Here is a 57,671-nt window from a genome sequence, read left to right as displayed (position 1 = left end):
GATAGTAACATTTGGGGAACTACGCGCTTTTCTGCCGGATTGTGGGTTGGGGGAAGTGTTACGCCCAACAGTCTAAAAGGATCGTCATATCTCAGGGCGGGTGCTATTGATGCCCTCAAAGGGCAAAAAGCAGAGGGAGAACCTGCTCAGATTCTTAACTGTCCTTGTTGCGGCTCAATTCTAGCTATTCCCAAAGATGGTTTGGGTGCAAAACAAGACGGACATACTATTTATTTGGTCATCAAAGGTGAAGTTAAACCCAGCTTACTTGCTCGCCACGTTATACCTTTAGAGGAAATGGCAAAAGCTCCTATTTTTTCTGTATCTAACAACAGCAATGCTGAAGGTTATATTACACTATCAATTAATTTTAATTTAAAAGAAGGTGTCAGACTTTTATCGGGACAATTAGATGATTGGTGGAGAACTCAAGTAAAACCTCACTCAATCGATACAGAATTAGTTGCTTTCAGAATTAGCAGGTCGGGATATTTTAAGAAAGCTTATCAAGGCAGCCGCGGTGCCGAAAATATCGAAAATTTTGAAATTTACTGTCCCAGTCCCAACTGCTACCTAAACACGGCTAAGCAATGGAATGAAAAAGTACCCATTCAATTTAACCAAACATCTAAGCCTCTCTTCAACATTTCTAATAAATTGGTTTGGGAAAATCCAATAGCAGCTTTCAAACAAAGCTCGCACTCTTCCAGAATCCCAATTTCAGCATTTACAGTAGACGACCAAATTTATTCGCGCATTCCTTCTTTACTGGTTGCTACAGTAGATAAATTTGCCCGTTTAGCATTTGAGCCAAAAGCAGGCTCTCTTTTTGGCAACGTCAATCGCTATTGCAGCAGAGAAGGTTACTACCGTGCGAATGCAGGAGTTGAGTCAACATCTCCTCAAAAGCATAAAAAAGATGTGCATCCGCTGTTACCGCCCGACTTGATTTTACAAGACGAGCTGCATTTAATTGAAGGCCCATTAGGCAGTATGGTAGGGCTTTATGAAACGGCTGTTGATACTTTGTGCGAACAAATGTATCGCGGTCAAATTGTCAAACCTAAATATATTGCCTCTACTGCAACGGTACGACAGTCTCAATCCCAAATACAATGCCTGTTTGACCGCAATGTATTTCAATTTCCACCGATGAGTCTGTCAGCAGCAGATAGCTTTTTTGCCAGAACGCCAGCGAATGTTCACCCCATAGATACTGATGAAAACGATCGACATCCTAGCGGTCGCCTGTATGTTGCTGTGTGTGCTCCTGGTAAGGGCGCTCAAACTCCGATTGTTCGGCTGTACTCGTCAATGCTCCAAAGTATTTGGGAACTGAGACAAGGAGAATATAATGACACAGATTGCGATCCGTACTGGACGCTAGTTGGTTATTTTAATGCGATTAGAGAGTTAGCTGGAGCCTTGACTCTTTACCGCCAAGATATTGCGGAACGGCTGAAGTATGTTGCAGATATTAAAGGAGTTGCTCAACGAGAGTTAGGCGAAGAAATAGAGCTTTCCAGCCGCAAGGATTCGACGGAACTGCCAGGTTTATTGAGCAGCCTCGCCCAATCATTGCCTGAAGCCAAAGATATTGTTTTGAGTACGTCAATGTTTGGTACAGGTGTTGATATCGATCGCCTAGGTTTAATGATTGTCAACGGTCAGCCGAAAACTACTTCATCCTACATTCAAGCTACAGGTCGAGTCGGTCGTTCTCAAGGAGGTTTAGTCATTACTTTCTTCAGAGCTAGCCGTCCGAGAGACTTAGACCATTACGAGTTTTTTACTGGGTATCACAGAGCTATTTATCGCTATGTTGAACCGATTACAGTCACACCATTCGCTGCTAGGGCTAGAGAGCGAGGTATGGGGCCCGTAGCCGTCGCATTGCTGCGCCAAGCCAGAGAAATTCAGAATGTACCTGTTTTGGCGGAATGGGCGGCAAGGAGCAATGCTTCTGTGATGCAAAATAATCGCAAAGCGGAGGAATTAGAGGCGATCGATCAAGTAATTAACAGGCGATCGCAAATTCAACTGCCAATTCGCCGCCCGCCAGAAGATCAGGTCGATCGCGAAGTGCGAGCAGGCTTCGATCGCTGGAAAACAGTCGCAGAAAATGAAAACAATCTGGTTTATGAAGAATATGCGATCGATAAAGATCCAACCAAGCCCGTTGTCTTAGGAGATGAGCAACATCAAGAACGAAACTTTTCCGTCGTCTATCGGAATGCTCCCCAGTCATTGCGCGACGTAGAAGGAATGACACGCTTTGGTAGCATTCCCTCAAATTATCGACAAAACTCAGAAAATCAACGAGGTTAATTATGGCATCAAAAGGTCAATCTCTGCGGCCTTCACAGTACATTACAACTTTTGGGCCCGGCAGCATTCTGGAAACGCCAGACGGCCCAGTTGCGATCGCCTCTCCCAGCCATTCCCGGCTATTTGATAATAGTCATCCTGAGATTTATGAAATTCGAGACTTGCGGCTTTCACAAACTTTGTTGAATAACAAAAAAATCTTTCGGCTACCATCTAACGCTGAATTAGGATACAAAGAAAATTTAGTGGTATATAACGCTTATAATTTTCCGAGGTGGTCTCTGTGTCCAAATCACGGCATTCTTTACAGATACGAAAATCAGTCTTTAATAGATTGTCCTGACTGTCCCAAGAAACGCACATGGGTAGACGCATGGGCGAAGTCTCGCGAAGAAGCCGTTCGCTTTGTTTTAGCTTGCTCCCACGGACACGTTGATGAAGTTCCTTGGGGCTCGCTCATGAAACACACGGCTAAATGTTCTGGTTCAAGTTTCTACAAGTGGCAAGGCGGTGGAGGTGCCATCAAAAATATTCAGATTACCTGTCCAAGTTGTGACGCTAAACAAAACTTTGGAACTGCTTACTCTAGAAAGTTTCCATGTAGGGGTAAATTTATAGAACGAGCCTTAGAAGAAGGTACACACTGTGCAAAGTCTGCTAAAATAATTCAACGCGGTGCTGCTAACTTGCGAGTTTCTGAAATCAGGTCTGCACTGACAATTCCTCCATTAGATACGGCTTTGCACCGCCTCCTTCAAAGCCGTGCTGTCTTAGATGTTCTTGTTGCCGTACCTGTAAATTCTAAAAATCAGCTAGTACAGATTTTGAACAACTTAGTTAAAGGAAAGCGCCTCGATCCCACAATTACTGAAACTATTAATCAGTATGATGAGGCGGAAATTATGGGAGCGATCGCTGACATTTTAGGCGAAATAAACAATTCCGAAGAAATAACAGAAGCAACACTGAGAAAAGATGAATTTATCAGCTTGCAAAATGCAGCTTGTGACGGTGCTCCTCCTCAGCGTTCCGATAAACCAGGAGGGCCGAATCAATTTGAAGTCTACATCGAAAATGTGAGGCAATTCAACTTAGATTCAGGTCGAATTTTGAGGATAACACCGCTAAGCCGATTGCGAGTAGTAATGGTACAAATTGGCTACACGCGACCAATTGATGCAGACAATGAAAAAAATCAGCCGAAAATTGTCCCGGTTGAATACGTGCCTCCAAACGAGCGTATTGCTTGGCATCCTGGAGTTGAATTGTTTGGTGAAGGAATTTTTATCGATTTTGTATCAGACCGCGAACCTCAAGGAATTTCCGAGCATTTCCCTTTACAAGGAGAAGCCCCCAATCGCTGGCGACGCGCCTATAATGCACCCGAAGGCTACCGAAAAATCAAGGCTATGCCAGGAACTAAAGAAGAGTATTTGCATCCTGTTTTTGTGTGGTGGCATACACTCTCTCACCGTTTAATCACAGCACTTTCAGTTGATTATGGCTACTATTAATTGTCAAGAAAAATTTCTTCTCTATGACGGCGAAGAAAGTTAGGATTAGGTTGAAATTTTTCAGGTAAACGCATTTGCTTTCCATGATAGGCAACAAAGTTATTCTCTAATATCTCTTCTGGCAAGAAACTTTCAAGATATGAACTAAGAACCAGTCGATAATCTTCATCAAATGTAATCATTCCCCCATCGAAAGCTGCATCATGAGTACGAGCAAGGCACAAACCATTATGAGGATCGAGTCGATGTTCTGGGTAATCGCTCCAAGGTAGTATATGGCTCGCAATCAAAAGTTGTGGAATTGGATTACCAGTAATACAGCAACGGCTTTTGTAGTTGGCCAGAATAGTTTGGCGAAAAAAAGTTTGTCCGACTCGTGCTTTTATACTAGCTTCTACTTCTGTATCGCCAGTTGGCTGAATTTTAGGTATTTTGATTGCGCTGACATTTTGAGATTTTCGTTGTCTGGGTAGCTGATACTCTTCAGGTATTGCATTATCAAATAATTCTTGAAATAGTTCTTCGCTTTTAACTCCTAGTTCTTCCCAATTTGTATCAAACTCTTGCCAAATGCCGCGATCGGCATTACTTACACCGCGAAGACCTTGAATACCACGGGCTTGCTGTACAGGATCGAGTGAAGCTAAATTACAAAGCTTCATTGATAGGCTGCTTGGTGTTCTTCCTAGCTTTTGAGCTACTTCAATAATAATTGGCGTGTTACGATCGAGCTGTCCAAATGGTAGCTTGCAGTATAAATTCATTGCGATAATGAGTTCGTCTCGTGTCCAACGCTTCCCTAAAGCCATTTATTAATACCTCATTTACTTGACGGCGATCGCCTCTTCTAAAAGCGACGGCACAGAATTGCCAACTAGCTCAAACATCCTAGTCATATCAGGAAACTCAAAATTTAGATTTAAATCCTTGCGCCGCCCGACGATGAACAGGCGTTTTCGGATTTGAGGCACGCCGTAATCAGAAGCTACTAAGATTTTTGAGCTAAGATCATAGCCTGGATAGTCACCATCTTTTTTGTGCAGTCCATTTTCCAAATCTTGGATCAAAGTAGGGAATATCCAGTGGCTGTTGAGATAATTAACATTTTCAATTACAAAAAAGTACGGTTTATAATATTCAAGGAATCGAATAAAATCTTCGTATAAAAAGTTTCTAATATCCCTTTCAATATTTTTGCCTAAAGACCTCATTTTGCCTTTACCAACTACTGAAAATACTTGGCACGGCGGCCCGCCAATTAAAATATCAACTTCTCCGGGCTGCAAACCAAGTTTACTTAAATCTGTAATGGATTCGATCGGTTTGGCATCCAGCTTGAGCTGGCAGTCAGGGAAGTTTTTATGATGAGTTCTGATGGCATGGGGATTTTTATCAATACCTCCGATAATCTCGCAGCCGGCATTTTGAAAACCTAAACTCATCCCGCCTGCACCGCAGAAGAGATCGAGTACAGTAGGAGCTTTGATTGTGGACTTGGTTTGCTTAGGCATCAATCAGGACAGTCTTTCAGGTAAACTAATTACTACGTGGTATAGTTTAGTCGAAAATACTGGCAAAAAAACTTCTGCTGCTGGCGATCGAATTTTTCCCGAGCTAGTTTATCAGGTGTTGGAGCATCGAAGGTCTGGCTATTTGATAGAGTAACACTAGGACGATCGGCACTAGAATCGGAATAGCAACCAACAATCCCCATTTGCCAAACCTCAACTTTTGACCGTCCGATTTGAACAGGACAATCACAGCGATAATTCCCATGACTACCCAGAGGCCGCCGAAGCCCATGAAGACTGTATATCCTGCATCTTGCATTGTTTTTACCTGCTTTCGATCAATCAATCTTTAATGTTAGTTGCAGTTGGTTCCTGCTGAAATCTGCAAATCCGTCGATCGCACTTACTCAATATGACTCATTTCGAGTTTGGTTGGCAGCGGCCTTGAACTTCGCACTCGATCCGCGCAGTTCGATCGCTCATAATACTTGCTAAATCCTGCCTTCGGGTCAACCTCAGCCGCCAATCTGCCCAAATTCCGTACAGCCAATTAGCGATCGCCCCAATCACCGGCAACTTAGTAACAGCATAAATCCATCCCATTCCCAAAATCTCATAAATACGGCGAAAAACCTCCACATTTTTAACCGTCGTACCGTCGGGTAACACCGCGTGAATCCGCCCCATCGCCGTTTCGTAGTCAACTCCGCCGTGGGCTTCCGGGTTATAGCCATCCTCCGCGATATCCACAAACGACACCAAACCTCGCCCTGCATCCCGTTTCTTCAAAAAATTCACCTCTCGCACGCACAGCGGGCATTCAGCGTCGTACAGCAACTCGATTTGCCAAGAGGGCTTAACCTCAACAGATTCGGAAAACTCGGTTTTAGCAGCAGACATAGGGAAATATGTTTTAAGAGCGATCGCACACAAACATTCTACAAGAATTATTTGGTAGTCCTACGACAGTTATTTGTGCTTTGAAAATAGTCCCAAAGGTGAATTCAGTCTTGGCCGCCCGCAATGCTAATATCATCAAGATGCCCTTTGCCCAGTTGCCCAACAATCAAATATCAAACAATTCCAGGCCAAGCACCTGCCAAGCACAACTGTTAATTCGGCAACAAAATATAATAAAATTTTAAAGTCTGAAACATCCGCGATTCCCCCAACCAGCAAATCAACCCCAATCTAAAAGCAAAAATATACATGAATGTCAGAGTCCGTCTAGCCCCCAGTCCCACCGGAAACCTCCACATCGGTACCGCCAGAACCGCCGTATTTAACTGGCTGTTTGCCCGCAACCAAGGTGGCCAATTCATCCTGCGGGTAGAAGACACAGATGTCGAACGCTCTAAAAGCGAATACACCGATAACATCCTCGAAGGACTCACATGGCTGGGGATGAACTGGGACGAAGGCCCGAGTTTTCAGTCCGAGCGTCTGGAAATATACCGCCAAGCAGTCCAAACCCTTCTAGACAATGGACTCGCCTACCGCTGCTACACCACGTCGGAAGAACTCGACGAAATGCGGGAAGCACAAAAAGCCAACAAACAAGCCCCCCGCTACGACAACCGCCACCGCAACTTGACAAGCAAAGAGCGCGCAGCTTTTGAAGGCGAAGGGCGACAAGCTGTGATTCGGTTTATCATCGACGACGATCGCACAATTTCTTGGAACGACATGGTGCGCGACACCGTAACCTGGAAAGGTAGCGACCTCGGCGGCGACATGGTAATTGCCAGAGCATCCAGCGGCGGCGTCATCGGCCAACCACTCTACAACCTCGCCGTAGTTGTCGATGACATCGACATGGCCATCACCCACGTCATCCGCGGCGAAGATCACATCGGCAATACTCCCAAACAAATATTGCTCTACGAAGCTTTGGGCGCGACAATCCCAGAATTTGGCCACACGCCGCTGATTTTAAACTCCCAAGGGCAAAAGCTTTCTAAACGCGACGGCGTAACCTCGATTTCTGACTTCAAAGATATGGGCTACCTCCCCGAAGCTTTAGTCAATTACATGACTTTGCTCGGTTGGACTCCGCCGGATTCAACGCAGGAAATATTTACACTGTCGGAAGCAGCAGAATTATTTACATTTTATCGAGTCAACAAAGCTGGTGCAAAATTTGACTGGGACAAACTCAACTGGCTCAACAGTCAATATCTCCACAAAATGCCAGTACCGCAATTGACAGATTTGCTGATACCTTATTGGCAGAAAGCCGGTTATGAGTTTGACACCGAGGCAGACCGCCCCTGGCTCGAACAAATAGCTGCTTTAATCGGCCCGAGTCTCGTTCGCTTAACCGATGCTGTCGATATGTGCAAGTTGTTCTTCTCTCCCACTGTGGAATACGAAGAAGAAGCACTCGCACAGTTGCAGCAGCCAGGGGCTGCAGAGGCTTTACAAGCAGTTCTAGAAGTTCTGGAAAGTCATGCCACCCTGCAGTCAGCCGAAGCTCAGAAAATCACTAAAAAGCTCAGTAAAGAGAAAAATCTGAACAAAGGGCTAATTATGCGATCGCTCAGAGCAGCCCTGACAGGTGCAATGCACGGCCCCGACCTGATAGAATCTTGGGTAATCCTTCACCAGCGGGGGACGGCTAAAACCCGCTTGCAAGAGGCTATTAGCAACTTGAATTTGCCGCTTGTTGGTGTCGCGGCCGAAACTCCTGCCCCAGAACAACCAAACGCAGAAACAGTCGCCGAAACTTCTGTCGCACAACACCCAGCAGCGGAAGTTTCACCAGCCGAAATACCGACTTCAGCACCAGAGGTTTCAGCAGTCGAAATATCGGCTCCTGAAGCAGAGGCGGCGGAAGTTACAGCAGTCGAAATACCGACTTCAGAAACAGGCGAAGTGTCGGCTCTAGAACCAACCGACGGGGAGGTTGCAGCAGTCGAAATACCGGCTCTTGAAACAGTCGCAGCAGCAGTTGAAATACCTGCCGCCAACCAGCAAAAAACTATTGCGAGTGGAGAAATGACTTCATCAAACGAACCAGAAAAAACAATTATCATCACCGAAATTCCTGCTGAAAATGAAGCAGACAGTTCGAGCGGTACCACACAAGTCATAATTACCGAAGAACCCCCAAGTCAGGCCCAGCAGATCAAAGAACAAATTATCTCAATTTTGTCGGAGTTTCCCGCTTACATCGGTAGCTTTTACGAGCAGTACAAAAGCCCCCTGACAGTTGTCGGTGTAATTTTAGCCTCGATTGTTTCTTTGAAAGTGCTTTTAGGCATAGTAGACGAACTCAATGACATCCCCCTGCTAGCACCCACATTTGAGCTAATCGGTATCGGATACACCGCATGGTTTGTCTACCGCTATTTGTTGCGCTCTTCCAACCGCCAACAATTAGGTCAAGAAATTCAAGCTTTGAAAGAACAAATTCTCGGCAAAAAGTCCTAAATTTTTGCTGGTAATTTGTTGAATTTGTGCCCGACATTAGACAACTTTTTATGAGTTGTTAGTGTCGGGTTTTTAAATGACTAATGACTGTTGACTGTTGACTGTTGACTAATAACTAATGCTTTCAGACCAACTAACAACTAACAACTAACAACTAACAACTAACAACTAACAACTAACAACTAACAACTGCTTTCCTAACAACTGACTAAACTCCAGCAGCCGTAAAAGCAGCCCAGTGATAGGGATTAGCAAAAGGACAGGGTTTGCGGTTGCGAATTTGCTGCAAAGATGCCTCTGCAATCAGGCGAGAACTTTGAGAAAGCCGATCGAACGTTTGCGAAATTTGAGGTTGAAAATCCGCCAGCAACACCTCCAATTCCTCGCTAGTCAAATCTCGCAGCCACCTTTGAGCGTCAATCAGCGCCATCGCCACATCCCCCACCTGCAACCGAGGAAACCGCCCCAGATTTTCATAAAACTTGCTTGTCAGCAGCAGCATCGAAATATCGTTCACTCTCCACAGACTGCTGACCGCACTAGACGTACCAGCATACAACAAACCCGCCGACAAACTGACAAAATCTTCACCGGCGCTAGGGAAACCGCCGGCAATTTCGCAAGCCGATAAAGTCACTAAAAAGTATTGCCGAAAATCCAAATTAAAAATTTCTTCCAAACTCAGAGAATCATTCCTCAACAACACAGCAGATTTCATCGATTCCGCCAAATTTAGCACACTCAAACAAGCAAAGTGAGCACATTTTTTCTGCTGCAACTGCCCTGTTTTTTGGGAAAAAGCCTGTTGAATAGCAGGCTTTTGACGCAAAATTTCTGCACTGGAAAAATGTTCGGAAATAGTGCCGATTTCCAGGTTGCTGTAGAGTGAACTTTTGGTGAAAGTAGGAACTGCTAAAAGGTGCTGCAAACGCGGTCTGTACCGGCCAATAGCTGCGCCGCGCGCGCTTTGTCTCAACCGCAATAACTCGCAGCTAGGAGCATAGCGAATTCCTCCAGCAAATCGATCGATCAAATAACCAGCAGCCTCTGAAACATCCCCAAAAGTCGAACTTCGAGCAAAAACATCAGAACTGCTGTGCGCCTCCCCCTCAAAACTGCTGCTCGAATTCCACCCAGATTTGAAAATTCCCCCGCCCTCCTCAAGCCCCTCTGTCACCCCCAGAGGCAAAGCGTGGAGCGGTAAAGCGTGCAAAAATCGGTGCGGCACAAAAATTAGCCGATCGCAATTTTGGGGAATCAGCGCCACCAGTCGATCGATTTCCAGCAGCGCGGCCAAGCGTTTGAGCCGAGCCGGGAGATGATTGATCCAGCGACCTTTTTGCTCAGAATAAGCGCTGAGGTACTCCCTGGCCCAACTTTCGACAGCCAAAGCATTTTCCGGCGAACACAGGTGAACGGCGGGATATTGCACGTCAGCAACCACCACAAAAGCCACCAGCAAATCCTCAAAACTCGCCCACACCACAGCAGCGGAATTAGCATCAGGCAACAATTGGCGAATTTGCTCGAAAGCGATGGGTTCAACCTTGTGAGCTAAGCTGAAGAAAGGGTCGTTTGCCTGCACCGATCGAGCAATCAACCCATCAAACTGCCGCCACAATTGATTTAAGTTGATAAAATCCGAACTCGGCAGCAGAGAACCGCTGTTCAAACTAGAGCTGTCGCCCTCAGAAATTAAGGTAGCGCTCGACTCTGCCTCTGACTGTTCTTCGTGTCGCTGTGCCCTGGCTATTTCCAGTTGCAGCGATTTCAACGAGCCAAGCACCTCGGCAGAAAAGTCTCCTTTGGGAGTCAGATCGCATTTCAGCAGCAGTTCTACCAAATTCCGATTTTTGTGGCGTTCGGCATATTCCAGAGCCTTAGCGCGATATGCGGGTTGGGTGGTGCCGAGTTCCAGACAAACTTGTACCAGCCCTTTATAGAGTCCCGTCGAGATGCTGGCTAATTTGACTTTTGCCGTACCGATCCGATCGCCCAAATCGACCGCATCAACCCCAGCTTCAGGGCGCAATAATTCCACAGTATCGACAGCAGCAGCAAACACGCTGCAGGCGCGAAGCAACTCGCCGCGAACTCGGTAAGCTTGACCCAAATAAAAGACAATTTGCAGCCAGTGGTGGGGATAGGTTTCGCGAGTGTAGACTTGGCAAGCAGCGAGATAGCAGCCGATCGCGCGATCGAGGTGAGACAAGTTTTCCCCCTCCGTCAGTTTGGCAAAAGCCCGCCCAAGATCGATTTGCAGCATCGCCCAGCGTTCGGGGGCTGCCTGTTTGGTGTATACTCTCGCCGCATTTTGATAGCAGGCGATCGCGCTTTTGAGGTTGCGGTTTTTTTCCCCTTTCAGGTGTTGGCTGAAAGCGCGGCCGAGATTGGTGCACAGCATGGCCCAGCGTTCGGGAGTTTTGGGACGGTTGCAAAAGAGCAAAGCATTTTGATAGCAGGCGATCGCAATTTCGATATTTTCAGCTTTGTCCCCTTTCACCCGCATGGTGTAGATTCTGCCGAGGTAAGTTTGGATCGAAGCCCAGAGTTCGGGAAATTTGATGCGGGTGTAGACTTGTAGAGCATTTTGAAAACACGAGATCGCCATTTCCAGATTTTCCACCGGATCGCCTTTAGCGCGATCGATAAACACCCGGCCTAAATTCTTTTGAGTCGTCGCCCACTGCTGCGGAAAAGCTTCCCTAGTCCGCACTTGCAAAGCTCTCTGATAGCACGTTACCGCGTATTCGAGATTTTCGGCTCGGTTGCCCCGCACGAAATCGCAGTAAGCATTTGCCAAATTATTTTGAGTCGTGGCCCAGCGCCGGGGAAACACCTTGCGGTTGTAAACTTGCAAAGCATTGTGGTAGCAAGCGACTGCCAGTTCGAGATTTTGGGCTTTGTCGCCCTGCAGCCTGCGGGTGTAAGCGCGGCCGAGATTGTTTTGAGTGCTCGCCCAATCTACCCCGAAAGCTTCGCGGGTGCGAACTTGTAGGGCGTTTTGATAGCAGGCGATCGCCTGTTCTAAATTTTCTGCCGGATCTCCCCGGAGGCGATCGCTGTAAGCGCTTCCCAGATTGTTTTGCAGCGTCGCCCACTGGGATGGGTACTCTTCGGGAGTCTGCACTTCTAGGGCATTGACAAAGCAAGCGATCGCCAGTTCGATATTTTGAGCCTTATCGCCTTTCGGGCGATCGCTGTAAGCGTTGCCCAGATTATTTTGCATTGCCGCCCACTCTTGGGGAAAATCTTTGCGGGTAAAAACCTTAGCAACAGTTTCGTAACCTGCTATTTCGATTTCCAGGTTATTAGCCTTGGTGCCGAGAGGAAACCGCCCAATTTTGTTACTCAGATTGCCGATCAGGGCTGCCATGCGCCTAGTCTCGGATTGATTGGCAGCGGGTAGTACCAAAAGTGCCCAGCAGCGCAACAATTCTGCGAAATTATGGTCTAGTTTGTCTAAATGATTTCTCAGCAGCGAGTACAGGTGGTGCGAGTCACTGCTGCCCGCCACTGCTTGCAAGGCTTCTGCTAAAAAAATTAGATATGCTACCCCGGTTTGAGGATTGCCATTTGCAGATTCTAAGGGTGCGATCGCCCTTTGGAAAAATTTGGCAGCTTTGAGCAAACTGTCTGGCGTCAGTGCCGGCACTTCCAAGTAAAGCGTTTGCACGAACCCAAAGTCGATCGACTTTGAGTTGGTCTTCAAAATCAAATCTATTCCTGAGTCAACAGGATTTTCCAGCAGCGCTTGGAGCATATTCACATCAGTTTTGCGACGCTGTTCGTCCATCGTGCATTCCGCCGAACTATTAACCATACGATCGCTGCTTCTGTGCAGCAATTAAATCAGTTCCCGGTTTAAATTTCAATTCCCAATCGGAGGTAGGAGTCGCCGAGGGGAATTAAAGAAACCTGGTTTTTCCACCATACACATCGCTACAACCTATTCGCCCAAAAAAAACAGGTTTTCGGCCAAGTTTAAAACTTGATAAACCCGCCCCCACAGACTTGCAGCGGGGCGGGTTTATTTTTACCATGATAAATTTTAGACTTAAAAACCTGATTGCTTGGAAGCTATAACAATCCTCAAAGATTTGTGGGACTACTCGTTACCAGTTCGAGCGAAAGCAGGGCCGATCCGGAAGCGAGCATCTGAGTTTTGCATTTATTGCTTTACTCCCTTTACTCGTTTACTCGTTACCTGGCTCTGCTTGGTAACGCAGATAGGCGAGGCTCTACCTCCTTTTTTCGCAACCGAGGCACTTCCTATGGACATCGGTTCCCAGACAGAGCCAGGGAACCAGTTAAACTGAGTCGATTTAGTGTACCGCTTGAGAGTGCAGCGCCGTCTCCACCGCCTGCAAAGCCCGATCGACTTCTGCAGCAGAGACAATCAGAGGCGGCACAAACCTCAGCACTTTCGGGCCAGCGGGAACCAACAACACACCAGCAGCGATCGCCGATTTAACAATATCAGCCGATGTAAGTTCGATGTCAGCCTGCAATTCCAGCCCCACAATCAAACCCCAGCCGCGCACTTCGGCAATTAAATGCGGATATTCGGCCGCCAACTTGTTGAGGCCTGCTTTCAACTGTTCCCCGCGCTGCTGCACGTTTTCCAGAATGTTTTCCCGTTCTAAAGTTTCGCACACGCACAAAGCGACAGCGCAAACAAAAGGATTTCCGCCAAAAGTGCTGGCGTGACTTCCCGGTTCAAATACATCGCAGAAAGATTTGCACAGCATCGCGCCGATCGGGATACCGCCGCCCAACCCCTTCGCCGACGTAAAGATATCCGGTTCAATCCCTAGGTTTTCGTAGCCCCAATATTTGCCGCTGCGCCCCATCCCGACTTGCACTTCATCAAGAATCAGCAAAATGCCTTTTTCGTCGCAAATTTCGCGAATCCGCTGGAAGTAGGCGATATCTCCGGGGCGAACTCCCCCTTCACCTTGCAGCGCTTCCAGCATAATTGCTGCTACTTGACGTTCGTCTTTGTCTAGTTCTGCGATCGCCAGTTCGATCGCACTAATATCGTTATAAGGCACATAGTGAAATCCCGGAACCAACGGACTAAAACCCTTCTGATATTTAGGCTGTCCCGTCGCCGTAATTGTCGCCAAAGTCCGCCCGTGGAAACTAGCAACGGCGGTAATTATTGTCGGATTCGAGATATTTAATTTTTCGTGGCCGTACTTGCGCGCCAGTTTAATAGCCGCTTCATTAGCTTCCGCGCCGGAGTTGCAAAAGAAAGCTCTGTCCGCGCAAGAATGGTCTACAAGCCACTTCGCCAGCTCGCCCTGTACGGGGATGTAATAAAGGTTAGAAACGTGGTGTAAGGTCTGTATTTGCTTCGTTACCGCTGCAATCATCGCCGGATGGGCGTGTCCCAGAGTGCAGGTAGCAATACCCGCCACAAAATCGAGATATTCGCGGCCCTCGGTATCCCAAACGCGACAGCCCTGGCCCCGTTCTAGGGCGATCGCAAAACGCCCGTAAGTAGTCATTACATAGCTGTCGAAGCTTTCAGAACTGAACAAACTCGCTTCGGCTTGGACGCTTGGTTCTTTTAGTAAGGTTTCAGGACTCACGAACGGCTCCTTAACAGATAATATCTAGACCTCGATTGTACGGCAAAAATCCAGCTTCGCGGTGCAGCCTGTTACTTTTGTCATAAAATCATAACAGTAAGTAACCGCGCCCAATTAATTACACAAAGACTCTTGACGCTGTAAGGCTTTCAGGATGTATGCAATTGTGATTAATTTTGCCGGATTATTTAACAGCAATCAATCCCTCACAAATCTACTGATGAGTTATTATATTTCTCCTAGCTTTCTCGATCGAGTTGCAGTACACATCACTAAAAACTTTTTAAATTTGCCGGGGATAAGAGTTCCCTTAATTTTGGGAATTCACGGCCGCAAAGGAGAAGGCAAAACTTTTCAAACCGAACTGGTTTTTCGGCGGATGGGCTTTGAACCCGTGATGATATCTGGTGGAGAATTAGAAAGTCCAGATGCGGGAGATCCGGCGCGTTTAATTCGCTTGCGTTACCGGGAAGCTGCGGAGCAAATTCGGGTGCGGGGCCAGATGTGCGCCATTTTTATTAACGATTTGGATGCCGGTGCTGGCAGGTTCGATACTACTACTCAATATACCGTCAATACTCAGATGGTCAATGCCACTCTGATGAATATTGCCGACAATCCAACTAACGTGCAGTTACCGGGAAGTTATGACAGCACGCCACTGCACCGAGTACCGATTATTGTCACCGGAAATGACTTTTCAACGCTCTACGCGCCGCTGATTCGCGACGGACGGATGGAAAAGTTTTATTGGGAACCCAGCCACGATGATAAAATTGGGATTGTCGGCGGAATTTTTGATTCGGACAAATTGTCAAAAACCGAAATTGTCGCTTTGGTAGATAATTTTCCCGATCAGTCGATCGACTTTTTTAGCGCTTTGCGATCGCGCATTTACGACGAACAAGTCCGCAAATTCATTCACCAAATAGGAATCGAGCGAGTTTCCAAACGTTTGGTAAATACTACAGAAGCACCGCCCGATTTCCACAACCCTGATTTCAGCCTCGCTCGTTTATTAGAAATGGGCGGTTTGATGGTGGGTCAACAAAAGCGGATTCAGGAAATGCGCTTAGTGGATGAATACAACCAATCGCGACTGTTCAACGTTCAAGGAACCGCCAATGTTCCTGCAGCCGCGCCAACGCAAAATCAATTAAGCGACCCTAATTCCAAATATTATAAAGCTTACGTAGAGCAAACTTCTGCCGTGAGTAACGGTCAAGGGCGGCTGAGTTCCGAGGTGTTGGAACAAGTGCGACAATTGTTAGCACAGGGCAGCAAAATCGGCATGGAATATGCAGACACTCGCCGATTTAAGACTGGTTCTTGGCATAGTTGCACGATAATTCAAAACGGAAAAGAAAAAGATGTAATTGCATCTTTAGAAACTTGTTTGGCGGAACACGGTGGCGAATACGTGCGGCTGATTGGTATCGATCCAAAAGTCAAGCGGCGGGTAGTTGAAACAATTATTCAACGGCCATAATAGGGCGCACAATACCCATTGCGAAAATTCTAATAACGATCGCCTTTGGGTCGTGCCGCACCAGTAATATCAAATCCTGTCTTCATCGGAATAGTAAATTCACTGTTGACTGTTGACTGTTGACTGTTAACTGTTGACTGTTGACTGTTGACTGTTAAGAGGGCGGGCCCGCACCATCCACTGCCCCTACTGACTGTTGACTGTTGACTGTTGACTGTTAACAATTATCCCTCGTTACCAGGCTCTGCCTGGTAATGTAGATTCGGAGGCTCTACCTCCTTCTATCTCGCAACTTACAGGAGACAGGACTTTAGGAAGTGCTTAAGTTATTAAGTTTTCGAGCCTAAACAGACAACACAGATAATATTACAAATTGCCTTGAAGCCCGATCGCAGTTACAATCGTCCACGCATCCACCAACAACAGCAACAGCGTGCATCCCAGCAAAATCAGATACATCCAAGGCTGCGACAAAGGGCGAACATCCCTAGTATCAATACCGGTTTTTGCTTCCACCAAACCGACTAATTTATTAAATCCAGCCACCCGCATCGGTAGCAGATAACCTTCACCCGCATGACTCAGAAAATAGTAAACCAAGCCTCCTTGACCGGTCGATCGAGGTTTGAGAGCCTTCACCTCAGTCCAAGGTAGCGACCAACCCCTGCGAAACACGCGCGGAAACCACTTCGGATAGGTAACTTCAATCCCCTCCTCACTGAGAATTACCCGTTCGCTGAGCACGCCGTAGAGGCCTGCGGCGCCGACAATAATTGCCGCCCAGAGTGCGATCGGAGGAATTGGTGCTTTCGTGACTTCCGACAAAAACGGTAAGGGAATTGTGAGGGCTGCGTACAAGCTCAACAGGGTGATTCTAATCAGGGGAGAAAGTCGGAATACTGCTGGCTCAAATGCTGGGGCGGAAGATGGAGAAAGTGCGGATTCTGCTGACATAACTGAAATGAAAGAAGCTATTTAATGCTATTGTTACACAGTTGTTAATTCCGCGAACCAAACTCAAGAAAATCTCAAATATCAGACAATATTTGCTGTTTTGAGTTGCGATTTAAAATTCATTTCAAAAATTGTTATTTTTAAGTGTTGAGTTTTTATTTACCGCTTTGCAGAAGTTGGAATCTTGAGTGCGGAGTTATCAATTAACTGACAATTTATAACTCAAAACTCACAACTTCCATTAATCGACGGCGGTTAGGGCGGGTACTGTCAAAGATTCTGAAATTTCTCTGGCTTTCGGGCGGCCGGGGGTTGCTGCGCGATCGCCCTGAACTTCCCCTCGCGATCTGCTAGGATTGACGTTTGAATAGGGGCCTTCGTTAATCTGCAAGCGATCGCAAGGAATGGTGTCCGATAAAATTGCACTCGCCATCATCCCGGTGTGAATTTCCAATGCTGCGGCGGACATCGCTTCAAACACTAAACGCTGTCCAGGAAAAACCACTCGTTCAAAATACCAGTTAGGAATGTTGGAGATGCGAGCAATCTGAATCAGACTGGTGGCGTTGACGTAGCAGCACAGAATCTTGCTGTCGGTGTCTGAGGGTAGTGGGTCAAGAATTTGAGCCATAACTGCTGAGGGAGCCTTACCTAAAAGTTTTAGTTATCTTCTCAGGCTAACACTAGGCGATCCCGCCTACTGTAAAGCCGACTACCAACTCCAAGGATTTTAGATTTTAGATTGGGGAATGACTTACTGAATCTGGATTGGGAGCTTGCCTGCAGTTGCATTTTTTGTCTTAAAGCGTGTCAATAACATACCAGAGACCGATCGCCCTAAAATTTCTATTTACCCAGAAAAATACCTAATTGTTGACTCTCATCGGCAATTTTCCGTCAAAATCCGCTGTATTTGCTTACATATTCGCTTTTTTCGGCTGCTGTCACCGACCGAAACTCGCAAACTCAGCCTTAAACCGCTCGGCCAAATTTTCAAATATTTAATATTAAATTGCCAAAATTAGAGAGATTGTAAAGTTATATTAAAAGAATATAAACATAGCTCGAAAAGTCGCAGTTTAGGATATAGCAATCATGGAAAACCGAGTTCTGTACGTTCGCCTCCCTTGTAATCCGATTTTCCCGATCGGAGTAGTGTACCTTTCCGATAGCGTACACAAGATGTTTCCCGATGTTCAACAGCGCATTTTTGACCTAGGCGCAGTACCGCCCCTCGACTACGCTAAAGGTTTGGATGCGATCGTCGATGAGTTTCAACCAACGCTGTTAGTTTTCTCTTGGCGGGACATTCAAATTTACGCGCCCGTGGGCGGTAGGGGCGGGAATCCCTTACAAAATGCCTTCGAGTTTTACTACGCCAAAAATCCGCTGACAAAATTCCGGGGAGCACTCGGAGGATTGCGTTTGGCCGCGTCTTACTACACCGAACTGTGGCGCAATCTGGGACTAATTAAGCGCGGATTGAAGCGGGCCCGGAAATACCGCCCGGAAGCCCGCGCAGTGGTCGGTGGCGGTGCTGTGAGCGTGTTTTACGAGCAGTTGGGGCGCAGTTTGCCGGCGGGGACTGTGGTTTCGGTGGGCGAAGGCGAAGCTTTGCTGGAGAAGTTGATTAAAGGCGAAGATTTGGCGCAGGAAAGATGTTATGTAGTAGGAGAAACTGTGCCGCGCGATCGGCTAATTCACGAAAAGCCAGCCAACATCGAGAAAACCGCCTGCGATTACAACTACATCGAAACCATTTGGCCGGAATTTTCCTATTATTTACAGGATATGGACTTCTACCTCGGAGTCCAAACTAAGCGCGGCTGTCCCCACAATTGCTGTTACTGCATTTATACGGTGATTGAAGGAAAACAAGTGCGGATCAATCCGGCCGATGAGGTGGTGGCGGAGATGCAGCAATTGTACGATCGAGGTATCCGCAATTTCTGGTTTACCGACGCTCAATTTATCCCGGCGCGCAAATTCATCGACGATGCGATCGAATTATTGCAAAAAATCATCCTCTCCGGTATGACAGACATCCACTGGGCTGCTTACATCCGTGCGGACAATCTCACACCAGAATTGTGCGATTTGATGGTAAAAACGGGGATGAACTACTTTGAAATCGGCATCACCAGCGGTTCCCAGGAACTGGTTAGGAAAATGCGAATGGGCTACAACTTGCGAGTAGTTTTGGAAAATTGCCGCGATTTAAAAGCAGCCGGTTACAACGATGTAGTTTCCGTCAATTACTCATTTAACGTCATTGACGAAACCTTTGAAACCATCCGACAAACAATTGCCTATCACCGAGAATTAGAGCGCATTTTCGGAGTCGATAAAGTAGAACCAGCGATTTTCTTTATCGGATTGCAGCCGCACACAATTTTAGAAGAATACGCCTTTAAAAAGGATATTCTCAAACCGGATTATGACCCGATGAGTTTGATGCCTTGGAATGCCCGCAAGTTGCTGTGGAATCCCGAACCTTTGGGCTCATTTTTCGGGCAAGTTTGTTTAGAAGCTTGGCAGCGAAATTCCAATGATTTCGGCCGTGAAGTGATGGCAATTCTGGAGGAAAAACTCGGCTGTGCGGATTTGGAAGCAGCTTTGACTGCGCCAGTGGAAGTCAAAGACAAACAGTTAGCAGCAGTGAACTAACTACCAGATTCGCAGTCAGGAAAACTGTCCTTAAAAAAATGGGAAATGGGAGGAAAGATGTATCTTCTGTTTCCCTTTTTATTATGCAATAAATAGGTAATACCGTTTCCGCTTTCCTTGGAATGATTCAACCACAGAGAACACAGAGTACACAGAGGGAGAGAATATATATCTGAATAATTAGTTTGGTCAAAGTCCCCCTTATTAAGGGGATTTAGGGAGATCGAAATATAGGCAACGACCCATTAAATTAGTGTAACAGAGTCAGTTCGCGAGCCCATGGAGGCGAGAAACCCGGTTTCTACGAAAATAAAAGGTTTAGTAACGAGAAATATATGAAGAAACCGGGTTTCTGAGATTTGCGCGCACAAGTCATAAGATCGTAAAACTGTCATAAATGCCAGCGCTTGTTTCCCTTCGATCGCATTGACATACTTTATGTATTTTCACTGATCTAGGGTTCGCAGCGTACACCTTACTTAAACCTAGGGTATACCGTGTTTTCTGCAAACTCCACCTCTAACATTAAATATTATTAATATCAAACAAGTATCGCTTAAGATGTAATTATATAGTTAAAACTAGGAGTGACAAGATGTTTTATCAAGATAGAGTTAAGGGCATTAAAGAAGTAGGTCTAGTTATAGCTGGCCTTAGCGCGATTCCCTTCGGGATAGCTTCGCTTCACGGCATTTTGACTCTTCCAGCAGAAGCAACAGCACTAAATCAACCCGCATCTTCCAGTTTACCGCATTCTCGATCGTTCCCAATTGCTCAAGTTGAGGGATGTCCCAAGGCCGAAATGGTGGAATCTTTCGCAACAGCCAACTTTTCGGTATACATTTGCAAAACCCAGGAAGGCGCTATTTTTTACCGAGGCCTCAGCAAAAGAAATGGCAGCCAAATCAATGTGATGCAAGTAACTACAAGTGACGACGGAACTTATGAAGCGACTAACGGCAATATTATCTATTCGATTAACCCCGATCGCCTGCAAGTGCGGCAGAATGGTAAGCTAATCTTGACCGAAGCTGTCATCAAGTAACACGGACTGTTATTCAACGATCGGATAAATTTAGGGTGTATTTGATTCACTTAAAAAAATTAAGACAAGCAAAAACCTATTGATTCCTTAATAATCAAAGAGAATCAGTGGTAACAGTTATACAATTGACTAATTTTTGTTCAAATATCTCTCAATCAGGACGATCGCCACTATATCATCTACAGGCCGCGGCGGAGTCCGCATTCCCTGCGGAATCAAGCGAGAAAGTCCCGTAGGAGGGTACATTTCCCAGTAACGATCCTTCGCTTCTAAGCTGCTGAATCTCTCGTCAACCCGAACAATTTCGATCTCCGGCGACAAACTCTGCGTCAGTTTTTGTTTCCAACTTTTAGAAGTCGTTTGATCTCCGAGTACCAATAACTCAACGGGAAACTGTTCGCACAAAGATTGAATAGTAGATATGGCTGATTCTGACGGTACTACTTGATGGTAGCAGACCTTTCTGTCTCTACCCATGACGGCGATGCCGCACTTGTCTTTACCCGGATCGAAACCTAAAATCATATTTATTAGTTCTGTATTAATAAGTTGGTAGTTGCGCTGTTGTAGTCGAGGAAACCCAATCGCCAACCTATATCTAATCTGACACTTGCATTTTTGAATGTCTCAAAATCTTTGCGGGCGATCGCACTTATTTTGCTTGACTTTTTTGCAGGATTGACATATTATATCATCATGGGAATCCGTGCGGCCATATAATGTCTAAAATCCAAAACTGGGTTTTTGCCACAATATTTGCTTCCCCGTTTTGAATTATCGAAAAAACCCGGTTTCTTTCACCTCCGCGCAAAAATCAGAAACCGGGTTTTTGCCACAATCTTTGCTTCCCCGTTTTAATTTATCGAAAAAACCCGGTTTCTTTGACTCCCCGCGCAAAAACTCGGTTTCTCTCTTGTGCGGGCGGTGCGTCGCTGTGATATTGTCGATGTGATTTGCAAATTGTAGATGGCGACGCACCCTACTATCTAAAGAGTAGAGAAGAGTCCTCACAGGGAAGACGGGGAGGAAGGGACAGCCAAAGCTACCGCAACACGAAAACCCCCGTCCAAGCACGAGTTGCCCGCAGAGCGGAAGTGGCGGCTTGCAGCACGGCAATGAACCGCACGGTACCAACACGAACCCCCACGCAGCACCCGGTAATCACTTGTTCCAGTTTCCCAAGAACTTCCATCAGTCGGTGCGCCGTCATAGTTATCGTGCCACTTATCGCTGCACCATTCCCAAACCTCACCGTGCATATCATAAAGTCCAAAGGGATTCGGAGGAAAACTCCCCACATCCATTGTGTGTGCGCGATTAAGTCCCTTCGGTTCACCACCAAAGGGATAATTCCCATCATAATTAGCTAAATCTGTGGTAATTGTCTCGCCAAAATAGAAAGGTGTTGTAGTTCCGGCGCGACAAGCATATTCCCATTCAGATTCCGAAAGTAAGCGATAAATCTTGCCTGTTTTTTCAGAAAGTTTCCGGCAGAATTCTACAGCATCATGCCAGTTTACACTTTCTACAGGACTTTTTTCACCCCTAAAGAACGATGGAATATTTCCCATCACTGCTTGCCACTGTGCTTGGGTGATGGGGTATTTTCCTGCATAAAAAGCCGGTACAGTTACTTGATGCTGCGGACTTTCGTAACCTTCTCTACCTCGCTCTGTTGCTGGCGAGCCCATCATAAATGTGCCGCCAGGAATGTAAACCATGTCGAGTACAACTTCATTACCTAAGTCTTCATGGAAGTAATGAGCAAAGGACTTGATGCGACTGTTTTCTTTTCCTTTAGCATCGACTGTGATGACATCAAATTCAAATATAGGAAAATAGTTTTGTAACTGTCGTCTAATCTTTTTCTCGTTTCTATCTTTCAGCAGTGAATAGACAGCAAATTTTACCTGCATTGATTCATCGTGCAATGCTTGAATTATCAAATCTAAACCTGCTTCTCCATGTTTGAGCGCTTCGGAGAGTGCGGCGATTTTCACTTCGATAATGGGTGAAGCTAATCGGCTTTTAACACCGGGTATGCCTCCGAGTACCGCAGCATTGAGAGGAATTGAACTTTGACCGCCACGGACGGCATCGTATTCTCTGGGTTCATTTTGATTCTCTGACATTACACCGCACGCTCCTGCATTTTAACAGTTGACAGTTGGCAGTTGGCAGTTGGCAGTTGATGATTGCATAGTACCGGAATCGAACCATTTATGCTTGACCGGTATTGGCTCTATTTCTGAGGTTATTTATGTCCGCGCCTGATGTGGCGATTGCTATATATATGGCGGCACGGATTCCCATGATTTAATGATATGTCAAGGGCGCGAAAATGTCAAGCAAAATTGTAATTTTATTGCCCAAAATCTTGGCTGTAATTCGATAGACCGATCGCACTTATTACTTAACTTTCACCTCGGGGCCGGCCGGTGGTTGTTGTCCGGTGCGGAAAACAACCGCTCCGTTTTCCAGAGCAACTAAATCTATTTTCAGCGGGCCGGCGATGTAGGTGACATCTGTGGCGATCGCCCGAACCTCCAGCGATTTCTCGTACTGCTGCAATCGATCGATAAAACCACCTAAAGTTTCAATTCGATTGTCCGCAACTTGCACTCTGCCGCCGACAACTCCGATCAAGCGAGCGCGAAATTGACAAGCTTCGATCAATTGCAGCAACTGCACCCGCACCTGTTCGTTTGTCAAAGTCACCGGATCGACAGCAACCGCTGCAATCACATCTCCGGCGCGGAATACAACTCGATTGATTTCGGCTTCGGCAAATACCTTAATTACCTTTTCTTGTCGCAGGTAATTAGCGCCGGCGACGATTCGCACCACGTAGTCTTTACCGTCTTTAATCTGACTGATTAATTGATCGATTTCTGCTGTAGTAATTTGAATAACCTGTTTGGGAACCTTGGCATTTTCCGGCTGCATCAGTTCGACGGTGGTTTTATTTGCTTCTTGCAACAGTCGATCGATCGCCCGACTCGCCTTATCCGGTTCCAGGATGCGAACAACGCCTGCAGCTAAAATTTGACCGCGCCTGATCGCAACTGTACCCTCGCGGATGGCCTGAAAATCCCGTTCCAAAACTTGCACTTGCTGCTGCAATAAAGTTTGTTGCTGTTCGAGTTGAGTTTGTTGCTGTGCGAGGGTTTCTAAGAGAGCTTCCCTCTCGGCAATTACTTTGTCCCTCTCGACAATTATGCGATCGCGATCGGCAAGATTTTGCACCCGCTGGGCAATTTCCTTGTCCCGCTGGGAAATTAGTTCGTTGCGATTGACAATTTCTGCATCTCGCTTGGCAACTTCTTCCTGCCGCTGGGCAATTTCTGCGTCTCGCTTGGCAATTTCTCGATCGCGCTGGGCAATTTGAACTTTCACCTGCTCTCGCTGCTCGATTAACTGTTGGCGTTCCCCTTGCAGTTGGGCGATTTCCGAGCTCAAAGCTGTTTTTTGATCGGAAACTGTTTTCAATTGGTTCTCAGTGCGATCGAGCTGAGCTCTTGTAGTCGATCGGGCAGTTTCAACCAGTTTCAACTGTGCTTCGGTGCGAGACTTAGCAGCTTCCACCCTAGCAAGCTGTTCTTCCGTGTCCGATTTAGCTGCTTCTACCTGACTTAACTGCTCTTGGGTTTTAGACTTGGCTGCTTGCACGCTGTTGAGCTGGGCCCGCAGCGAGTTTAATTTTTTTTCTGTCCGAGCTTGCTCGGCATTAGCAGTTTGGAGCGATTGATTAATTTGCTCTAAATTGGCTTTAGCTTGCGCTTGAGCGGTTCTGGCTCCATTTAATTCAGTTTCAACTCGATTTTTTTCTTGAGTGGTTTCTTTGAGCTCTCTGCGGGCTTGGTTGAGCCTTTTTTGAATCTCGTCTATTTGAAAAACCCCGGTTCGCAGAGGCTTGCTGGTAGCAAACAAAATGGCCAAAGTAATTGCTGACAGGATGCTGCCGGCCATCACTGTCACCACAACAGCAGTGTCGCGGGGGCGAAGTTTGAACAAACTCAACCTTGCCTTGCCGACTTTCGTCCCAAGACGATCGCTGACAGTCGCGATCGTACCCCCCAACACTAAAATTACAAATACCAAGATGTATCCAGCAGTCATTCCGATTTTAAATTTAGGATGGTGGATTTTGGATTGAATCTAAAATCCAAAATCCAAAATCCTATACTTTCTCGGCATCAAGTGAATTGCTGGCTTAAGGCCACCGGGTTGTGGACAGTGATCTTTTTCTTGTGGATCGAGATCATAGTTTCTTGTCTGAGATCCCCCAGCAAACGAGTCACAGTTACCCGCGTCGAGCCGATCGCTTCGGCGATCGCCTGGTGGGACAGCTTCAAATCAATCGTAATCCCATCCGTACCGGGCACGCCAAAATCCCGGCACAGAATCAGCAAAAAGCTGACGAGTCTCGAACCCATATCTCGGTGTGCGAGGGTTTCGATCATCATCTCCGTTTGCAAAATCCGAGAAGAAAGTCCCCGTAGCAAAACCATAGGCAATTCTGCGTCTTCCTTGAGAGCTTTCTCGACTTGTTCGATCGGCAGCGAGATCAATTCTACCGGCGTAAACGCTACCGCGTGGTAAAATCTGTCCGAGCGGTGTCCCGTAATCAGAGACAACACGCCGAACACGCTGTTTTCCCGCAGGAGCGCCACAGTAATTTCTTCGCCTGCTTCATACACCCTAGAGAGCTTCACAGCGCCTCTAAGCAGAACGTAGACGCGCTCAGCCGGGTCTCCAGGGAAAAAAATTGTCTTGCCCCGTTCAAAGTTTTCCACAATGGGTGGAAACGCCCCGCCGCTGATTTGGCGGAACACGGCTGCTAGCGGTCTATCATGTGTCACGACTAGATCCTTTGTACTAATCAATAGTTTGTAAATTGTCGATTAAGCTTATTGAGTAAATATACTGACCAACCTCCAATGTCCAGGGATTCTGTTACAGCCATCTAATGTTAAGTTAAACACACGCTGTATGATATTAAATCTAGCCATTCTCTTAACTTTTTCAATTCCGCCCATTTAGCTCCACAACCAAATTAATCTCAATTGTGTCTCAATTGTCTGTCAATCAGTTAAATCTGAATCAGTTGTGTCTAAACTGGCGGAGTTGTCGGATATAGCCCACGAGAACGGTGCAAGTTGCTTCGAGAAGAAATACAGATGATAGATTTGACCGGAAAAAATGCTCTTGTTACGGGCATTGCCAACAATCGCTCGATCGCCTGGGGCATAGCTCAGCAGCTCCACAAAGCAGGGGCCAACCTCGGCATCACTTTTTTGAAGGATGAAAAAGGCAAGCACGAGCGCAAAGTCGCCGAACTTGTCGAACCGCTCAATCCCAGCCTGTATTTGCCCTGCAATGTCCAAAACGAGAGCGAAATCGAGTCTACTTTTCAAACCATCGCCGACAAATGGGGCAAGTTAGATATCCTGGTTCACTGCTTAGCCTTTGCCGGCAAGGACGAACTTTCAGGAGATTTCACCAACACCTCCCGCCAAGGCTTCTCCAATGCTTTGGATATTAGCGCTTACTCGCTGGTGCGGCTTTGTGCTGCGGCTAAACCGCTGATGGCGGAGGGCGGCAGCATTATCACGCTGAGTTATTTGGGCGGCGTGCGGGTAGTTCCTAATTATAATGTGATGGGCATTGCTAAGGCAGCTCTGGAGATGAATGTTCGCTATCTGGCGGCGGAACTCGGCCCGTTAAATATTCGGGTAAATGCGATTTCTTCGGGCCCGATTCGGACTCTGGCTTCGTCAGCAGTCGGCGGCATTCTGGATATGATCCACCACGTTGAGGAAGTGGCCCCGCTGCGGCGGACTGTGACTCAGCAGGAAGTGGGAAATGCTGCGGCTTTTCTGTGCAGCAATCTCTCTAGCGGGATTACGGGTCAAGTTTTATATGTCGATGCTGGTTACGAAATCATGGGAATGTAACAGTTGACAGTTGTCAGTTGTCAGTTGTCAGTTGACAGTTGTCAGTTGACAGTTGTCAGTTGTCAGTTGTCAGTTGACAGTTGTCAGTTGTCAGTTGTCAGCGAAGTTTTTAGACAGTTAACAGCAAGATTTGCCAACAGTCAACTGTCAATAACAGTCTTTTGTTCGCTACAAAAGTGTTAATCCCAAATTACTAATTATCAACAATAACTATGAATGACAAATTGGGAATTATGGAAATAATCGATCGCCCTCCAGTACCTCCTGCAAATTCGGTTCAACCAGCCAGGGCCGCGTTGGTGAAACGCACGACACTGGAAACGGATGTCACCGCCAGCCTCAATCTCGACGGTGTGGGAACTTGCAAAGCGTCCACGGGGATTCCGTTTTTAGACCATATGTTGCAGCAGATTGCTTCTCACGGATTGATCGATTTGGACGTACAGGCGATCGGGGATTTGGCGATTGACGACCACCACACCAACGAAGATGTGGGAATTACCTTGGGCCAAGCCCTAGCAAAAGCTGTCGGAGATCGATCGGGCATTTCTCGCTTCGGCCACTTCATCGCCCCTCTAGATGAAGCATTAATTGAAGTAGTCTTAGACTTTTCGGGACGGCCTCACCTAAGTTACAGCTTAGAAATTCCCAACCAGCGGATCGGCACCTACGATACTGAATTAGTGAAAGAGTTTTTTTCGGCGGTGGTGAACCACACTCAGATGACACTGCACATTCGACAGTTGCAGGGCGGAAATTCACATCACATTGTCGAAGCGGCGTTTAAGGCCTTTGCGCGAGCTCTGCGGATGGCGGTAGAAATCGATCCCCGGCGCGCCAGTCGGATTCCGAGTTCTAAAGGAGTTTTGTAGTTTGGGGTTTGCAGTAGCGCTTCTGGGCTACTGCAAACTTGTAAATCAAAATATATCTGCTATATAGTTAAAAACACCTTGACTTCCCTCGCCGTACTTGCCGATAAATTGATCGATTAGTCGATCGCTACACCTTTCTATAGCATCAGCTATAGAACTTTGTGCTAAAACTTGACTGGCAGATTGACGCAAAACTTCAAACAAATTTACAGTAAAATCAGTATCTTCACTGACAAAATCCCACAGTTCTCGACCGATCAAAGTGCTCATTTCAGAATTCGGCAGAAGTTGCTTCAGCAGACCAAAAGTTACAGTCTTATTAGTTCTCTTGCCGTAAGCTATACCAATATAAGCGCGATCGCCTGCATTAATTTTTTCCTGAATTTTGTCAGCCCAATATACTATCTGGTCTTTATCCATATCATTCGGGCCGCTTTTGACCTGTATCCAACAGCGATCGCCATCACTGGTAGTTTTGATTGCATCCCATCCTGACTTACCGGGCGGACTTTCTGCACTTTCAGAGCAAGATATCAATAGTTTTTCAATAAAAAACCCCATAGAAGTAACAATAGACCTAGTAGCCGCCATATAAACATTAAGTCTGACAACTTCTGCAGGAGTATCAAGATTTAACGCCCTAATTAAAAATGGGTTGGGATGAATTTTTTCTAAAGTTAGATTGTCAACCATAGCTAACTGTCGCCTTGTGAAGTCCCGACAGATACTAGCTAGAAAATTTTCGGCTATAGTAAGTTGCAGCGAAAGCTTACCTGAAGATGTAAATGCTAAAATGCGTTCAATCTCATCGGGAGTAAATTTAAGAGCTCTTTTGCCAGATATGCTGCTGATGCCGTTTCTGAGTGTTTCTGCTTGTAAATTAAAAAATTCTTCTAACTCCGCAAAATGACTGGCGAAAGATCGAGACTTGCTGGCAGGCAGTCCTACTTCTTTTTCTAAAACAAATGCTAATAATTCATGAAGTTGCTCTGACACTTTTATTTCTCCTCAACTCTATTTTAAATATTAGCTAACTGAAAAGAGACAACTGTTGACTTATTTCTCTTCCTCTAACTCGATCGCCCTTAATTACCTGACAAAGGTATTGACCGATCGCCTCTCCCAATAATACCGGAACTGCATTCCCAATTTGCCGATATTTAGAAGCAGTTGAGCCATAAAAAACCCAGTCGTCTGGAAAAGTTTGAATTCGCGCGCACTCTCTGACACTCAAAGGACGCAATTCATCAGGATGACACATATCTGTAGCCTTTTGATGGGGACTGGTTGTGACAGTAGGCGACGGTTTATCCCATGCCAAACGTCGGTAAAAACCAACTTTACCGCCTTCAGATTTATAAGCTCCTCCCATTGCTTCTTGCTGTAATTCGCTGGGTAAATGCCTCCAGTTTTGACCTGCTGTTAACAGACGCAGATACTTGAGGCGATTTTCTGAATAAGGGACAAATTCTGGCCGAGAATCTACTAAATCTTTTAATCCTTCTCTAATCGTCAACCATTTTGGTTTTTTAGCAGTACCTTTCTGACTGTAAGTTGGCAGTGGCAAAGTAACTGAATCATTACCTTTATAACCAATAAAAATTACTCTTTCTCTAGCTTGAGGAACGCCGTAGTCAGCAGTATTTAGTAAATCATACATAACTTCATAACCAATGCGTTTCATCTCTGCCAAAATCACTTGTAAAGCTGCACCTGGCATTTCATCATGTTCTAATTGCGCGCAACCTAAACCTCTGCGATCGTGAGGTCGATGTCGAATCGGAGCTGACAGCAATCCCTTGACATTTTCCATGATAAAAAAGCGCGGTTTAATTTCATCAACAATGCGTATGAAATCCATAAATAAGCTGCCGCGCGGATCTCCAACAGACCCCCGTTTTCCGGCTGTGCTGAAGGGTTGGCACGGGGGGCCGCCGGTCACTAAATCTACTTCATCAGCGCGCAGAGGTCTATCTAAACCTAAGATTTGTCCGCCTTCTTCTAAGAGAGTTTGGGCGCTGACTTCGCAAATATCTCTCGGTACAGCACATGGGGATAAGTGAGGACGATTTAGAGAGATAGTTTTGGTAGCATCAGGTTCAATTTCTACTAAACTTACTGTCTGAAATCCTGCTTTTTCTAGACCTAAATCTAAACCGTAAGCTCCAGCAAAGAGGCTAATAGTTATCGGTTTGTTGTTAATCACAAGTTTAAGCCTCATAATATGTATGGTATTTAGGAAATCTCAAGAGTTTGCGATATTCCAGCCTACCATTCATAACCGTGTTCTTTTCCCCATTGTATCCAAGCTTGAGCCATTTGTTTCATTCGACCGCGCTGCTCTGGCTTTACCGGATTATCACCAGTAATTGCCCTCAACGCCCAAAACCAATGATCTGGTTTTTGTTCGAGATCGCGAAAAATCAACGGTACAACAGGCTGTCCCATGCCAATAATTCTTTGATAAGCTGGGTGCATTGACTTTTGTGTAACTAATGACAGCATCCTTGTCTGGGCACGCCATTCTTCTGCAAAGCTATAAAACTCCGCTTCGAGTTCTACCTGACTTTTAATCGGGTATTTATAGGTTGTGATGCGATCCGGTAGTTTCATGTCAAGCCGTGGCTACTTCATAAATCTATATTACCTTACCTTCCCAAAGTATTCAGCCAATTAGCTAAAGAATAAACAATGCGATTTGAGTAAGGTACGTCAGATTGGAAAACCTCGACAATCGTTATACAATTTTATCTGACGCACCCTAGGATTCGATTTGAGTGTGACACGCTTGGTTTATTTCAATCTATCCAAACTTCGTCAAGAACCGGAAAGCATCCAGTACGTGACTCGCGCAAACGTAGGGCGAAGTATTGTAAAAACCTTGCCACGCCGCCGCCTTATCTTCATCGTACCTGTCCGCTCTTTCCGAGTGTCTTCCCAGCCAATTAAGCCGCACCGCGTGACCGACTAATACATCTAAAACAATGTATTCTTCTACTTTCAATTCTGGGTTGCGCTGCGCGAGCGCCGCCAACTCCATCAGCGCCTCAATATTGACTTGTCGGTATTCCGGCGCTACAATTTTGTTTAGCAAATGCTCGATTTGGAGCGCGAAATTTTTTTCGCCTGGGGTCATTTCCGCTAAAATAAGATCGCTATCTAAGCGATTTCGACGCTCTAATTTATCGCCAATAATCAAGCCTTTGCAGTGCCGCAGCAATCCCCAAACACTCGGATAAAAATCCTTCGGTACGCGGTTGACTGCACCTTCCATTTGCCGCTTGCGCCGCCATCCACCCGCAGGCATTTTGGGTTCCTCAAACACGGGCGCGACTACCCATTCAATATCTTTTTCCGGCTGTTTGACACGCAGTGATTCTTGCTGTTTGAGGATTTGATTCATTTCCTCATATTCTGCCAATACTTGGCGCAGGCGATTTTTAATTTCAAAGGGACTTAGCTGCATTAAATATTCGTAAGCTTCATTTTGCGTAACTCGCAATTCGCGGGCTAATTCGCTAGTTAACAGCAAAATAAAGTAACTCACTCTCAGAGTTAGCAACCCTTTAAACAACTGCGGTTCGGCTTTAATTAGCAAGCCTAAGTAAATCAGAATTTCTTGAGTGAGAACTCTATCGCGAACGTCCTCTCCACAGAATTCGCGAATTTTGTCCATGATTTCCGTGTAAGAACCAGGTCGCGAAATCAGCGAATCTTCGCTGTAGGCTTTCCCGACAGCAATCTGTTTTTGCTTCACCAAAATGTCTGTCACTGCATCCGACAAGCTGATATCAACTTTGTCCAGCAATCCAGCAGCGTGACGGACAACGGCCCATTGAATTTTTGATTGCGAACTTTCTCCAGCTTTTGTATAAACTTCGTTGAGTAAATCCACAACTTCAACAGTTGCTTCCGCGCCGCCAAATCCTGTATCAAAGTTTAATCCTTTGAGGCGAATCAGCGTATGCAGCAACTCAATTTGTTCGTACAAATTCTCTGATTTTTGCAGGCTGGTGAGCAATAATTGAGGATTAGTTTCGCACTCTAATTTAAATTCTTGGGTATGACCCAATGGCCAAGTTTTTTCGGGATTGTAACTCAGATAGGTGGGGGTTTCTACTGCACCTGTCACTGGAGATTCAGTGAATTCAAAATATTGCATGAAATCTATTCTCTCTGTGCCAGCAGTCAGCATTAACTGGTTAAGATTTCCGAGTTTGACAGGCGTATTTCCTGAGTTTCCGTCGCGGAGTTGCTTCATCAATTCCAGCAGTGCTTCGCGGCCGGTTTCGAGCATCGCGTGAGTCAGCATCAGCGTTACCGTGGGTCGTCCCAACTGATACCAATGGCGGTGAATGTGAGCTATTTCGCTTTGAATTTTAGATACTAGAAAATGGTAGTCTAGAGTTAGGTAAAATTCTTCTCTGTCCAAGAATGAGGGAAGAAATACGATCGCCTCTCCGCGAATTTTGAACACCCGGGAAGTCGTCAAACTCCGCAAACGGCGCACGGGGCGGCCTGTTAAGCCTAGTGAATCGTTGCGTCCAATCTCCGCGTAAATAGCGGATAATTCTTTGGCTTGGCGGACTTGAATTGGTTCTACCTGTTTTGGAGTTTGCGCTGCAATACCGTTGGTGGCTAATTCTGCTTGCAAATCTTTGTCTTCAGCTAACAGGGCAATTTGCACTAAAGGTTCTCTGTGCCCGCCCACTGACAGGTGTCTTCCCAAGGGGTCAATATCGCCAACTGCGATTAATCCTTCGTTGAGTAATTGACCGAGAAAATACAAACTTTGCGCCCAAACTAGGGGAACATTTTCATTGGGTAGGCGCTGCTGACTGCGGGGATTGAGCTTTTCTGCTTCTATATTTTCGGCGGGGACGTAGTACAATTCTGGTAGTAGTGGCAAACCAGAGCGATCGACTGCTAGAGATTCCAAACGCTGCTGGTACTCCTGCACTTGGGCTTGATTTCCCTGAAATAGGCCGTCCAAGAATAAATAAGTGAAAAATAGCGGCCACTCGCATTCTATATGCTCGAACTGCTTTAATTCTGTCGGTTCGTAATGCAGGCGATCGGCATCTTCCAAAACTGTTTGGTGTCCGTCCCGCAGAAACCGCTTGCAGCCGTAATTGCCTTGCAATTTGTCGATTATTTTATTTCTAGTTCGTTCTACTAATTCTTTATCTTCCACAGCAAAAGCCGGAAAACTAATCACGCTCAATAAAGCTGCATCTACTTCTTTTGAACTAGATTCCCGAGGCAAAAGCGATTCTAAAGTTACGCGGCTTCTGGCAATTTCATCGGGTAAAACGTGAATCACTGATGTTTGAGAACCGTTAACTCCGAACAAATCCAATCCATTTATTGCTTCCAGCGCTGCTTTTGCCATGCCAACCGAACTAGCATTTAATTCTGCATTGCCGCGATTAACTTTATTGCCTCTTTCCCAAATTCCGTAATCGGGAGTGCGGTAAGCTCTACCAATGTAGTAGACTAAATTTTGCACGAAATTGACTTCATCGATTGTAAAAATTATATGCAATCCCGAAGCCGTCATTTGAGCAAGAATCAACAAAAATATAGATGTAGCATCTAACTGTAAATGTCCCCATTGGTCATCGCCAACAACAATACTACCAGTTTGAGTATTGTATTTAGCGTGCAGGGCATCTAGCGGCAACTGAGTATTTTTAAAACGTTCGACTTTGCTCGATTGCTGCATCATCGCAAACAGCAAGCCGCGCATCAATTTGACTGTGCTGTGTTCGAGTTCAAAGGTTCTACCGCGATCGCCGTCAATTTTGCGGTAAGCTAAACCCAAACCCCAAACTGCCAAAATGCTGTACACATTATCCCGCACCCAAGCATCGGTGTAGTCGCCGTGAGCGTTAACGGCGGTACTCGCCGGAAGCAAGCCGGTAATTGGGTTCTGGCGCTTGAGGATAACGTTTTTGATTTGCTGGTAGTAATGATCTAACTTCGTTTGTCGCTCTTTTGTTGCGATCGCCATTTCGTTTTCCTTGGTTTTCCTGATGCGAGTTCAATTGCGGTGAATAGACTTTTAAATATATCAGAGATTCTATCACTGCTCCGATTCTGCCAACAACAAAACAAGGTGATTGTCATGTCCAGCCGCAACAAGAACAATAATAACCGCGTTCCTTTTGTAAAAATTGTCTACTCTACAGTGAAGGTTAATGGTAAAATTGAACTCGTGCCGATGGAATGGTACGCTGACGGCTCTGTCAAGAAAATTGAACGTTAATGAGCGATCGCACTTAGCAGCCTAACTCTAATGGACTTGCGCGTCGCGTACAAAAAAACGGTTCCTGGGCCACGGAATGATGACTTACCAAAATCTTTGTGGCACAAACCGGATTTTTTTCGTTCAAAAGTAGTCTAGCATCGATCGCCAAACTAAGCTAATTTAAATAACTAGGTGTGTAGAAATCTCACAGAAAGAAATATGGATCGATCGCGCCCGCAATTTTCAGTGCTGGGACTACCAGTTCACATATTAGACGATTACGCAGGTTGGCTGATAGAGCGCCTGCATCAAGGCTTAGGAAGTCACGTCGTGACACTAAATGCTGAAATGGCAATGCAAGCCGAGAAAAATCAGGCATTAGGCGATGTAATTCGCTCTGCAGAACTCGTGATTCCAGACGGTTCGGGAGTAGTGCTGTACTTGCGAATGCGGGGCAAATCGGCAAAGCGCTATCCGGGGATTGAACTAGCAGAATCGCTGCTGCAAGAAGCCGGAAAATTGCCCGATTCCGAACCGATATTTTTCTTTGGAGGTGCGCCGGGAGTGACGGCGAAGGCGGCAGAAAATTGGCAGCAAAAAGTGAAAGGATTGTCGATTTCTGCTCAACATGGCTATCTTTCTGCTGATGAAGAACAAGAATTTTGTGACAGCCTGAAAAAAATGCAGCCAAAACTGATTTTTGTAGGCTTGGGAGTGCCTCGCCAAGAGTTTTGGATTGCGGAAAACCGACACCTTTGTCCGCAGTCTATTTGGGTGGGAGTTGGCGGCAGTTTCGATATTTGGGCGGGAACCAAAGACCGCGCGCCGGCTTGGTTTTGCGACAATCATTTAGAATGGTTGTACCGGCTTTATCAAGAACCTTGGCGCTGGCGCAGGATGTTGGCTTTACCACAGTTTGCATTGAAGGCTTTGGGGGATTTTCGAGGTTGAAAATTGGATTGATAGAGTAACCGCAGATTCAAGGCAGACAAACACAGATTGACGCAGATATTTTCCTGCTTAAAAAGTGAATTTTGCCAGATATTTATTGAGTCTGTCGATCGCAAAATGTGGGTTGGGGCGGGGCGGGTTTACGGGTTCTATGGCTGATATTATAGATTGTTGGTAAACTCGCCCCTAGAATAATTATTGTTGATTTATTGACTAGACGATGTAAGGAGAATCGATCGCCCTAGCGCGATTAATTGCTACCAACGTCTGGTAAATTAAAGCCGAAATCTCGGCGCGGGTAATCTCCCGCTGCGGCGAAAGCCGATCGCGCGCCGGATAGTTTACTACAATCTTCAAAGCAGTTGCTGTGGCTGCGGCGCTTAAAGCAAAATTAGGAATTTGCGATCGATCGGTGTAAACTTTCAAAACATCGGGATTGCCGCCCTTAAGTTCCAAACCGTTAACCAAAGATACGATCGCCTCAGTCTTAGTCAAATTCTGATTCGGGCCGAACTTCAACCCCGGAAACCCAGACAAAAACCCCGCCCGATTCGCCCGTTCGATCGCACTTCTCGCCCAAAAACTAGCAGAAACATCAATAAAATTTGTCGCCAACCGCTGCGGAATCGGACTAAACGCACTCACCAAAAGCGCCGCATATTGAGCGCGATTTAAACTGTCATCAGGTTTAAAAGAACCGTCAGGAAAACCGCTAATTATATTCCCCGCAGCCAAAGCCTCAATAAACTTCTCCGCCCAATGTCCAGAAATATCGCTAAACCTCGCACCGCCAATATTCGGATTACCGCCGCCCTTTCTCACCGCAGCTTGCACAGCTTTCAAAGCATTCACTTTCCCGTAACCAAACCAATCGCTGCGGCGGTTATTAGCATCATAATTTCCCATGCGATTGCCCAACTGCGGATCGGGATCGGAATCGACAATTTTGTCAGCAGTTTGTTCGAGAATTCCCCGCACTTCCCGCGCCGTCAAACGGGGGTTGGCAGAAAGCACCAAAGCTGCCACTCCAGCGACTACTGGAGTGGCGCTGGAAGTGCCGCCAAAGGTATTGGTGTAGTCCCCCGGATCGTAGCCGGCAACACCGCCTCGATCGGCAGTAAACACCCCCAAACCGGGCAAATACTGCGTCACTTCCGGCGCAGTCGCAATAAATCCGGTTTCTGGCAGCCAAGTTCCCGGCGGCGCGTTGTTGCTGGGGGCGCACACCGAAATGCTGTTGCCCCAATTGCTGTAGGCTGCTTTTTTGTTGAGGGAAGTGGAAGCAGACACCGCAATCACATCGGGATGTACGGCAAATCCTGCCAGCCATTTAGTTCGATCGCCCAAAATGTTATTCGGCCAGCCTTTCTCATCTACAGTACCGTTGACAGGGCGGTTGGCATTGCCCGCAGCGAACAGAATCACGCAGCCTCTACCGCCCCGCCCTTGGGTGGCGGCTTTGGTGATGACGGCACTCTGGCGCAGGGAAAGGGGATAGTAAACTGCCCCTGGGCCCCAACTGCAAGAGATGATGGCTGCGCCTTTTTCCACTGCCCAATTGAATATTTTTTCGATCGACTCGTCATCGAGAAAACCGCTAGTACGGATGGGCATCAGGGCGCATCCGGGGGCGACTCCGACAATGCCTTTGCCGTTTTCTTCTGCTGCGGCGACACCGGCGCAACTTGTGCCGTGGTTGTCCGATTCGGCAACGGGCATCGGGGAAGTGTCGCCGTCTTTGAAATCGATGGGTGAGACGATTTTGCCTTGGCCTTGAAAATCGGGATGTGTCAAGTCTACTGAATCATCGGCGATCGCAATTACGATCGATCGCGCGCCGCGAGTCATATCCCAAGCCGCTTCTGCATAAATTTGAGCGTCGCCGACAAGTTCGTTGCCGCCTCGGTTGTTGAGATACCACTGTTGGGGATAAAACGGATCGCGGGGTTTATAATGCTGCTGAGTTTCTACTAAAATATTGGGTTCAGCGATCAGAACTTCGGGATATCTTGTCAGGCGGTTGGCAATTTTGACCGGGTTTTCTGTTGCTTGTTTGTTGACTTCACAGACAAAGGTGTTGGGAATTCCTGAGACTGACCGGACTATTGTTAAATTTGCTGCACGGGCGATCGACTTTCGCGATAGTTCGTCTACTTGTTCGCCAAATTGAATAGTAATTTGGTCTGTCAAATAAAAGAATGTACTCGGATTGTTCGCCGGACAATAAACATGGCTGGCAAAAGCTACAGCATCGCTAGCGCGGGCTGCTTGCATTGCTGCATCTAGGTTTTCTGGCCCGACGAGATACTCTTCGAGATTACTTTGCCCGATGCGGCGGTTGAGTTTTGCCCCAGTTGTGGCAGCCCAATTGTTTGAGGCTGATGCTATCGATGATGGGCGGACTGTAAAGCGATTGGGAACTTTTGACAGCAGCAATTCATCGCCGCCCCGCTGCAAAATCACTGCCAGACTTTCTTCGGGAACTCCAATACCTTGATAGTTTTGGAGAGTGTCGGAGGTTGGTTTGCTTGGTTGTACCATCAGAAATGTTCCTGTTTAATTTTGATGCAGAATAACGGGTGTTTGAAACCGCCTAGTCTCTTCAACCTGCGGAGGCAGGTTTTGTCTTTGTAGAAGCGGTTTCAACCGCCGTCTTATCTCTTATCTCAAATAAACACGCTAGGATTAACATTAAAGAATTCTCCCAGCGCCTTAGCTTGCGCCTTGCTAATCGCCCGTTTTCCATTAACCACCTCAGAGACTACTCCTTTGGAACCAATCACACCCACTAAATCGGCTTGTTTGAGTTCGCGAACTTCCATGAGATGCAATAGAACATCCTGGGGAGTCGCTTCTGGAATTGGGTAATATTTTGATTCGTATTCTTCGATCAACAGCCCCCAGAGACTCAGTAAAGTTTCTTCTTCTAGTGTTAATTCTTCCTTAGACATCAGAGAGCCTAATTCTGCAAGCGCAAGATCGTAATCTTCTTCGTTCAGGATTGGCTTAGGCTGTGATTTCGCCAGCAGTTGACCGTAAGCTGTTTTTTCAATTGTGATGCTCATTTCTCATTCCTTTGCTTGCTTACTTAGACAGGGTTCTCAAATAGAAGGTGGGTGTTTGTTTCTATGTATCATGCTTTTAACCATTAAAGTGATTTTTTAAATTTATTGAAGACATCAGATAGTCTGTAATAATTGCCGATGTATTTACTGGATGATCAACCTATTTTTTCCTTGACTTCATTTTCATCATTCCAGTTAATTTTGCTATATTCGGCATGGGTTAAAAATTTCTTAAAAAGTACATATCCGGTGCTATAGTTAATTTGTACAATTAATCTATACTGATTGCCTTTAATATTAAATATCGTATATCCACAGACTCGATCGACCGATTTAGAATACCCCTGTCGGATATCTTCTGGCGATTTCCAATCGTTGTCTTCCATGACCTTGCACCAGGCTGCTATCGCACTTGAGACCTCACCGTAGGGTTCGATCGCACTCAGAAGATTTCTTATGGACTTTAGTTTCATTCGGGTACCGTTTTTACACGACACCTCCATGTTCTCACAACGAGAACTTGCTGTCAAGTCTCTACTCTCATTTTTCCAAAAGAGCCTTTTGCCCGATCGCCCTCTTTGACATTTACACAAAATTGGTGTATACTTAGCCGGTTGCGATCGCCAATGGTAAGATCGGCTCAAGCTAAATATCTTTTTAAAGTGCGCTGGGCGCAAAGTAATTTCATGGTATATTCTGGAACTGTTTGCTGGCTTCGCTTCACTGCCCGGATGACGATCGGGGCGATCGCAGTTTTGACCCTGTTGCAACCGCTCCAAGCCCAAGCACAACAACCTTCTCGGCCAGATAACCAACAGCAAGTCGATCCCGCCGACGACCCCACAGACCCCAACAACCTCCGCCCTCTGACCCAAGACAGCAGCCTGCTGAGCGTTGCCGGAGGTCAGCGCTTGATGACAGAAGCCAGCGGTGCTATTTCCAGTCAAAATTATACTGTTGCCGCTCAAAAGCTCCAAGAATCCCGCCAAATTTTCAATCAACTATCCAACTTCTACCAACAACTCAGCAGCAGTTTTGCTGGAATTGATGTCCGCTTGGCCGACAGCAACCGCACCAAAGCTGTGGAAACAGCCCAAATGCGCGACGAAGCTACCTACCGGCTGGCTTTGGTACACCGGGCGCAAAACAAGCCGGAACTGGCTGTCCCCCTACTGATTCAGATTATTCGATCGCAGCAGCCAACTCGCGACTTGGGCAAAAAAGCTTACCAGCAGTTACTAGAATTGGGTTTTGTGGATGCGCCCTATCCGCGGCCTGCTGCAAATCAACCGCGATCGTCTAACAAATAGTTCCACTAAAATACTCAATATAGCCCTTTATCACAAATACCAATGGTTACACCGTCTCAAGTAGCAGAAATGATTAAGGCAGAATTGCCCGACGCTAAGATACAAGTTGACGATTTGACCGGCGGCGGCGACCACTACCAGGCGAGAGTAGTCTCTGCCGCCTTTGAAGGCAAAAGTCGAGTAAAGCAGCACCAACTGGTTTACGGCGCTCTCAAACAGGCAATGGCTAGTGAAGCTATCCACGCTTTGGCCTTGGAAACCTTAACTCCTGCAGAATGGGCAGCGAAAAGTCCAGCGGCTTAATTGTTGATCTGCTCTCTGGAAATCACAAGTTTGTGCTTGTGTCAAGAGTTGCTAGAGAAATAATTGGAAACCAAAGAAACCAGTTTTCTTAACCGGAATCTATGGTTTTAACGAGAAATTTTCTCCAAAAACCAGGTTTCTGCGCCCTGAGAAACAACTGTCAACGTTTAAAAAAATTCAAACAATATTAGGAGCTACCATGACTACAGCACAGGAAAGAATTGACGGCTTGGTTAAGCAAAACAAAATCATGGTGTTTATGAAGGGCAATAAATTAATGCCCCAGTGCGGTTTTTCTAATACCGTGGTGCAAATTCTCAATACTTTGGGAGTGCCTTACGAAACTGTAGATGTGTTAGCAGACCAGGAAATTCGTCAAGGCGTTAAAGAGTATTCCAACTGGCCGACAATTCCCCAAGTTTATATCAACGGCGAGTTTCTTGGCGGCTCGGATATTATGATCGAGATGTATCAAAAGGGCGAATTGCAAGAAATTGTAGAAGTTGCTTTGGCTTCTTAAAATTAGACAAAACAAACATATCCCCGACTTATTAAATAAGTCGGGGATATAAGCTGTCACGCATTTAAATTGCATATTCAGAGCGGGCGGGACACCCCACAAGACTTTGATTTTTTTTTTGACATTCAATTTAAATGCTGCAACGGCTTAACAGCGATCGGGTTTTACGTTGAACTAGGTTGATTTACCGCAGAAGCAAGTTCGGCAACGGATTCCTAAGGGCGGATGTAACGGATATAACGGATGTAACGGAGATCGGCAAGAAGGAATAAGGAAGAAGGAAGAAATAACAAACAACCAATTCCCGACGCCCAATTCCCGATGCCCAATTCCCAAATAATCAAGGGTTTATTAAACCGAATTTACTATTTAATAGTAGTCTGCTTCAGTTTGTGTCTGTGTCTGTGGCATTTCAAAATTTGACGGATCGTGAATGTAACGCGCTGCTTCTTCCTCTAATCTGTGAATCAGATAGGGTTCCAGGCTGTTACAATGTCGCAGGGCTGCGAGGTAGCCATCTAAGTAAAGGCGCAACTCATCGAAACGATAACCTCTATTCCACATTTCGACGAGGGCATCGGTGAGTTTTTGGTAGTGCCGGATTGTTTGGGTATCTTGTAACATGGTGTGAGTTAGAAATCCTTTGTGGTGTATAATGACGGCGGGATTTAGGAATAGCCTCGATGGCTGGGCTTGTTGCTCACAAGAGAGGCAATTGCTAAATAAAAGTTTTTACCCTGCTCAACAGGCTACCCTCCATAAAAAATTTCACTCGCTGCAATGCAGTGGCTGGACTTTTTGGCGCGCACCTAAATAATTCGCTGCGCGTTTAGTAGAGTCGGGATGTTGGTGAATTTGATGAGCGCACTGGGTGAGTGTTCCGGCTACCGAGCGAACGGTTGGAGGAATTTTAGTTTCTGTTGCGCGATTTGTCAACCTCCTAGCACTAGGGGCCCTGTCGCGGGGTTCGGTAAAAGCAGGTGGTTGGGGCATAGGGTCGATCGGCTGTAGGCTGTCTTATTTTTATTGTAAACTCACCGCCAGAATGATTTAACCTTTCTGCGGGCTGACGATCCCAACTTGACAAAATCTTTAAAATTCATACTATCGGTTTGTTCGCCTCTATAAATAGAGCTAAGGCTTGAGTAGCGATGGTTACAAAACCTTGACAAAAGCTCTGTTAACCTGGTAGCCATTAGTGATAAGGGAAGCTCGCCGCTGTGGGATCTGTAAGTATTTCGATTGTTGAAGGAAATCCGCACCTGCGATCGCTCTTGGGCTGGCATTTACAGCAAGTCGGTCACTGGGTGCACCAGTCGGCGGATATCAGTCACGCTAGGGAAATATTTTTCAGCCGTCAGCCAACCCTAGTCATTCTGGATGCCCAATTGCCCGATGGGGACGGTTTAGAATTTTGTCGCTGGCTGGGGAAGCAGCAGCAATCGCTGATTTTGATGCTGTCGGCGCGGAATACGGAAGCGGATATTGTGGAAGGTTTGAAGTCGGGGGCTGACGATTACCTGACTAAACCGTTTGGGATGCAAGAGTTTATGGCCAGGGTGGAGGCTCTGATGCGCCGCAACCGCACGATGATACCGCCGGCGATGCTGGAATGCGGGCTGCTAAAAATTGATTTGGTGCAGCGCCGAGTCAGATTGTACGAGGAAAACATCGAGCTGACTCCTCAAGAATTCAGCCTGCTGTACGTGCTGGCTCAAGCTGGCGGAGTGCCGCTGTCGCGATCGGATTTGTTGCGCCGGGCCTGGCCTGATGCTATTGACAACCCCCGGACGATCGACACTCACGTACTCTCTTTGCGTAAAAAAATCGAAATCGACCCGCGACAACCGAGCCTAATTCAAACTGTGCGAAATGTCGGCTACCGGCTAAATCTGGAGTTTTTGAATACAAATCAATCCCATTCACCAGAGCCCGGAGCGATGATTTCTGAGACTATTTTCAGCCGATAAATCTGATTTTAGGTTAGGAATTGATTGGCGATCGCATCTGTTTTCGCCGCCATGATAAAATCATTGCGGTGCAATCCAGAAATCGCGTGAGTCCACCAAGTAACGGTAACTTTCCCCCACTCGGTTAACAGCGCCGGGTGATGTCCTTCAGTTTCTGCGGCTTCGGCGACGCTGTTTGTAAAGGCGATCGCACTTTTGAAATCCGGGAATTTGTAGGTGCGTTCTAACTGGGGAACGCCATTTTTTTCGATAAAATTCCAGTCGGGAATTTGATGTTTGAGTTGGACAATTTCGTAAGCTGTGACGCGCGGAGAGTTTCGGCGGCAGGCGGCACAGCGTTCTTTTGCTAAAGATTCCATAAATTGCTGTTTAGCGAAAATATGCTAAAAGATAGTGTCAGTGTATTAAGTTGGATAGCCCGACAATACTATTATAATCTGGGCGGAATTAGACCGCTATCTTATTTGTATTGTAGATATTGGTGAAATTACACCCAGATTATATTCAAACAATTATCCGATCGCTCAACCGATCGCCTTTTTAATCAAATCCAACTTACCCTTATAGGGAGCATACCGCCATTTCAAATCCAGCCAAAAAGACTTTTGCAGCACGCTTTTGTAATGCGAAAAAGTATCAAAACTTGCTTTCCCGTGATAACTTCCAATCCCGCTGTCGCCAACTCCTCCAAAAGGCAAAGTTGTCACTCCCACTTGCATTACCGTGTCGTTAATACAAAGTCCACCTGATGAAGTTTCGCGCAAAACTCGCTGTTGTTTCTCTTTATCCTTCGAGAACAAATACAAAGCTAACGGTTTGGGGCGGGCGTTGATTTGGGCGATCGCCTCCCCGAAATCATCATACTCCAAAACGGGCAAAATCGGTCCAAAAATCTCATCTTGCATCACCGGCGAATCCCAAGAAACCTTGTCAATTACCGTAGGCGAAATATATCTATCTTCGGCGTTACTTTTGCCGCCCGCGACAATTTCCCCATCTTTGATAAACTCTACCAAACGTTTTAAATGATGCTGATTGATAATTCGCGAATAGTCCGGGCTTTGCTGAGGATCTTCGCCGTAAAATTCGTGAAGTGCTGTTTTAATTGCTGACATCAAATCCGGTTTAATTTTTTTGTCAACTAACAGATAATCTGGAGCGATACAAGTTTGACCGGCATTGATAAATTTGCCCCACGCAATGCGTTTTGCGGTGTATTCAATCTGAATATCTGAGTCTACAATGCAAGGACTTTTGCCGCCCAATTCTAATGTTACAGGTGTCAGGTGTTTGGCCGCAGCTTCCATGACTATTTTACCGATTTTTGTGCCTCCGGTAAAGAAGATGTGGTCGAATTTTTCGGCTAGCAATTGTTTGCTGATTTCGACTCCTCCTTCGACGGCTGCTACGTAGGCGGGATCGAAGGTTTTGGAAATCATGTCGGCGACAACTTCGGAGGTGTGCGAGGCGATTTCTGAAGGTTTGAGGATGGCGCAGTTGCCGGCGGCGATCGCCCCGACTAAAGGTGATATCATGAGCTGAAATGGGTAATTCCAAGGCCCGACGATCAAAACTACGCCTAAAGGTTCAGGGTAAATGCGGGCTGATGCGGGGAATTGGTCGATCGAAGTTGGCACTTTTTTCGGTTTTACCCAAGATTTCAGGTTTTTGATGGCATAATTAACTTCGGCAATGGATGCAATTTCAAAATAAGCCTCAAACTCCGGTCGATTCAAGTCTGCCTTGACAGCAGCGACTATTCGTGATTGATTGAGTTCGATCGCACTTTTGAGATGTTTGAGTTGTTCGATTCTAAAATCCACATCTTTAGTTTTTCCAGTCGCAAAAAATTGTCGCTGCTGGCCGATAATATCGCTGACACTCAATAGCATATTTTCTCCTGTATCTATATATATAAATGTTACAATAAAAAAATGAAAATATCAAAAAGCCATTTTTTATCTTCCTGTTTATCATTACTTTGCTTGTTTGCAGTCACAAGCTGCAATTCTAGTTCTCAAAAACAAATTGTTATTTGTTCCAAAGACTTTACAGAACAAGTCATCCTAGCAGAAATTTTAGCTATTCACATCGAAACCAAAACAGATATCAAAGTAGAACGCAAACTCAACCTCGGAGGCTCGCTTTGCCATCAATCCCTAGCAACGGGTAAAATCGACTTGTACGTCGAATATACTGGTACAGGTTTTACCAACATTCTCAAACAAAAGCCAATTTCTGACTCCCAAAAAGTCCTCGATTACCTCAAACAAGAATATCCCAAACAGTTTCAAGCAGAATTGACTGAACCCCTGGGATTTAATAACAGTTTTGCGATTATTATGCGGGGAGACGATGCCAAAAAACTCAACTTGCAAACTCTCTCGCAACTAGGAAAAGCTGCACCAAAATTGCGCGCGGGTTTCGGCCCGGAATTCAAAGAGAGAGAAGATGGATTTCCCGGATTAGCTAAAACTTACGGGATTAAATTTGCCGAAGAACCGAAGGAGTTGCTGTTAGGATTGCTTTATCAAGCGCTGCAACAAAAAGAAGTAGATGTGATTGCCGGTAATACGACGGATGGTTTGATTCAAAGTTTGCGTTTAGTAGTCCTGAAAGATGACAAAAACTATTTTCCACCCTACGAAGCTGTTCCGGTTGTGCGATCGCAAATTTTGGAAAAATACCCAGAATTGCGTCCAGTGCTAGCAGAGTTGGGCGGCAAAATCTCGGAGGAAGATATGCGAAAACTCAACTATCAAGTTGATGGAAAACAGGAGGATGCCGCCCAAGTGGCGCGGCAGTTTTTGCAGCAAAAGTTGGGCGACTCAAAGCCTGCGACTCCCGCGAAATAAAGGGTTTCATTCTTCTGTCTGTTTGCTGGAGAGTATTGTGATTAGGTATACTATGAGTTAGACTCATATAAATAAATGAAGGTATAGAGCTATGACAACTGTCAAAACTGCTATCTCATTGCCAGCATCTCTATTTGAACAAGCCGAAATATTAGCTGGCGAAATGCAAATTTCGCAGAGTTTTTTGATCGAAATAGCGCTTGAAGAATTTATCCGCCGCCGCGAAAATCAACAACTGTTAGAAAAAATTAATGCTGCTTGCGAAGCACCTCTTTCTGAAGAAGAACAAGTTTTGCTTCGCAAGATGAGTCGATCTCATCGCAGGCTGGTGGAAGGGGAATGGTAATAAATCAAGGTGATATTTTTTGGATTGAACTTGATGAGCCTTCAGGTTCAGAACTCGGTTATGTCCATCCCCATGTAATCATTCAAAACAATTTATTCAATCGTTCCCGCATTAATACAGTTGTTGTTTGTGTGCTTACTTCAAATCTAAGACGGGCGAATTCACCAGGAAATGTCCTGTTAGAAGCAGGAGAAGCTGATTTACCAGAAAAGAGTGTTGTTAACGTCTCGCAGATTTTGACTATCAGTAAATCTCAGTTAGGTGAGAAAATTGGCACACTCTCTGCCGAGCGAATTCGTCAAATTCTTGATGGAATTAGACTGGTATTGGAACCTCATGAACCTGAGTAACACTTTTCTTAGCCTTTGAAAATTCATGGGGTTCAACCTCTCCTCAGCTAGCGATCGGGTGCGAATAGCGCACCCTACAATACAGTTAGACTCTCCTCTTAAGTCCCTTCACTCAGCCGCCGCAAATTCAAAATATCGCTCATTTTTTTAATTTGCATACAAGTCCGCTCGAACTGTTCTTTATCTTGGATGTCCATGCACAAGTCAATTAATGCGGGGAATCCGGGATAGGTTTTGACTTGGGCGCTGCGGACGTTGACTTTGTTGTCTTTTAAATGCGATAAAACATCGTTGAGAACTCCGACTCGATCTAGGGCTTCAACTTGAATATTTACCGGATAAGTATTGGGGCGAGATTCGTTGCGGTTGCTGGAATTCCAACTCACGGGAACTAATTTATCTCCCGGTACGTTTTCAACATTGGAACAACCTTGGCGGTGAATGGAAATGCCGCGAGTGCGAGTCACTACTCCAATAATTGATTCGCCGGGAATGGGACAGCAACAGCCTGCTATATGGTAGAGCAATCCTTCTACACCTGCGATCGGCGATTTGCTCGGAGACGAACTAGGTACGGGTTTCGGTGCCGTCGATGCAGGTATTAGCAGGGGGATTTCCTGGGTTCCTCCGGGAGCAGATTCTATTTTTTGCTGCACTTTGACTAAATCTCGCAGGCGATTTACTACGAGGTTTAGGGTGACTTCGCCGTAGCCCAAACCGGCGATTAAGTCTTCGACGCTGTGGTAGTTGCAGCGCTGAGCTACTGATTGCATGGGTTCGGATTTCAGCAAGGATTCTAAGCCGTTTTTGCCTAATTCTTTTTCTAGCAATTCCCGCCCGCGAGCGAGGTTTTCATCTCGGTGCGATCGCTTCAACCATTGCCGAATTCGGTTTTTTGCTCCGTTTGTTTTGACAAAATTCAGCCAGTCGGAGCTGGGATGGCCGTTTTTTTGGTTCAATATTTCTACTATGTCGCCGTTCTTTAATACCTTGTCTAGTGTTACCATCCGCCCGTTGACTCTCGCGCCGGTGCAGCGATTGCCAATTTCTGTGTGAATGCGGTAAGCAAAATCTACGGGTGTTGAGCCGGTGTTGAGTGAAATTACGTCTCCGTTGGGAGTAAAAACGTAGATATCTTCGTCGAATAAGTTGTCTTTAATACTTTGTAAATATTCGCGATCGTCTTTGAGGTCGCTTTGCCATTCTAGGAGTTGTCGCAGCCAAGTAAATTTTTCGTCGTCGCCGGTGACTGCGGTGCTAGAACCGCCGGTTTCTTTGTATTTCCAGTGGGCGGCGATCCCGTATTCTGCAATGTGGTGCATTGCTACTGTGCGAATTTGTACTTCGATGGGGCGGCCGCTGGTGCCGATGACTCCGGTGTGCAAGGATTGATAGCGGTTGGCTTTTGGTAAACCGATATAATCTTTAAATCGACCGGGGATCGGGCGGAATGAATCGTGGACGATCGCCAATGCGCGATAACAGTCATCGTTGCTTTCTACTATGATCCTCACCGCAGCAATATCGTACACTTGGTTAAACCCTTTTTGCCGGCGCTGCATCTTCCCGTAAATCCCGTACAAATGTTTGGGACGGCCGCTAACTTCGTAGCATTTAATGCCTAATTTGTCAAGCTTTTCTCGCAAACTATCTGTGACTTCTGCGAGTTGAGTTTCTCGATCGGCCCGCTTGACTGCCACCAAGTCTTGAATTTCGCGATAAGCATCCGGTTCCAGGTATTTAAACGCTAAATCTTCCAATTCCCACTTAAAGCGCCCGATACCCAAACGGTTCGCCAGGGGAGCAAAAATATCTCGGGTTTCTAGGGCAATACTGCGCTGCTTTTCTGGAGACAAATGCTCCAAAGTCCTCATGTTGTGCAGTCTGTCTGCTAGTTTGACTACAATCACGCGAATATCTTTAGCCATTGCGAGAAACATTCGGCGAAAATTTTCAGCAAGGCGCTCTGTTTTGCTGGAAAAATTAAATTTAGAAAGTTTGGTGACACCTTCGACTAATTGTCGCACTTCTGCGCCGAACCGCTGTTCTATTTCTTCGAGAGTAATATCTGTATCTTCAACAATATCGTGGAGAAAACCGGCGGCAATCATGACGTTGTTGCCGCCCATATATCGGAGTATCCCAGCTACAGCTACGGGATGGCAAATGTAAGGTTCTCCCGATTTGCGGTACTGTCCTTCGTGCAAGTCGCGGGCAAATTCAAAGGCCCGACAAATTAAACTGTTGTCAGTCGAGCAATTGGCGTTAGGGGCCGCATCAGTCTGCGATCGACCATTCAGGCATTCTTGCAGCCAATCGGGAACGACGGCAGGATCGATCGAAGGAGAGGCAGTCAGAGTGTTTGCGTTCATCGGGTACACCTTGAAAAATTAGAAATACAAATGGTTAAAAGCCGGCGTTCGGTTGAATTTCCGAAATTATGTGTTTAGCAATACTAAACTAATTGAATGCCACAATTGGCAATTCTCAAAAATAATCGATTTTTGTCTTAACTATATCGATTTAATTTTGAGTTTCCCCCCCTCGCAGGTAGGAAAATATATTGACTCCACTGTCGCGGATTAGATCGGTCGATCGGGTAAAATAAGAATATTTTGGCGGCAGCAGTTGAGGTCAGTCGATTGGGGCATTCAAGATTTGAGATTTGAGATTGACTTTACAGATGCAATCTGGGATCTCGAACAAAAGTCTACAATTTGAGGATCGACCATGACGCGGAGTCGGGGGCGCAGTCCCTGTTGTTGGAGGTAGCGGGCGATCGGCATTCACAGGCAACGCTAAACTAAAAGCACGAGCTAGACCGATCGAGTCACGCCACCAGGGTGATGAAATTTTCTCAACAAACAGGGAATTGCTGCAAAAATGCACGGCTTCCCTTAATATGAGCAAAGCTTAAGCAAGAATCTACTTTGATTATAAAGAAAAATTTGTTTACAAAATCATGATATTGTCCGAAGACCGCCGCCAGTGCTACCAAGAATTACAGCAAGCACTCGAACAGCTACAAAGAACTGCTGCACAGGAAAATCTCGATCGGGCTGCGCTGGCTGCAGAATACACAAAAGTGCAACAATTTTTCGGAAACCAGATTATGAAAGCTAACAGTTGTGAGTTATACGCCTCAGAAACGCCTCCAGAGCAGTCCTATTTGACGGAAATTCACAAGCAACTGCGGTTATTGAGGACAGATGTCACGTTTTTGCAGGCTGCGAAGCAGCCAGCGACAGCACAGGCGAGGCAAACTGCGGCTGCTGAGCGACTAAACACGCTAATTGGCTACTGCGGTGCGCTGCTGCAAAAAAATTCTGGTTCTGAGCGGGCCCGCCCGGATGCAGAATTAATAACTGAATAAACAGGGAATTGAGAAGGCAAGGAGAAATCAAGTGGTGGAATGTCCAAAATGTAAACATCCCAACTTAGAAGGCGGCACCCTAGCCGGCCGAATGTCGGTGCAGTGGTGTCCCAACTGTTACGGTATCTGGATTCCAGGCAGAGAATACGAAGCTTGGCAGAAAGAGCAGAGCCAGTGGTACAACAAATCCCAGAAGCCAGAGGCGACAGGCACTCTCGGCATAGAATTCACGCCGTCTCCCTACGACAGCAAAGCAGCCCTGTGTCCCGAGGACGGTCATTATTTGTCGCGGGCAAAAGTTCCCTTCAGCAGAGTGCCCTTTTACATAGAGCGCTGTATGCTGTGCGGGGGAATTTGGTGCGATAACGGCGAGTGGGATATTCTCGAAAGTCTGGGATTCCACACCGAGATTGACAAGATGTTTTCTCCCAATTGGCAAGCCAAGGCCCGCGTCCAAGAACTCGCATCTCGGGAACGTCAAGTGCTCACAGATAAGCTAGGCCCGGATATTGCCGGATATGTGTTGGAACTGGCGGAAGTTTTAGCAGACCATCCGCACGTTGATTGTGCGGCTACTTATATACTGCGGAGAGCTGAGTTGAAGCGAAGGGAAATTTAGTCTGTTGACTGTTGGCAGTTGGCAGTTGGCAGTTGGCAGTTGGCAGTTGGCAGTTGGCAGTTGGCATTAGTCATTAGTTATTAGTTATTAGTCATTAGTTGTTAGTTATTAGATACTGACTAATGGCTAACAACTAACTAGCTACTGACTGCTGATAAATAATAACTAATATCATGTTTGCTCAATTATCATTAAAAAATGTTTGTAGTAAGTATAGATTTCTCCCGTCACCCCGACAGATGATTCTGTGTTTTTACTACAAAGGATTAACGATTAAAAATCATATGACTGGACATGATATACCCAGTAACAAACAGCTAATAACAACGGTCAACAACTAATAACAATAGCCAACAACCAACAACCAATAACCAGTAACTAACACCTAATAACGAATAATCAATAACAATAGCCAACAACCAACAACCAATAACCAGTAACTAACACCTAACAACGAATAACCAATAACAATAACTAATAACTAATAACTAAGGACTAATGACTAATGACTAATGACTATTCTTTGTTTTCCATTGAAAATCTGCGAGTAGCTTATCCTCAGCGGCGGGGCCAATCCGGTTGGGCGGTTGACGGCGTTTCTCTGAGGCTGGAAGCAGGGGAAAAACTGGGATTGGTTGGGGAGTCTGGGTGCGGTAAGTCAACTTTGGGAAGGGCGGCGATGCGGTTGCTACCGGATTCGACGCAGATTGAGGGGCGGGTTGATTTTGCTGGAGAGTCGGTGTTTGAGATGGATGCTTCGCGACTGAGACGGTTTCGGGGCGAAGCTGTGGCGTTGATTTTTCAAGATCCGATGACTCGTCTCGATCCTTTGATGACTGTCGGGGAACACTGTATCGAGACTTTGCAGGCTCACAGACCGAATTTGAATCGCAAGCAGGCTAAGCAACGGGCGATCGAGATTTTGGAAGCTGTGAAAATTCCCGCCTCTCGCTGGTCGCAATTTCCCCACGAATTTAGTGGCGGAATGCGGCAAAGAGTAGCGATTGCTTTGGCTCTTTTGCTCGATCCGAAGTTAATTGTGGCGGACGAACCGACTACAAGTTTGGATGTAACTGTCGCCGCTCAGATTATGCAGGAATTAACCAGACTTTGCGCGGAACGGGGAACGGCTATTTTGTTGATTTCTCACGATTTGGCGATGGTGGCTGAGTATTGCGATCGCATTGCGGTGATGTACGGCGGCAAAGTGGTGGAAACTGGGTCAGTGCTGGATGTTTTTGAACGCCCGCAACATGAATATACTCGATCGCTCCTGAAAGCAGCTTTGCACATTCAGAAGGAAGAAGGAAGTTCGGCAACGGATTCTGTAACGGATTTAACGGATGTAACGGATAGAGGGGAGAAGGAAAATTATCGGCTTAAGTCCGAGTCAAATTTACCTCTTTTGACTGTGACGAATTTGCAGCAGCACTACAGTTTAGAAAGCAATTTATTAGAGCAGTTGTTTTCCGGGAAACAGCAGGTAATTAAAGCCGTAGATAATGTTAGCTTAGAGCTAGAACGGGGAGAAACCTTGGGGCTGGTAGGGGAGTCAGGCTGCGGCAAAAGTACGTTGTCGCGCACGATTTTGCGCTTGATTCCTCCGACTGGTGGCAAGGTTGAATTTCAAGGAATAGATATCACTGCTCTGAGTAACGATGCTGTCAGGAAGCACCGCCGCCAAATGCAAATGATATTTCAAGACCCCCACGCTTGTTTGAATCCGATGATGACTGTCGGGCAAAGTATTGCTGACCCTTTGTTGATTCACAAATTAGCTAAGGGAGAGGAAGCTAAAAAACAAGTAATCCAAATGTTAGAGCGGGTGGGTTTGACTCCAGGGGGGGATTTCTTTCGCCGCTATCCGGGGGAATTGTCAGGAGGACAACAGCAGCGGGTTTCGATCGCCCGCGCTTTGATTACTCGGCCGCAACTGATTATTTGCGACGAACCAGTGAGTATGCTGGATGCTAGCGTGCAGACTCAAGTATTAGAGCTGATGTTGGAGTTGAAACAGGAATTTAATTTGACTTATCTGTTTATTACCCATGATTTGTGGGTGGCGAGATTTTTTTGCGATCGCATTGCGGTAATGAATGCCGGAAAAATTGTGGAAATCGGCAAGACTAGGGAGATTTTTACTAATCCGCAGCACCCTTATACTCAGCAGTTATTACAAGCAGCTCCTTTATTGGCTCGGACTCAATAAACCAATCTAAAATTGGGGAAATTTGATATCAGCCACCAGCTTCTAGATGGATTTCGGAAATTTCTGATTAAATTGGTTAAAGTGAAGGGATACTTTTCAAATCATCCCACGGACACCAAGCACTATATGGCAGAATCTGACCTAGGCAGTTTTGCGGTGGCCCCCGAAGCCTCACTCGCAATCGCAGAGGATGAGGACACCGAGATCGATCGTCCGACGGTAACTCGATCGTCAGCATACAACAACTGGTCTGCCGACGATCCCGTGGGAGCTTTGTTCAAAGAAATGTCTCGCTATCCTCTACTGACTGCCACCGAAGAGGTGGAGTTAGCTCGTCGCGTTCAAGAATTGGTAGCCCTTCTGGAAGTAGAAGAGCGTTTAAAACAGGAATTGGAAAGAGAGCCAACAAAAGCTGAACTCGCTGCAGCTTTGGGGGTGAGCGAAAGTCAACTGCAACAACTTCGCCACCAGTGTCAATCGGCGAAACGGAAAATGATCAGCTCGAATTTGCGGTTGGTGGTTTCGATTGCGAAACGCTATCTCAACCGAGGCGTGCCTTTTCTAGATTTAATTCAAGAAGGAGCTTTAGGTTTGAATCGAGCCGCCGAAAAGTTCGATCCTGAGAAGGGTTACAAATTTTCTACCTATGCCTATTGGTGGATTCGCCAAGGAATTACTCGGACAATTGCCAATCAAGGGCGGACAATTCGCTTGCCGGTTCACATTGTCGAACAGTTAAATAAACTCAAAAGAGTTTATCGGGATTTAAGGCGTTCTCTTCAACGAAATCCTACGGAAACTGAAGTTGCTAGAGAAATGGAAGTTACTGCCGAACAGCTTCGTTACCTCCAGCAAGTACGCCGGCAATCTTTGTCTCTCAACCACCGCATTGGTACGGAAGAAAGTTCGGAACTTTTGGATGTTCTGGAAGATAGCGCGACGCAATCTCCAGAAGCTCAGATGAATGAAATGATGATGCGCCAAGATATTTTGGAGGTGTTGGACAGTATTTTGACTGAACGGGAAAAAGAGATTGTGGCGATGCGTTACGGTTTGATAACCGGCGAACCTTACACTTTAGAAGAAGTCAGCAGTTTGTTCAATTTGTCCCGCGAACGAGTCCGTCAAATTCAAAATAAGGCAATGCGAAAGTTGCGCCGCCCTCAAGTGACGGAACGATTGAAGGGCTGGTTGAAATGAGCTAAAAAATATTGAATTGGCCTTTTTTAAAGTCTTAAATATCGAATGTATGGTTAACTGGTTAACCAGTTAACGGGCCGGAGCCTGGTAATATCGTTTCCGAGAGCATCGGAATTATATATTTTAATCATTGATAGTGCGAGCGGGGATGCTGATAGTGCGAGCGGGGACGCTCGCACGCTCATAATTCCGATGCTACCGGATTTGATATAACGACTAGAAAAACAGTTAGTAGTGTGGACTTTAGTCCGCTCTTGGGTGGCAGACTAAAGTCCACACTACTAACCAATTTTAAAGCGGTCAATTGACCGGACATGATATGACCAATGACCAATGACTAATGACTAATGACTAATGACTAATGACTACTGACCAATGACTAATGACTAATGACTAATGACTAATGACTACTGACTACTGACTACTGACTACTGACCAATGACTAATGACTAATGACTACTGACCAATGACCAATGACTAATGACTAATGACCAATGACTAATGACTAATGACCAATGACTAATGACTAATGACTACTGACTACTGACTACTGACTACTGACTTCTGCTATATTTTTAATTGTTGATTGTCGCTTACTACTTAATTGATTTATGTCTGATGAGGTGATTTTGCGTCCAGCTACCCGCGCAGATGTGCCGGTGCTGTTTGATTTGATTAAGGCTTTGGCTGAATACGAAAAATTATCTCATGCCGTTACTGGTAATGCGGTTGATTTGGAAAATCATTTGTTTGGCGCGAGACCTTTTGCAGAAGCGATTCTCGCAGAGTCGGAAAATCGTGTTGTGGGCTGGGCGCTGTTTTTTTATAATTATTCTACTTTTTTGACTCAGCCGGGGATTTATTTGGAAGATTTGTTTGTGCTTCCTGAGTTTCGAGGGCGCGGTATTGGCAAGTCTTTGATTGTTTATTTGGCGCGGTTGACAGTTGAAAGAAACTGCGGGCGTTTGGAGTGGAGTGTGTTGGATTGGAATGAATTGGCGATCGGATTTTACAAGGGTATTGGTGCTGATGTGATGCCCGAATGGCGGATTTGCCGGGTTGCGGGGGAGTCTTTGGCGAGTTTGGCCTCGAAGTAATTCGATCGGCGGGCGATCGTCCTCCGACTCTCAGAAACCGGGTTTTTTGGGGGCTTTACGGCCTGCAACCTCTGTATTTTCGCCAAAAACTCGATTTCGACGCACCCGTGCGTCAATTCTCAGAAACCGGGTTTTTGTGAGCTCTGCAATTGAGAAGGAAATATTTTCGCAAAAAACCCAGTTTCTCGGCCCCCCTGTTTTGTTAGGTAAATTCCAGTCAATAATTGCCCAAAATATAGGAAAATTTAAGTAAAAGTAGATTTACATTGAGAGAGCAGATCGTGGTTATTTGGGTAAACGAGCAAATCGATCCATCGGGCATTCTTTATTCTTGCATTGCTTGTTGCGATGAGACTCAAGCAAAGGAATGTCACGAATCTTTTGAGCAAAATTTGACGGCAGATCAAAAGCAGCAGGGCTGGGTTGCTACCTTGCGGACTGTTAGTTCTTGGGATGAGGTGCCTGTTAATGCTTTGAAATTGAATTGATCGACGCAAGTCAGTCGATTTTAGATACTTCGGCTTCGCGAGCGTACGAGTTTTAGATTTTAGATTTACTTGCAGCTTCGTGAATCAACGGAGCCCGAAGTGGAGTCTAAAATTTGGGAATTGAGCCTGACGTGAGTGTCGGAAAGCAAGTTCCAGTTTTGGATCTGGTCATCAGCAGATTGAGTTTGCTGTATTTCGTGTAGCAACGGCCGGAAAATACAGCATATAAGTTCGGAAAATGCAAGATAAGTCGATCGCACATTTGTGAGTTGCTAGATGCAGGTTTGTAGTAAGGACTTTAGTCCTGATGGACTAAACGCCATAGAGAGGACTCGCATTCCGAACGATCGAACGAAAGACACCCAATTTCCCAACTCTCCTCAATCGATCAGCAAACTCGGAGAAGTCAGCACAAAGACATCCCTGGTTCCCACCCCTTCCAATTCCGGTTTAATCGGCGTAGTAAAGTGGAAAAACTGGTGGTCGTCAACCAGCAACAACTCTCCCGGCTGCAGAACTTTATTAAAAACAGGCTTCTCTTTTTTAGCCAAATACAAATGCGTTTCGCCGCCCACAACATTAGTGCGATCGACCGAGAAAATCCCGATAAAATCAGTACCGTCTTGGTGAATGCCTTCCGGTGCGGGGTTACCAAAATTGTGCGGCGAACAAGTCGTCCTGATTTGATGCACTCCGATTTCAGCTTCCGGGTGAATTTTGCAGGAGTCGAAAAAAGCAAAAATTAGTTGTTTGAAGTTATCGAAGGCAATTAGCCGATCGTCCAATTCGGCAAATTCCCGCCTGATATCGCCCACCAACGGATTGTATTCTTTACTTTGAAACAAATAGCCGTGAGGTAACTTAACTAACTCATTTCCGTTCACGACAAACCGCGACAATCTCCTCGAACGATACTTACCCTTAATATAAGGATCTACAGGCATATCGTCAAAAAAATGCTTGAATCCTTCCAGCTTAATCGAGTTTACTTTTTTGAAAGTAAACATGAAAGCATAGTCCAATTGAATGGATTCTAATACCGTTTCCATAGATTATTCTCCATGAATCCTTGCTCCCCTGCGAAAATTTGCCCTAGAGAGGTGTATGTTTCTAGTCTAGCTTAGGTTTTTTGTGAGTGTCATTAAAAAAAAATACAAAAATTGCAAAGATATCGTAAAGATGGCAAACGATATTCGAGCGACGCGCCAACCAATTAATTCCCGCAATCTAAAATCTAAAACTTGTACGCGACTTGTCCGCTGGCGTAGCCGAAGCAAGCCGAAGTATCTAAAATCGATCGACCGCTTTCACCAGCGACTGACAGGCCCGCAGGAAAACGGCCACATCCACCCCAAGTGCAACGTACTGAACGCCAGCATCAATCCACTGCTGGGCGATTTCGGGGTTTTCGGCAAAAGTACCCGCCGCTTTGCCTGCACTGCGGATGGTTTGTACCGCCTCCTGCATCATGTCGATGACTCGGGGATCGCGCACTTGGCCGGGAATGCCGATCGACTGCGACAGATCGTAAGGCCCCAGAAAAATCACATCAACCTGCGGCACCGTCACAATTTCTGCCAGATTGTCAATGCCACCCTTACCTTCAACATGAATCACAACCAAAGATTCATCGTTGAGTTTGTCAGTAATATTTGTACCTGCCGCCGTGTAAAGTCCCGCCCGCGTAGCAAAGGAAAGGCCGCGCGAACCCAGAGGACTGTATTTAGCACTTTTGACAGCCATTTCCGCATCAATTTTGCTTTCAATTTGAGGTACTTGAACGCCCGCGCTGCCGATGTCGAGAGCTCGTTGAATTTGCGGCCCGTCGTTTTTGCGGACGCGAACAATCGGTGCAATGCCGCAGCAGTCGGCCGCGCGGCACAAATCTTCAGCAGCAAGTGGATGTAAGGGGCCGTGTTCCATGTCGATGACGGCAAAATCAAATCCAGCATGACCGCAGATTTCTATGAATGCGGGATAGGCGCAGTTCATGAATAAACCGAGAACAGTTTCGCCTTGTTTGATTTTTTGTTTAAGTTGGTTGTGACGCATGATTTTGATGTTTTTTTACCGCAGATGAACGCGAATTGACGCGGATTTTTTTAGATTTTATAGATCGTCATAATAAGTAGCAATAAGTTGATTTAGGTTAAAAGAATTGAGAGAAGTTTTTTGGCTGCTTTTGCTTCTATTTTAAAGGGAATTAAGCACAAAAGCCATGCTAAAAAAAACATTCCTAGAATTGGCAAAAATATTGCTCCCACCGATGGTTCGACAAACCAAGCAAATAAAGAAAATGTTCCAATACTGCCAGTAGTCCACAGCCAAAGAATCATCAATCCTAGCACGATTTTATGCAATACCATCCTGATTTTGATGGAACAACCGAACGGTTGAGAATCGATATTTCCTTTGATAATTGGCAAAAATAAATTGCGGCCGATCGCGATGCGATTGATTTGGAAGGTATTGCCCGAAATTGTGCCTTCATAAGGTTTGGCAGGTGGCGGGGCGAAGGGTAGAATGATCCTAAAAAGTTTGGGAGGAGTGACAACTTCCTCCAACCTTTGCAAAACTTCAGAAAAGGTTAAACTTGTCGTAATTGTTAAACTCTCAAAAAAAATCAACGCTCTAAAAAATTGGACTATTTTGAGCACAAGCTCGCTCCTGCTTTTAGATAGTGGTAGATGGTCTTAATTCCTATTATATAAAACAATTTTGCCGTGGCCGCACCGCAAAATACCAGTATACTGCAAAATAAACATTTAAATGCTATGAATATTTTTCGCTGATGTCAAGATTAATGCCCCAACCAGCGATGAAACTGCGACGGTATCTATTGTCGCTCAAAGGTCGATCGCTCGTCAGCTTCACCCTCAGCCTAATTACCTCAATCTCAGCTATTACCCCAACATTAGCCGCGCCGACTCGCCATCGAGGCAATCAACTAATCGGCAGTTAAAAAGGCTTGCTAGCGTGGCGCACAGCGCACTTAACCGACATTATTGATTTGCCGGTCAAATTTCCTCTCAGGGAACTTCCGCACTGGATCGACCTGCATTGCATTCCTTCCCAAAATATCTTAAACTTATCTGCTATAGGGTATGTTTAGCTGTATGACATCTACGGTTTCTGCATCAATAAATGATTTAGACGATTCAAGTCAGATGAAAGATCGAGTCAGTTTGACCTGGCGTGAGTTTTTATTAGAGTTAGTTTGAATTGCAGAATAGTGCTACAATCAAATGTAATTTTTCCTAAATTTTTATTTTGCCAAATATGCTCGTAACTACTCTAACTAAGTTTACTTGATAAGGATTTAATAGGGAGCATCTCACTTTTGCAGCCAAGCTAGAAATTGGAGGTAGGAGGCAGGAGACAGGAGACAGGAGGAAAGAG

General features: G+C 45.9%; 51 protein-coding genes and 1 pseudogene (1 of these 52 running past the window's edge). 26 read left to right on the top strand and 26 right to left on the bottom strand.

Annotation, left to right across the window (positions count from 1 at the left end; genetic code table 11):
- Both drmA and drmB read left to right on the top strand, forming a co-directional pair.
- Positions 1 to 2,328: the 3' portion of a DISARM system helicase DrmA gene (gene drmA, locus QUA97_RS13025; protein ID WP_194068192.1), read on the top strand. The gene continues 1,647 nt to the left of window position 1, outside the view; the window shows 2,328 of its 3,975 coding nt (coding positions 1,648-3,975); its start codon lies beyond the left edge, outside the window; the stop codon is at positions 2,326 to 2,328.
- A gap of 2 nt (positions 2,329 to 2,330) precedes the next feature.
- Positions 2,331 to 3,842, top strand: coding sequence for a DrmB family protein (drmB, locus tag QUA97_RS13020; RefSeq protein ID WP_333194813.1), 1,512 nt, complete (start codon positions 2,331 to 2,333; stop codon positions 3,840 to 3,842).
- Here drmB and QUA97_RS13015 read toward each other — a convergent pair.
- The 4 genes from QUA97_RS13015 to QUA97_RS13000 all read right to left on the bottom strand — a co-directional run bounded on the left by QUA97_RS13015 (position 3,839) and on the right by QUA97_RS13000 (position 6,253).
- Positions 3,839 to 4,651 (bottom strand): HNH endonuclease, encoded by an 813-nt coding sequence (locus QUA97_RS13015; protein WP_333194811.1) that lies wholly within the window; start codon positions 4,649 to 4,651, stop codon positions 3,839 to 3,841. The genes drmB and QUA97_RS13015 overlap by 4 nt on opposite strands.
- Positions 4,652 to 4,666: 15 nt before the next feature.
- Positions 4,667 to 5,353, bottom strand: coding sequence for a DNA cytosine methyltransferase (locus QUA97_RS13010; RefSeq protein ID WP_333194809.1), 687 nt, complete (start codon positions 5,351 to 5,353; stop codon positions 4,667 to 4,669).
- Positions 5,354 to 5,456: 103 nt separating this feature from the next.
- Positions 5,457 to 5,672, bottom strand: coding sequence for a hypothetical protein (locus tag QUA97_RS13005; protein WP_194012303.1), 216 nt, complete (start codon positions 5,670 to 5,672; stop codon positions 5,457 to 5,459).
- Between the two features lie 98 nt (positions 5,673 to 5,770).
- Positions 5,771 to 6,253: a thiol-disulfide oxidoreductase DCC family protein gene (locus QUA97_RS13000; protein WP_194068189.1), complete on the bottom strand. Its 483-nt coding sequence runs from the start codon at positions 6,251 to 6,253 to the stop codon at positions 5,771 to 5,773.
- A gap of 309 nt (positions 6,254 to 6,562) precedes the next feature.
- Here QUA97_RS13000 and gltX point away from each other — a divergent pair.
- Positions 6,563 to 7,999: pseudogene (gltX, locus tag QUA97_RS12995) on the top strand (glutamate--tRNA ligase); the annotation flags it as partial.
- A 351-nt stretch (positions 8,000 to 8,350) separates the two neighbouring features.
- A complete protein-coding gene (locus QUA97_RS12990; RefSeq protein WP_333194839.1) occupies positions 8,351 to 8,785 on the top strand; it encodes a CAAD domain-containing protein in 435 nt (144 codons plus the stop codon).
- Between the two features lie 208 nt (positions 8,786 to 8,993).
- Here QUA97_RS12990 and QUA97_RS12985 read toward each other — a convergent pair whose 3' ends face one another.
- Positions 8,994 to 12,632 (bottom strand): CHAT domain-containing protein, encoded by a 3,639-nt coding sequence (locus tag QUA97_RS12985; RefSeq protein ID WP_333194807.1) that lies wholly within the window; start codon positions 12,630 to 12,632, stop codon positions 8,994 to 8,996.
- A gap of 478 nt (positions 12,633 to 13,110) precedes the next feature.
- Complete coding sequence (locus QUA97_RS12980; RefSeq protein ID WP_333093068.1) at positions 13,111 to 14,382, bottom strand: aspartate aminotransferase family protein; 1,272 nt, start codon at positions 14,380 to 14,382, stop codon at positions 13,111 to 13,113.
- Between the two features lie 220 nt (positions 14,383 to 14,602).
- Here QUA97_RS12980 and QUA97_RS12975 point away from each other — a divergent pair, with 220 nt between their 5' ends.
- Positions 14,603 to 15,871: a ribulose bisphosphate carboxylase small subunit gene (locus tag QUA97_RS12975; RefSeq protein ID WP_333194838.1), complete on the top strand. Its 1,269-nt coding sequence runs from the start codon at positions 14,603 to 14,605 to the stop codon at positions 15,869 to 15,871.
- 366 nt (positions 15,872 to 16,237) lie between these two features.
- Here QUA97_RS12975 and QUA97_RS12970 read toward each other — a convergent pair whose 3' ends face one another.
- Complete coding sequence (locus QUA97_RS12970) at positions 16,238 to 16,825, bottom strand: hypothetical protein (RefSeq protein ID WP_333093066.1); 588 nt, start codon at positions 16,823 to 16,825, stop codon at positions 16,238 to 16,240.
- A gap of 241 nt (positions 16,826 to 17,066) precedes the next feature.
- Complete coding sequence (locus tag QUA97_RS12965; protein WP_333093065.1) at positions 17,067 to 17,456, bottom strand: DUF1830 domain-containing protein; 390 nt, start codon at positions 17,454 to 17,456, stop codon at positions 17,067 to 17,069.
- A gap of 464 nt (positions 17,457 to 17,920) precedes the next feature.
- On the opposite strand from QUA97_RS12965, the gene QUA97_RS12960 reads away from it, so the two are divergent.
- Together QUA97_RS12960 and QUA97_RS12955 are read left to right on the top strand one after the other, a co-directional pair.
- Positions 17,921 to 19,492: a photosystem II high light acclimation radical SAM protein gene (locus tag QUA97_RS12960; RefSeq protein ID WP_333194805.1), complete on the top strand. Its 1,572-nt coding sequence runs from the start codon at positions 17,921 to 17,923 to the stop codon at positions 19,490 to 19,492.
- Positions 19,493 to 20,087: 595 nt separating this feature from the next.
- On the top strand, positions 20,088 to 20,537 hold the full coding sequence (locus tag QUA97_RS12955; RefSeq protein ID WP_333194804.1) for a hypothetical protein: 450 nt from the start codon (positions 20,088 to 20,090) through the stop codon (positions 20,535 to 20,537).
- A gap of 129 nt (positions 20,538 to 20,666) precedes the next feature.
- Here the strand turns inward: QUA97_RS12955 and QUA97_RS12950 are convergent, their stop codons facing one another.
- The 4 genes from QUA97_RS12950 to ntcA all read right to left on the bottom strand — a co-directional run bounded on the left by QUA97_RS12950 (position 20,667) and on the right by ntcA (position 25,399).
- Complete coding sequence (locus QUA97_RS12950; RefSeq protein ID WP_333194803.1) at positions 20,667 to 21,062, bottom strand: pre-16S rRNA-processing nuclease YqgF; 396 nt, start codon at positions 21,060 to 21,062, stop codon at positions 20,667 to 20,669.
- 482 nt (positions 21,063 to 21,544) lie between these two features.
- Complete coding sequence (locus QUA97_RS12945; RefSeq protein WP_333194801.1) at positions 21,545 to 22,669, bottom strand: SUMF1/EgtB/PvdO family nonheme iron enzyme; 1,125 nt, start codon at positions 22,667 to 22,669, stop codon at positions 21,545 to 21,547.
- A gap of 277 nt (positions 22,670 to 22,946) precedes the next feature.
- On the bottom strand, positions 22,947 to 24,656 hold the full coding sequence (locus QUA97_RS12940) for a DUF3084 domain-containing protein (protein ID WP_333194799.1): 1,710 nt from the start codon (positions 24,654 to 24,656) through the stop codon (positions 22,947 to 22,949).
- Positions 24,657 to 24,733: 77 nt separating this feature from the next.
- Positions 24,734 to 25,399 carry a global nitrogen regulator NtcA gene (gene ntcA / locus QUA97_RS12935; RefSeq protein WP_194010494.1) on the bottom strand — a complete coding sequence of 222 codons (666 nt, stop codon included), beginning with the start codon at positions 25,397 to 25,399 and terminating at the stop codon, positions 24,734 to 24,736.
- A 318-nt stretch (positions 25,400 to 25,717) separates the two neighbouring features.
- On the opposite strand from ntcA, the gene fabI reads away from it, so the two are divergent.
- Entirely contained in the window at positions 25,718 to 26,494 is a 777-nt protein-coding gene (fabI, locus tag QUA97_RS12930; RefSeq protein WP_194068175.1) for an enoyl-ACP reductase FabI, read from the top strand.
- 233 nt (positions 26,495 to 26,727) lie between these two features.
- Positions 26,728 to 27,366, top strand: a complete 639-nt coding sequence (hisB, locus tag QUA97_RS12925; protein WP_194068197.1) for an imidazoleglycerol-phosphate dehydratase HisB — start codon at positions 26,728 to 26,730, stop codon at positions 27,364 to 27,366.
- A 45-nt stretch (positions 27,367 to 27,411) separates the two neighbouring features.
- On the opposite strand, the gene QUA97_RS12920 is transcribed toward hisB, so the two are convergent.
- From QUA97_RS12920 to QUA97_RS12905, 4 genes are all read right to left on the bottom strand, one after another.
- Positions 27,412 to 28,362, bottom strand: a complete 951-nt coding sequence (locus QUA97_RS12920) for a PmeII family type II restriction endonuclease (RefSeq protein WP_333194796.1) — start codon at positions 28,360 to 28,362, stop codon at positions 27,412 to 27,414.
- 34 nt (positions 28,363 to 28,396) lie between these two features.
- Entirely contained in the window at positions 28,397 to 29,587 is a 1,191-nt protein-coding gene (locus QUA97_RS12915) for a DNA cytosine methyltransferase (protein ID WP_228050079.1), read from the bottom strand.
- A 47-nt stretch (positions 29,588 to 29,634) separates the two neighbouring features.
- Positions 29,635 to 29,979 carry a hypothetical protein gene (locus tag QUA97_RS12910; RefSeq protein WP_194068173.1) on the bottom strand — a complete coding sequence of 115 codons (345 nt, stop codon included), beginning with the start codon at positions 29,977 to 29,979 and terminating at the stop codon, positions 29,635 to 29,637.
- 190 nt (positions 29,980 to 30,169) lie between these two features.
- Positions 30,170 to 33,379, bottom strand: coding sequence for a glycoside hydrolase family 15 protein (locus QUA97_RS12905; protein ID WP_194068172.1), 3,210 nt, complete (start codon positions 33,377 to 33,379; stop codon positions 30,170 to 30,172).
- Positions 33,380 to 33,493: 114 nt separating this feature from the next.
- Here QUA97_RS12905 and QUA97_RS12900 point away from each other — a divergent pair, with 114 nt between their 5' ends.
- On the top strand, positions 33,494 to 33,634 hold the full coding sequence (locus QUA97_RS12900; RefSeq protein WP_194068171.1) for a hypothetical protein: 141 nt from the start codon (positions 33,494 to 33,496) through the stop codon (positions 33,632 to 33,634).
- Positions 33,635 to 33,835: 201 nt separating this feature from the next.
- Entirely contained in the window at positions 33,836 to 34,567 is a 732-nt protein-coding gene (locus tag QUA97_RS12895; protein ID WP_333194792.1) for a WecB/TagA/CpsF family glycosyltransferase, read from the top strand.
- Positions 34,568 to 34,780: 213 nt separating this feature from the next.
- Here the strand turns inward: QUA97_RS12895 and QUA97_RS12890 are convergent, their stop codons facing one another.
- From QUA97_RS12890 to QUA97_RS12880, 3 genes are all read right to left on the bottom strand, one after another.
- Positions 34,781 to 37,108 carry a S8 family serine peptidase gene (locus QUA97_RS12890; RefSeq protein ID WP_333194790.1) on the bottom strand — a complete coding sequence of 776 codons (2,328 nt, stop codon included), beginning with the start codon at positions 37,106 to 37,108 and terminating at the stop codon, positions 34,781 to 34,783.
- Positions 37,109 to 37,233: 125 nt separating this feature from the next.
- On the bottom strand, positions 37,234 to 37,632 hold the full coding sequence (locus tag QUA97_RS12885; protein WP_194010486.1) for a helix-turn-helix domain-containing protein: 399 nt from the start codon (positions 37,630 to 37,632) through the stop codon (positions 37,234 to 37,236).
- Between the two features lie 155 nt (positions 37,633 to 37,787).
- Positions 37,788 to 38,276, bottom strand: coding sequence for a type II toxin-antitoxin system HigB family toxin (locus tag QUA97_RS12880; RefSeq protein ID WP_333194788.1), 489 nt, complete (start codon positions 38,274 to 38,276; stop codon positions 37,788 to 37,790).
- 42 nt (positions 38,277 to 38,318) lie between these two features.
- Between QUA97_RS12880 and QUA97_RS12875 the strand changes: the two genes are divergently transcribed.
- The 3 genes from QUA97_RS12875 to grxD all read left to right on the top strand — a co-directional run bounded on the left by QUA97_RS12875 (position 38,319) and on the right by grxD (position 39,765).
- Positions 38,319 to 38,942 carry a hypothetical protein gene (locus QUA97_RS12875; protein WP_194067767.1) on the top strand — a complete coding sequence of 208 codons (624 nt, stop codon included), beginning with the start codon at positions 38,319 to 38,321 and terminating at the stop codon, positions 38,940 to 38,942.
- Positions 38,943 to 38,984: 42 nt separating this feature from the next.
- A complete protein-coding gene (locus tag QUA97_RS12870) occupies positions 38,985 to 39,245 on the top strand; it encodes a BolA family protein (protein WP_194067766.1) in 261 nt (86 codons plus the stop codon).
- A 199-nt stretch (positions 39,246 to 39,444) separates the two neighbouring features.
- Positions 39,445 to 39,765, top strand: a complete 321-nt coding sequence (grxD, locus tag QUA97_RS12865; RefSeq protein WP_194010482.1) for a Grx4 family monothiol glutaredoxin — start codon at positions 39,445 to 39,447, stop codon at positions 39,763 to 39,765.
- 369 nt (positions 39,766 to 40,134) lie between these two features.
- On the opposite strand, the gene QUA97_RS12860 is transcribed toward grxD, so the two are convergent.
- Positions 40,135 to 40,389, bottom strand: coding sequence for a DUF6761 family protein (locus QUA97_RS12860; protein ID WP_194010481.1), 255 nt, complete (start codon positions 40,387 to 40,389; stop codon positions 40,135 to 40,137).
- 596 nt (positions 40,390 to 40,985) lie between these two features.
- Between QUA97_RS12860 and QUA97_RS12855 the strand changes: the two genes are divergently transcribed.
- Positions 40,986 to 41,735, top strand: a complete 750-nt coding sequence (locus QUA97_RS12855) for a response regulator transcription factor (protein ID WP_194067765.1) — start codon at positions 40,986 to 40,988, stop codon at positions 41,733 to 41,735.
- An 8-nt stretch (positions 41,736 to 41,743) separates the two neighbouring features.
- On the opposite strand, the gene QUA97_RS12850 is transcribed toward QUA97_RS12855, so the two are convergent.
- Together QUA97_RS12850 and QUA97_RS12845 are read right to left on the bottom strand one after the other, a co-directional pair.
- Complete coding sequence (locus tag QUA97_RS12850) at positions 41,744 to 42,094, bottom strand: 4a-hydroxytetrahydrobiopterin dehydratase (protein WP_194067764.1); 351 nt, start codon at positions 42,092 to 42,094, stop codon at positions 41,744 to 41,746.
- 165 nt (positions 42,095 to 42,259) lie between these two features.
- Positions 42,260 to 43,627: an aldehyde dehydrogenase gene (locus QUA97_RS12845; protein WP_333194786.1), complete on the bottom strand. Its 1,368-nt coding sequence runs from the start codon at positions 43,625 to 43,627 to the stop codon at positions 42,260 to 42,262.
- 42 nt (positions 43,628 to 43,669) lie between these two features.
- Here QUA97_RS12845 and QUA97_RS12840 point away from each other — a divergent pair, with 42 nt between their 5' ends.
- The 3 genes from QUA97_RS12840 (at position 43,670) to QUA97_RS12830 (ending at position 45,286) form a co-directional block, all read left to right on the top strand.
- Positions 43,670 to 44,590: a glycine betaine ABC transporter substrate-binding protein gene (locus QUA97_RS12840; protein WP_333194784.1), complete on the top strand. Its 921-nt coding sequence runs from the start codon at positions 43,670 to 43,672 to the stop codon at positions 44,588 to 44,590.
- A 91-nt stretch (positions 44,591 to 44,681) separates the two neighbouring features.
- Positions 44,682 to 44,936, top strand: coding sequence for a hypothetical protein (locus QUA97_RS12835; protein ID WP_333194782.1), 255 nt, complete (start codon positions 44,682 to 44,684; stop codon positions 44,934 to 44,936).
- Entirely contained in the window at positions 44,930 to 45,286 is a 357-nt protein-coding gene (locus tag QUA97_RS12830) for a type II toxin-antitoxin system PemK/MazF family toxin (protein WP_333194780.1), read from the top strand. The genes QUA97_RS12835 and QUA97_RS12830 overlap by 7 nt, the downstream gene beginning before the upstream one ends.
- 98 nt (positions 45,287 to 45,384) lie before the next feature.
- Here the strand turns inward: QUA97_RS12830 and QUA97_RS12825 are convergent, their stop codons facing one another.
- Positions 45,385 to 47,658 (bottom strand): RelA/SpoT family protein, encoded by a 2,274-nt coding sequence (locus tag QUA97_RS12825; RefSeq protein ID WP_194067760.1) that lies wholly within the window; start codon positions 47,656 to 47,658, stop codon positions 45,385 to 45,387.
- Between the two features lie 590 nt (positions 47,659 to 48,248).
- Between QUA97_RS12825 and patD the strand changes: the two genes are divergently transcribed.
- The 7 genes from patD to QUA97_RS12790 all read left to right on the top strand — a co-directional run bounded on the left by patD (position 48,249) and on the right by QUA97_RS12790 (position 54,272).
- A complete protein-coding gene (gene patD / locus QUA97_RS12820; RefSeq protein ID WP_194067758.1) occupies positions 48,249 to 48,659 on the top strand; it encodes a heterocyst frequency control protein PatD in 411 nt (136 codons plus the stop codon).
- Between the two features lie 31 nt (positions 48,660 to 48,690).
- Positions 48,691 to 49,278: a TFIIB-type zinc ribbon-containing protein gene (locus QUA97_RS12815; RefSeq protein WP_333093040.1), complete on the top strand. Its 588-nt coding sequence runs from the start codon at positions 48,691 to 48,693 to the stop codon at positions 49,276 to 49,278.
- Positions 49,279 to 49,783: 505 nt separating this feature from the next.
- Entirely contained in the window at positions 49,784 to 51,487 is a 1,704-nt protein-coding gene (locus QUA97_RS12810) for an ABC transporter ATP-binding protein (protein ID WP_333194778.1), read from the top strand.
- A gap of 126 nt (positions 51,488 to 51,613) precedes the next feature.
- Positions 51,614 to 52,687 carry an RNA polymerase sigma factor, RpoD/SigA family gene (locus QUA97_RS12805; RefSeq protein ID WP_194010470.1) on the top strand — a complete coding sequence of 358 codons (1,074 nt, stop codon included), beginning with the start codon at positions 51,614 to 51,616 and terminating at the stop codon, positions 52,685 to 52,687.
- Between the two features lie 611 nt (positions 52,688 to 53,298).
- Positions 53,299 to 53,784 carry a GNAT family N-acetyltransferase gene (locus QUA97_RS12800; protein WP_194067756.1) on the top strand — a complete coding sequence of 162 codons (486 nt, stop codon included), beginning with the start codon at positions 53,299 to 53,301 and terminating at the stop codon, positions 53,782 to 53,784.
- Positions 53,730 to 53,924, top strand: a complete 195-nt coding sequence (locus QUA97_RS12795; protein WP_333194842.1) for a hypothetical protein — start codon at positions 53,730 to 53,732, stop codon at positions 53,922 to 53,924. The genes QUA97_RS12800 and QUA97_RS12795 overlap by 55 nt, the downstream gene beginning before the upstream one ends.
- 141 nt (positions 53,925 to 54,065) lie before the next feature.
- Positions 54,066 to 54,272, top strand: coding sequence for a glycogen debranching protein (locus tag QUA97_RS12790; RefSeq protein ID WP_194010468.1), 207 nt, complete (start codon positions 54,066 to 54,068; stop codon positions 54,270 to 54,272).
- Positions 54,273 to 54,652: 380 nt separating this feature from the next.
- On the opposite strand, the gene QUA97_RS12785 is transcribed toward QUA97_RS12790, so the two are convergent.
- The 3 genes from QUA97_RS12785 to QUA97_RS12775 all read right to left on the bottom strand — a co-directional run bounded on the left by QUA97_RS12785 (position 54,653) and on the right by QUA97_RS12775 (position 56,929).
- Positions 54,653 to 55,321, bottom strand: a complete 669-nt coding sequence (locus tag QUA97_RS12785) for a 2OG-Fe dioxygenase family protein (RefSeq protein ID WP_194067754.1) — start codon at positions 55,319 to 55,321, stop codon at positions 54,653 to 54,655.
- A gap of 238 nt (positions 55,322 to 55,559) precedes the next feature.
- Positions 55,560 to 56,324 carry an HpcH/HpaI aldolase family protein gene (locus QUA97_RS12780; RefSeq protein ID WP_194067753.1) on the bottom strand — a complete coding sequence of 255 codons (765 nt, stop codon included), beginning with the start codon at positions 56,322 to 56,324 and terminating at the stop codon, positions 55,560 to 55,562.
- Positions 56,325 to 56,416: 92 nt separating this feature from the next.
- On the bottom strand, positions 56,417 to 56,929 hold the full coding sequence (locus QUA97_RS12775; RefSeq protein ID WP_194067752.1) for a hypothetical protein: 513 nt from the start codon (positions 56,927 to 56,929) through the stop codon (positions 56,417 to 56,419).
- 134 nt (positions 56,930 to 57,063) lie between these two features.
- Here QUA97_RS12775 and QUA97_RS12770 point away from each other — a divergent pair, with 134 nt between their 5' ends.
- Positions 57,064 to 57,234, top strand: coding sequence for a hypothetical protein (locus QUA97_RS12770; protein ID WP_333194772.1), 171 nt, complete (start codon positions 57,064 to 57,066; stop codon positions 57,232 to 57,234).
- Positions 57,235 to 57,671: the final 437 nt, after the last annotated feature.

Source organism: Microcoleus sp. CZ3-B2 (assembly GCF_036705055.1).
Lineage (GTDB): Bacteria > Cyanobacteriota > Cyanobacteriia > Cyanobacteriales > Microcoleaceae > Microcoleus.
The sequence above is the reverse complement of the archived record's forward strand: the minus strand, read 5'-3'. Positions and strand labels throughout refer to the sequence as shown.

Bases quoted from the DNA above. Each gene is read 5' to 3' on its own strand.
- drmB (WP_333194813.1), top strand. From the start codon at position 2,331: ATGGCATCAAAAGGTCAATCTCTGCGGCCTTCACAGTACATTACAACT.
- QUA97_RS13015 (WP_333194811.1), bottom strand. From the start codon at position 4,651: ATGGCTTTAGGGAAGCGTTGGACACGAGACGAACTCATTATCGCAATG.
- QUA97_RS13010 (WP_333194809.1), bottom strand. From the start codon at position 5,353: ATGCCTAAGCAAACCAAGTCCACAATCAAAGCTCCTACTGTACTCGAT.
- QUA97_RS13005 (WP_194012303.1), bottom strand. From the start codon at position 5,672: ATGCAAGATGCAGGATATACAGTCTTCATGGGCTTCGGCGGCCTCTGG.
- QUA97_RS13000 (WP_194068189.1), bottom strand. From the start codon at position 6,253: ATGTCTGCTGCTAAAACCGAGTTTTCCGAATCTGTTGAGGTTAAGCCC.
- QUA97_RS12990 (WP_333194839.1), top strand. From the start codon at position 8,351: ATGACTTCATCAAACGAACCAGAAAAAACAATTATCATCACCGAAATT.
- QUA97_RS12975 (WP_333194838.1), top strand. From the start codon at position 14,603: ATGAGTTATTATATTTCTCCTAGCTTTCTCGATCGAGTTGCAGTACAC.
- QUA97_RS12970 (WP_333093066.1), bottom strand. From the start codon at position 16,825: ATGTCAGCAGAATCCGCACTTTCTCCATCTTCCGCCCCAGCATTTGAG.
- QUA97_RS12965 (WP_333093065.1), bottom strand. From the start codon at position 17,456: ATGGCTCAAATTCTTGACCCACTACCCTCAGACACCGACAGCAAGATT.
- QUA97_RS12960 (WP_333194805.1), top strand. From the start codon at position 17,921: ATGGAAAACCGAGTTCTGTACGTTCGCCTCCCTTGTAATCCGATTTTC.
- QUA97_RS12955 (WP_333194804.1), top strand. From the start codon at position 20,088: ATGTTTTATCAAGATAGAGTTAAGGGCATTAAAGAAGTAGGTCTAGTT.
- QUA97_RS12950 (WP_333194803.1), bottom strand. From the start codon at position 21,062: ATGATTTTAGGTTTCGATCCGGGTAAAGACAAGTGCGGCATCGCCGTC.
- QUA97_RS12945 (WP_333194801.1), bottom strand. From the start codon at position 22,669: ATGTCAGAGAATCAAAATGAACCCAGAGAATACGATGCCGTCCGTGGC.
- QUA97_RS12940 (WP_333194799.1), bottom strand. From the start codon at position 24,656: ATGACTGCTGGATACATCTTGGTATTTGTAATTTTAGTGTTGGGGGGT.
- fabI (WP_194068175.1), top strand. From the start codon at position 25,718: ATGATAGATTTGACCGGAAAAAATGCTCTTGTTACGGGCATTGCCAAC.
- hisB (WP_194068197.1), top strand. From the start codon at position 26,728: ATGGAAATAATCGATCGCCCTCCAGTACCTCCTGCAAATTCGGTTCAA.
- QUA97_RS12915 (WP_228050079.1), bottom strand. From the start codon at position 29,587: ATGAGGCTTAAACTTGTGATTAACAACAAACCGATAACTATTAGCCTC.
- QUA97_RS12910 (WP_194068173.1), bottom strand. From the start codon at position 29,979: ATGAAACTACCGGATCGCATCACAACCTATAAATACCCGATTAAAAGT.
- QUA97_RS12905 (WP_194068172.1), bottom strand. From the start codon at position 33,379: ATGGCGATCGCAACAAAAGAGCGACAAACGAAGTTAGATCATTACTAC.
- QUA97_RS12900 (WP_194068171.1), top strand. From the start codon at position 33,494: ATGTCCAGCCGCAACAAGAACAATAATAACCGCGTTCCTTTTGTAAAA.
- QUA97_RS12895 (WP_333194792.1), top strand. From the start codon at position 33,836: ATGGATCGATCGCGCCCGCAATTTTCAGTGCTGGGACTACCAGTTCAC.
- QUA97_RS12890 (WP_333194790.1), bottom strand. From the start codon at position 37,108: ATGGTACAACCAAGCAAACCAACCTCCGACACTCTCCAAAACTATCAA.
- QUA97_RS12885 (WP_194010486.1), bottom strand. From the start codon at position 37,632: ATGAGCATCACAATTGAAAAAACAGCTTACGGTCAACTGCTGGCGAAA.
- QUA97_RS12875 (WP_194067767.1), top strand. From the start codon at position 38,319: ATGGTATATTCTGGAACTGTTTGCTGGCTTCGCTTCACTGCCCGGATG.
- QUA97_RS12870 (WP_194067766.1), top strand. From the start codon at position 38,985: ATGGTTACACCGTCTCAAGTAGCAGAAATGATTAAGGCAGAATTGCCC.
- grxD (WP_194010482.1), top strand. From the start codon at position 39,445: ATGACTACAGCACAGGAAAGAATTGACGGCTTGGTTAAGCAAAACAAA.
- QUA97_RS12860 (WP_194010481.1), bottom strand. From the start codon at position 40,389: ATGTTACAAGATACCCAAACAATCCGGCACTACCAAAAACTCACCGAT.
- QUA97_RS12850 (WP_194067764.1), bottom strand. From the start codon at position 42,094: ATGGAATCTTTAGCAAAAGAACGCTGTGCCGCCTGCCGCCGAAACTCT.
- QUA97_RS12845 (WP_333194786.1), bottom strand. From the start codon at position 43,627: ATGCTATTGAGTGTCAGCGATATTATCGGCCAGCAGCGACAATTTTTT.
- QUA97_RS12840 (WP_333194784.1), top strand. From the start codon at position 43,670: ATGAAAATATCAAAAAGCCATTTTTTATCTTCCTGTTTATCATTACTT.
- QUA97_RS12835 (WP_333194782.1), top strand. From the start codon at position 44,682: ATGACAACTGTCAAAACTGCTATCTCATTGCCAGCATCTCTATTTGAA.
- QUA97_RS12830 (WP_333194780.1), top strand. From the start codon at position 44,930: ATGGTAATAAATCAAGGTGATATTTTTTGGATTGAACTTGATGAGCCT.
- QUA97_RS12825 (WP_194067760.1), bottom strand. From the start codon at position 47,658: ATGAACGCAAACACTCTGACTGCCTCTCCTTCGATCGATCCTGCCGTC.
- patD (WP_194067758.1), top strand. From the start codon at position 48,249: ATGATATTGTCCGAAGACCGCCGCCAGTGCTACCAAGAATTACAGCAA.
- QUA97_RS12810 (WP_333194778.1), top strand. From the start codon at position 49,784: ATGACTAATGACTATTCTTTGTTTTCCATTGAAAATCTGCGAGTAGCT.
- QUA97_RS12805 (WP_194010470.1), top strand. From the start codon at position 51,614: ATGGCAGAATCTGACCTAGGCAGTTTTGCGGTGGCCCCCGAAGCCTCA.
- QUA97_RS12800 (WP_194067756.1), top strand. From the start codon at position 53,299: ATGTCTGATGAGGTGATTTTGCGTCCAGCTACCCGCGCAGATGTGCCG.
- QUA97_RS12795 (WP_333194842.1), top strand. From the start codon at position 53,730: ATGGCGGATTTGCCGGGTTGCGGGGGAGTCTTTGGCGAGTTTGGCCTC.
- QUA97_RS12785 (WP_194067754.1), bottom strand. From the start codon at position 55,321: ATGGAAACGGTATTAGAATCCATTCAATTGGACTATGCTTTCATGTTT.
- QUA97_RS12780 (WP_194067753.1), bottom strand. From the start codon at position 56,324: ATGCGTCACAACCAACTTAAACAAAAAATCAAACAAGGCGAAACTGTT.
- QUA97_RS12770 (WP_333194772.1), top strand. From the start codon at position 57,064: ATGTCAAGATTAATGCCCCAACCAGCGATGAAACTGCGACGGTATCTA.